Below are 57,671 nucleotides of genomic sequence, written 5' to 3' on the forward strand. Positions count from 1 at the left end.
GAACGACCTTGTATGCCATAAATTTTTTGGGCTTGTTTATAAGTCATATCGCCTTTTTCTACAGCGTCGACAACTTGTAATTTAAAGCCTAATGAATAATCTCGTTGTGTTCGTTTGAGCGGTGTATTATTTGACTTGGTCATAATAAATCCTAAATGTGTAAACACATTTCAGGACGAGACAACAAACACAAAAAAGCCGTATTCAAATTGAATACGGCTTTTTAAATTCTTAAATTAAAATTTATTTAATTTAAGAAATGATTTCGTGTAGCTCAACATCAAATACAAGCGTTGAGAAAGGTGCGATTGCAGCACCTGCGCCACGTTCACCATAAGCAAGCTCATGAGGAACGTAGATACGCCATTTAGTACCTACAGGCATCATTTGTAATGCTTCAGTCCAGCCTTTGATCACGCCACCAACTGGAAATTCAGCTGGTTGACCGCGCTCGTATGAGCTATCAAACACAGTACCGTTAATAAGTGTACCGTGGTAATCAACACGTACTGTAGACTCAGCTGTTGGCTTTTCGCCTTCGCCAGTTGCTAGTACTTCGTATTGAAGACCAGACTCAGTTACTGTGATTTCAGGACGTTTTGCGTTTTCTTCTAAGAATGAAATACCTTCTGCAGAAAGTACTTTAGACTCTTCTTCACGACGAGCTTGAATCTCTTCGTTGATTTTTTCAAATGCAGCTTGGATCTCAGGGATCTCAACTTGAAATGCGCTACCAGCGTACGCATCTTTCATGCCTTCAAATACTGAATTTAGGTTTAAGCCTTCAAAAGGATTAGACTTAAGTTGCTCACCCATTTGTAAGCCAATACCGTAACTTGCTTTTTCAGCATCTGTAGTAAAATTATCTGACATAATGTGTTTTTCACGTTTTGTTAGTTAAAAGACGCGACTATGCTATCACAAAATAAACCGCGTTTGGGGCTAGTTTTTGCTGAGTTTTAGCTTAATTAGGCCAACAATATAACTACAAAGCGGCAAACTGAATAAAATTCCAACAAGTAGAGGCATTGTTAGTAATCCTGATTCGCCAAACAGTAAAAATGGCACTACAAGCAGCCCTATACAACCAATAAAAACAGAGCCAATAACTGGCCAATGCTTATCGTATTTGGTAATAAGATGGGCAGCTAAAACATTAAAACCAACACCATAAATTAAAGCGGTAATTAATGGATACTCTGGTTGAGCATCTATAGCCATTTTTACTAATAAGCTAATAGCACTTTGATAGCAGTAACCAAATACCGTCCATAATAAAAGATGTTTTATTAATTTCTGCGAGGTTGGTAGGTTTGTTGCTTTAGTCATTTAGAAACTCCACAAAGCAAAAAACCGCCCATAAGGCGGTTTTTTTAAATAATGGTGGAGAGATAGGGATTTGAACCCTAGATGGGCTATAAACCCATGCCGGTTTTCAAGACCGGTGCATTCGACCACTCTGCCATCTCTCCGCACGGCGCGAATAATATGGCTAAATACATAACTTGTAAAGAGCTAAATAGAAATTAATATAAAATATTAACATATTGGATAAAATAGACCCACTTTGTTCTTTTGTTAAGCTCTTCACTTTAATAAAAGTGTAGTTAATGGACTAAAGTTAAACACATTAATAATATTGTTTAGGTCTACGTGCAATCCAAGAGCAGATTAAACAAGCCAATATACTCAGTGCGGTAAAGGTAACGCCTTGAAAAATTAAATCGAATCGATTTAAATCATCACTTGGTACTACAACAAACATAAAAGCAGGTAGCACACTAAGCGATAAAACGTAGCAACATACTTTAAATGCACGCCCAAAGTCGAAACGTTTGGACTGGTGCATCCACCATGTTAACAACACAAGCATACCCATCGCTGAACCGGCTATAAAGTGTGATGCATTTGTGCTCATTGCAACATACAGTGTTACAAAAGCACCAATGATTCCCCAAATTGACCATGCTAGCCAATTCTCTTTTTCACGTAAAAATAAATTTCCCATAGTTTTCGTCTTCTTTATCGTTATTTTTATTAAGACTTTCCATAATGTATCAAAAAACAACCGATTAAAAAACAAACTGAAGAAGATTTAGTAAATTTAGTGCTTCCAAGCGCTTCTTACAGCCAAGTCATTAACTTCTAAATAATACTCTTTGTAACCTTAATGAATTATGACTATGTAAGTTGCGCAAAGTTCATACTATTTCACAAATTACTAAAATAGTTTTCTGGCTTATGGCGAGGCGACTTTTTACAATCGACTTCGGGTGTACCTATATATAAATACCCTACTATTTCATCTTGCTCATGTAAGTTAAGCGCTTTTTTAACCGCGCTACTTTGTGCAAAGTAGCCTGTGCGCCAAACACCGCCTAACCCTTGGGCAAATGCAGCTTGTTGCATCGCTAATACACTACAGCCTGCGCTTTGTACTTGTTCTATTCGAGGAACTTTTGGGTGTTCTTGATATTTAGCAATTGCTATTACAATCATAGGCGCACGAAGGGGAAGCTCTTTAGCACGGTTAATTACTTTTTCTTCTTGTTGCTCTGCCACTGCACTTTGATGGTAAATTTCACCCAGTTTATTGCGTGCATCACCTTGAGCAACAATGAACTGCCACGGTGCTATACAGCCATGATCAGGAACACGTAATGCTGCTTGCTTAATTATGTCGAGCTGCTCAGGCGTAGGGCCCGGCTCTGTTAGTTTAGAGTCTGATTGGCGGGTAAGTAAAAGCTCGATAGCGTTCATAACGATTCCTCAAAATTCAAAACGCTAGAGTAACATTTAAACCCTTAAAAAATAAATACCGAGAAATTAAAATGCAAAACGGCCGCAAAGGGTTAAGCTATGCGGCCGTTAGTAAAGTAGATTAAATACGTTATTCTTTTACAATATTTCGCCTTAACCAGTAATCTATACTAACAAAACGCCCACCGCCCATAAAAAACAAGCTAAGAAGCATAGCAAAATAAATTGCCGAAAATTCTATACCGTTGTTTAAAATAGACGGCTTGCCCTTTTCGTATAGATAATCAGGAAACCCGTGTTCTTCAACTAAGCCACGAATTTTACCTATTCGGTCTTGTACTTCTAGTGAGTTTTCAAGGCTTTCTTTAGCCCCCGGAATTGATAACCAATCGAGCACTTGCGCAGCACTTGTTTCTGGATTAGTTGGTGCTATTGCAAACCAACCATTATGCCAATGCACTGAGGTTGCAGCGACAACCATTGTGAACATAAGTGGGATACTGACCAAGCGAGTTAAAAGGCCAAGTAATAAAAACCAACCTCCTAAAAATTCACTCCAGCCAGCTAAAAAAGCTAGTAAGTCAGGAAACGGTAATCCTAAACCCCATTCATTATTACCAAACCATTGAACTACATCTGGAGATGCTAAAAAGTTATCAAAGAAACCTTCTGTCTCACCGCTTATAGCAAGTTTGTTATAACCTGCAATGATCATAACAGGGGCTAAAATCAAGCGAAATAGCAATGCAGGTAAACCATCTAAAAATGATAGTTTACCCAATATTGCATCATAAAGATTGGTTAGTTTATTCATGCGTATCCTGTGTGTTCACTGTTTATTAAGTTATAGACTATAAACAGCAAAGACCGCATGAATTGATAAACTATTTCAATTTATTTACAAAGGTTAAATACTTCTAGCGACCTGAAGTGCTTCAAAAATAGCGCGTTTAGCATCAATAGCTGCAGCTAGTTTAGCTCCGCCTATAACATGTACCTTTGCGTTATCTGTGTAATTTTCTAGCACTTCGTTATTAGAAACCTGGCCAATACAGGCAATAACAGTGTCTACTGGCAGTATTTGAGTTTCACCAGCAACATTAATAGTTAGTCCGCTTTTATCAAAGCTTTGGTATTGGCAATCAGCAATTTGCTTAACGCCATGCTGCTTAGCAACTTGGCGATGTATCCAACCCGTTGTTTTACCAAGCTCGCTACCAAAACGACCCGTACTGCGTTTTAACATATACAATTGACGTTCGTCTTTATGAGGTTGGGCTTCACACTCAATCCCCCATTGCGTTTTAAACTCGCTAATAGTTTGCGATTTATGTTCGCTTAAAAACGCAACCATATCAAAACCTATACCACCGGCACCTAAAATAGCAATTGATTTACCTAGCTCTACTTCGCCGCGTATAACTTCGTCATAAGCAAATACACGCTTATCATCGCTACACTTAATAGAGGCTTCACGCGGCCTAACGCCAGTTGCAAATACGATGTCATCATAGTTTTTAAGCATTGAATCGTCATAAGCTTTACCAAGCTCTACAGTTACTTTTAATCGCTCAAGCTCATTAGTGAAGTAAGTAAGAGTATGGTTAAAGTCTTCTTTACCTGGTATTTGCATAGCTAAATTAAATTGGCCACCCATTTGCGGTTTTTGATCAATTAACGTGACGTTATGCCCTTTTTGAGCCAAGTAACAACTTGCCGATAAACCAGCGGGGCCTGCACCGACTACTAATACGTTTTTAGCTTTGGTTGCTTGCTCTAACGGGTAATCTAGCTCAAATGCAGCTTGTGGATTAACTAAACACGTAGCACGTTTATTTTTAAATACGTGATCTAGACAACCTTGGTTACACCCTATACAAATATTAATTTGCTTAGATTGATTATTTGCGTATTTATTAAAAAACTCTGGATCGGCAAGTAGCGGCCTTGCCATCGAAATTAAATCAGCCTCGCCTGCATTTAAAATATCGTTAGCTATTTCTGGAGTATTAATTCGGTTAACAGCAATAACTGGCACGCTCACCACGTCTTTTAAACGTTTTGATGCTTCTTTAAATGCACCTGGCGGCACCATACTCGCAATAGTTGGTACACGCGCTTCGTGCCAACCAATACCTGTGTTAAATATATCAACACCCGCTTTTTCAAGCTCGGTAGCTTGTATGACAACTTCCTCTGGTGTTGAACCGTTTGGGATTAAATCAATAACCGACAATCTAAAAATGATTAAGAATTGCTCAGATACTTTTGCTCTTACAGCTTTAACTATTTCAAGCGCAAGTCGCATTCTATTTTCTAGGCTGCCACCAAATTCATCTTCACGTTTATTGGTGTGCGGCGCCATAAACTCATTAATCAAATACCCTTCAGAACCCATAACTTCAACGCCATCGTAGCCGGCTTTTTCAGCCATATAGGCAGAGTGCGCAAAGTCTTTAATTGTTTTTTTAATCGAGCCAAGCGACATCGCTTTAGGTTTATAAGGATTAATAGGTGCTTTTATTGCACTTGGTGCTTGATTGAATGGATGGTACGCATAACGTCCAGCGTGTAATAATTGCAAACAAATTTTTCCGCCGTGTTTATGCACAGCATCTGTGTAAGCGCGGTGCTTAAATACATCGTAATAACTATTAAATGAAGATGAAATAGGTGTTAATTTGCCACGTAAATTAGGGCTGTATCCGCCCGTAATTAACATTGCAGTGCCGCCTTTTGCACGTGCTTCATAAAATGCACGTAAGCGTTTGCGGTTATGCCATCCCTCTTCAAGGCCTGTATGCATTGAGCCCATCACTAAGCGGTTACGTAATTGTGTGTGTTTTAATTGTAATTGTTGTTCTAACATCTTGTGCCCCGTTAACTGGTCTAACCTGTATACATTAGCTAATTCTGCTTTAATGGCAAGTAATAAGCAATATGTGCCTTCATTTAATTAAAAAAGCCATAAAAACATGTCTTAATAGCACCTCATAAACACTTCGTTACGATTTAGCAGTTAAATTTATTTTTATTCTAGGCTAAGATGGAACTAATGTATTAACTGTACCAAATTAAGGAGCTATTTTGATAGCAAAGGTATTTAAAGGTATTTGGGCTGGGATTAACTTTTCTCGTCGTTTAATACTCAACATTCTGTTTTTATTACTGGTAATTGTTTTCTTAGTGTCACTCTCAAGTGACGACGATAAAATAATAGTTGAAAATGGCTCTGTGCTTAGGCTTAACCTAAATGGCCCTATTGTTGAAGAAAAAACATACATAGATCCGGTCGAAGCTGCAATTAGTGATGCTACTTCTGGTTCTGAAGCGCCAAGCGAAATATTACTCGACGATATTGTTGAAGTAATAAACGAAGCGACTAAAGACGATCGCATTACGGTGATGCTGCTTGATTTACAAGAAATGCCTAAAGCGCATTTAAACAAACTTAAGCAAATTACCAATGCTATTGATGCATTTAAACAAGCTGGCAAAAAAGTGATTGCATCGGGTTATTACTATACCCAAGCACAATACTATATTGCATCACATGCTGATGAAATAGCTATGCACCCATACGGTAGCGTAGGTATTGAAGGTTACGGCATGTATCCGCTTTACTTTAAAGATGCACTTGAAAAGCTTGAAGTAACGCAGCATATTTTCCGTGTTGGTACATTTAAGTCAGCAGTAGAACCTTTCATTCGTAACGACATGTCTGAAGCAGCCAAAGAAGCTAACCGTGTTTGGTTAGGCGCTCTTTGGAGCGAATACAAACAAGATGTTGCTGCGGTTCGCCCATTTGATGAGTCAAATTTCGACGAGACAATGGACGTATATCTTGAAAAAATGAAAGCTGCAGATGGCGATGCAGGTAAATATGCACTTGACCACCAGTGGGTTGATTCTTTAAAAACAAATCAACAAGTTCGCAAACAATTAATTGATTTAGTTGGCGCACAAGAAGATGGCAAAACATTTAAGCAAGTTTCATTTCGTGAATACTTAAGCTTGGTTAAACCACCGATTGAATTTGATAACCCTATTACCGAAAAAGTCGCCGTTGTAGTTGCTAAAGGTACAATTGTGGATGGTGAGCGTAAAGCTGGCGAAATTGGTGGCGACTCTACAGCAGCCCTACTTCGTAAAGCACGCCTTGATGACAAAGTTAAAGCGGTTGTACTGCGCATTGATTCAGGTGGCGGTAGTATGTTTGCCTCTGAAGTTATTCGTGCAGAAGTATTAGCGCTTAAAACTGCTGGTAAGCCTGTTATTGCCTCTATGAGCTCTGTAGCTGCATCAGGTGGTTATTGGATTGCCTCTGCTGCAAACGAAATTTGGGCAGCACCGAGTACTATTACAGGTTCAATTGGTGTGTTTGGTACGTTTATGACATTTGAAAAAACCTTATCTAAAATTGGTGTTTATTCAGATGGCGTTGCAACAACCGAAATGGCTGGTTTTTCTATCACTCGTCCCCTAAACGAAAAAATGGGTCAAGTAATTCAGATGAACGTTGAAGAAGCATACGGTCGCTTTTTAAACGTTGTCGCTGATGCCCGTAATATGACGCCTGAGCAAGTTGATAAAATTGCCCAAGGCCGCGTATGGATTGCATCTCAAGCACTTGAACTAGGTTTAGTAGACAAACTTGGTGATAAACAAGATGCTATAAAAGCAGCTGCAGCACTTGCAAAACTTAATCACTATGAAGTTAAAACCATTAAACAAGATTTAAGCTCGCAAGAAAAAATGATTCAAAATATTTTTGGTAACGCGTCTATTAAATCGATGCTTGGTTTACAAACACAAAAAACATCTGTGTTAGCAACGCAAGCTAACTTGCAAAGCGTTATTAACCAATTAAGTACTGAAGTTGAAAACCTTAAAGATTACAACGATCCACAAGGTGTATATGCACGTTGTTTAGTGTGTAATGTTGCACAATAAAAGTGCATAGCTTTACCTAATCAGCTGTATTTAAAGTTACTTAACGTTATACTAAGCCCAGTTTTTTTACTGGGCTTTTTTTATGAAACGTAAACGCATTTATATCGCTTATACTGGCGGTACTATAGGTATGAAAAAATCGAGTCGAGGTTATATTCCTGCTGAAGGTTTTTTAACAGAAACCGTAGTGAACAACGCAGAGTTTAACCGTGATGAAATGCCTTTGTTTGATATTCACGAATACTGCCCTCTTATAGATTCTTCAGATATGTCTCCTGAGCATTGGCAACTTATTGCTGATGACATTAAAAACAAATACCAAGATTATGATGGTTTTGTTGTGCTTCATGGCACCGATACAATGGCGTATACAGCCTCAGCACTATCGTTTATGTTCGAAAACCTAACTAAACCTGTGATTGTAACTGGCTCACAAATTCCGCTTTCTCAATTACGCTCAGATGGTCAAGTAAACCTTCTGAATGCAATGTATTTAGCGGCAAATTATCCAATTACAGAAGTAAGTCTATTTTTTAATAACCAACTGTTTAGAGGTAACAGAGCAACTAAAGCCCACGCCGATGGATTTAATGCATTTGCGTCGCCTAATCTTGATCCCTTAGCGTTATCGGGTATTAGTATTCAACTTATTAAAGGCCAACTTAGTCCTTATGTTGAAAATGAGCTGCAAGTTACTCCTATTACACCTCAACCCATTGGTGTGCTTTATTTATACCCTGGTATTAGTCAAGAAGTGGTTAAAAGCTTAGTTAATGGCAATATTAAAGCCTTGGTGTTGCTTAGTTTTGGTGTAGGTAATGCACCGCAAGATCCTAACTTTTTATCAATACTTGAAGAAGCAAGTAAACGTGGCGTCGTTATTGTTAATTTAACCCAGTGCTTAAAAGGCCATGTAAATATGGGCGGCTATGCAACGGGTAATGCACTGTTAAATATTGGTGTTATTAGTGGATACGATATGACCCTTGAAGCATGTTTAACTAAATTACATTATTTATTTAGCCAAAAGCTAGAAGTAGAGACGATTCGTCATTTAATGCAAGACAATTTACGTGGTGAGTTAAGCCGTTAAATCTCACAGCACCAAAAATACAAAAGGCACGCTAAATAGCGTGCCTTTATCGTTTTAAACAACTGTTTATTATCTAACTTTAGCGTCGATATCTACTAAGTCAGTTAAATGGCATGTTTCACCGCTATGGGTTTTAACGCCGTGCTCACCAAAGTAATCACGCTGGGCTTGAACTAAATGCCCATTACTCGGTGTGGTTAATGTTGCTAAATACGTTTGTGTAGCACCCAATACAGGGAATGCTAAACCAGTCATTATTGCTTGGCCGGTAATTTTGCGCAAAGAGTTAGACTCTTTCTCAAGGGTATCAATAAATTCAACACCTTGTGCAACGCTATCAAGGTAGTCAGCACGAATAATACAACCAGCACGCCACGTTTGAAGCGTTTTAGATAAATCAACTTTCCACTGATGAGTACGTGATGCACCTTTAATTAACGCTAAACCTTGGCGATACGCTAGTAAGCTTGCAAGTAAGAACGCTTCTTTTAGCTCTTCTAAATCAATTTCAACATTGTTAGTTGATTTAGATGCATACGTCATCTCTTGTGCAGCCGTTGTATTACATGCATTAGTTAAATGACGTGCTTGTACAGCAGCAACAAGTGAAGGAACTGCAATACCAAGTTCTAGTGCATTTTGCGCAGTCCAAAGACCAGTACCTTTAGCGCCAACTTTATTATCAATTAAGTCCGCAAGCGGTACATTATTATGATTTTCAAGTGACAATATGTGGCTAGAAATAGACAGTAAGTAGCTATTTAATTGACCTTCTGACCAGTCATTAAATATCTCAGCCACTTCTTTTGGAGAACGATTAGTGCCTAAACGAAGTAATTGGTACACTTCAGCAATAAGTTGCATAAGTGCGTATTCAATACCGTTGTGAACCATTTTTACAAAATGACCACTTGCTGATTGACCAACACGTGCAAAACACGAGTCGCCATTATAGCTAGCAGCTACTTTTTCAAACCATGGCTCAATACGTTCCCAACCACCCTCAGAACCACTTGCCATCATTGCAGGACCATGGCGAGCGCCTTCTGCACCGCCAGAAATTCCCATAGTGGCAAATTCAAATTTATTTTGGTATTTAAGTTTACGCGTTATACCGTCTTTATAATTACTATTACCGCAATCGACAATCATATCGTCACAGTTAACGCCGGCCTCTACAAGTTCATTACAAACTGTATCAACTAACTCACCAGCAGGTACAAGTAATAAAATAGAACGAGGTGCCTCTAAACGCCTTACCATGTCTCTTAAATCAGAGACAATGTGAAGCCTATCAGCCATGCCTTGAGATTTAGCACAACTTAGTAACTCTTCACCCGCATGTGGGTTTTTGTCATAAGCGACTAGCGTTATCCCTTTTTCAATCAAGTTTAGGGCAAGATTTTTTCCCATAACGCCTAACCCTACTAATGCAACTTGCATCTAGTGTCCTCCTCGGTAACAACTATTTGGTTAGAAAATTCAGTGTATAAATTAAATAATACCGCGTGCATTATACTCATACAGTCATAAAATACTAATTATGAGTCAATACAACATGCTTTTTTATTACAGATAAATAAGCTACGTAATTATATCAAACATCAATGGTCTCGGGGTGACTAAAAGCAAAGCTAATTGAAATTAAGATCATTGACGCATTCTGACACCGGTGTCATAATGATGACACAATAGTTTTGTATAAAATAGTGGCAAACCTTTGAAGTTTGCACATAACTAAAATATTTTATTCTGATATAGATATTTTAAGTCAACAAAATAACGTCAACATGCTTTCACCAAGCAAACAGGAGAAATTGATGCTAAGACGCACGAAAATAGTCGCTACCCTTGGACCTGCTACCGATAGAGATAACAACTTAGAAAAAATTATTATCGCTGGGGCTAATGTAGTACGTTTAAACTTCTCACATGGTGTTGCCCAAGATCATAAAGACCGTGCACAAGCTGTACGCGATATTGCAAAAAGATTAGGCAAGCATATTGCTATCCTTGCTGACCTTCAAGGCCCTAAAATCCGCGTTTCTACTTTTAAAGAAGGTAAAGTAACGCTTGCTGTGGGTGCAAAATTTACCCTTGATGCAAAAATGGAAAAAGGCGAAGGCGACATAAACTCTGTAGGTATTGATTATAAAGAATTACCTAACGATGTAAGCCCTAACGATTTACTACTTCTAAATGACGGCCTTATTCAATTAAGTGTTGATGAAGTAGCTGGGCATTTAGTGCATTGTACAGTCACTGTTGGCGGTGTTTTATCTAACAATAAAGGTATTAACCGTTTAGGTGGTGGCTTAACTGCTCCAGCATTTACTGAAAAAGACAAAGAAGATTTAATAACTGCCGCTGAAATTGACGTAGATTACATTGCCGTATCATTCCCACGTAGTGGCGACGATATGCGCTACGTACGCTCACTTGCTGAAGCTGCTGGTTCAAAAGCACAGTTACTTGCTAAAATTGAACGTGCTGAAGCCGTTGAAACCCAAGAAGCTGTTGATGACATCATTTTAGCGTCTGACGCTGTAATGGTTGCTCGTGGTGATTTAGGTGTTGAAATTGGTGATGCTGCTCTTATGGGCAAGCAAAAACTAATTATTCGTCGTGCTCGTTCATTAAACCGTACTGTAGTAACAGCAACGCAAATGATGGAATCGATGATCGATAACCCTATGCCTACACGTGCAGAAGTTATGGATGTTGCAAATGCTGTTCTTGATGGAACAGATGCTGTAATGCTTTCAGCTGAAACAGCTGCTGGTGATTATCCTGAAGAAACAGTTGCGACTATGGCACGCGTTTGTTTAGGTGCTGAATCGCAAAAAGAAACGCACGTTTCTAAGCACCGTTTAGATAGTCGCTTTTCTAACAATGCTGAATCAATTGCGCTTTCTGCTATGTATGCAGCTAATCACTTAGATTCTGTTAAAGCAATTATCACACTTACTGAATCTGGTAGTACAGCGAAATTAATGTCGCGTATCAGCTCAGGCTTACCAATCTACTCGCTTTCACGTCATGCGAGTACATTAGGTCAAACAGCACTTTATCGTGGTGTTTACCCAGTATTTTTTGATTCTACAAAAACTGAAAAAGACGGTATGGTAAAAGCTGCGCTTGATACTTTAGTTTCTCAAGGGTCTTTACAGTCTGGCGATACAGTAATTATTACTCACGGTGACTCAATGGAAACTGTGGGCGCAACTAACACAATGAAAATTGTAACTGTTGCATAATTAAACGCCGAATATAAAAAATGCGAGCTTAGCTCGCATTTTTTGTGTCTGTAATAAAAGCGTTGGCTTTAACTTGCTAACGCCGCTTTAACCTTATCTCGGTAGCTACGGCTCACTTTTAATTCTTGGCCATTTTCAAGTACTAATAAATACTCACCACTTACTTGTGTAACCAGTTTACTAATTTGTTTTGTATTTACTATTGCGCTGCGGTGCACACGCACAAATAACTGAGGGTCGAGCTCTTGCTCAAGCTCTTTCATTGTTTTACGTAGAATATGCGTTTGTCCGTCTTCACAGTGTAAACACATATAGTCACCTGCTGCATCAACCCATTGGATAGTCGCTACTGGTACTCGAATAATTTCACCCTGCTCTTTTACAGCAAGCGATTCTGGGTAACGTCTGTCTGTTAGCATATCGCCAGTGGCTAATTTTTTAAGTATTTCTTCGCAATTGTTACCAGTAATACCGGCTACAAAACTCGCTAGTTTTTTCTTATGGGCGTTGTCTTGCTGCGTTTTTAAGTAGGTATGCACTTTTTCTACCGCCTGTTTTAGTCTGTTATCATCAACGGGTTTTAAAATGTAATCGAGAGCATGAATTTCAAACGCTTTTACAGCAAACTGGTCAAAGGCCGTTACAAATACAATCGCTGGTAATGCTTTTGAGCTTTCGCTAAGGGCTCTTGCTACTTCAAAGCCATTCATACCTGGCATTTGAATATCTAAAAAAACCAAATCAATTTTCTCGCTTTGACACATTTCAATTGCATCAGCGCCTGAACTACACAATTTAATTACTTCAATATCAGAGTATTCTTCGAGCCTTACCGCTAAACCTTTTCGTGCTAACGGTTCATCATCAACAATGAGTGTTTTTATTTTAGTCATTTTTCACAGCCTTCTCAAAAGGTACTCGCAGATTAACTTTTAATCCACTTGGCGTATTATGTGATAATACAAACGAATAATTATTTTCATACAACGTTTTTAATCTATCTTTGGTATTAGCGACACCTACGCCTTGAGCGTTAACTAATTGGCCATCGAGTATGTCAGTACCTGGGCCGTTGTCGCCCACTTCTAGTAATAACTCATTCGCAAATACCTGTGCTTTTATATCAATTACTCCACCTTCTGTTAGATGGGCAATAGCATATTTAATCGCGTTTTCTATAATAGGTTGCAAAATTAAGCTCGGTACTAAAGCCTCTTTAGCCTGCTCGCTTATATCTACATTTACCTTTAATCGCTCATCAAAACGTACACGTTCTATTTCTAAGTAAAGCATGAGTGCATGTAACTCTTGCTCTAGCGGTACTTTCTTTATTGGATCGGTATTTAATGTATAACGTAGAAAGTCACTTAGCCTTGCTACCATTAAGTTAGCATCTTTGTTTTCTTTAACCAAAATTAAAGTAGAAATAGCGTTAAGTGTATTGAATAAAAAATGGGGATTGAGCTGATACCTGAGCATTTTTAGTTGCGCTTCGTGTGCCATAGTTGTGGCCTTTAACGCTTTTTGTCGCTCACTTTGTAATAACTGATAATATTTAACGCCAAAGTACAAACCACTCCAACATAAAATAATATATACAGAATCTAAGCCTTGCTGCAGGTAATAAAACCACTCCTCTGGTCTATAACCATGGCGGTATATTTCCCACAAATTAAATTTTTGAACGACAGCCCATAAAGTACCTGTTACATAAGAGGCACCAAATACCACAATCATTAATACCCAAGGCGAGGCATTCCAAATTTTACGGTAAATATACCTAAGCGGTACTGTCATTAAGCAACCAGCGTAAGCATTTAATAAAATAACAAATACGTATATATCACGCATTTCAAATACTTTAGAGCCAATATAATTTACTAACGCATAACCAATCCAGCCTGCAATTTGCAAAAGCCAAAAAAAGCGTTGTCTGTTATCGACTAAAGATTGCCAGTTCAAAATAGATGTTTACTCCGTATAGTTAAAGACTAATTCCATAAAATAGGCGCTTGTTATTCTTTATTATTTTTACCTATGTAGGGCTAATTTTAATAAAATTAGATAGTCTTATTATATAGATTTATGAGTTTGCATAGCACTACAGCCTACCTTGCTTTTTAATAGTCTTACCGCAAACAAATAGTAGATACACTAAAAAAGCGAAAGGTTATTCACCTTTCGCTTTTTAAATATAAATAGCTTTGTGTAAATTAAGCTAGTTTGTCTGATGCTACTTTGTATGTTGGATCTTCAATCACATTCACTTCAACCAAATCGCGTGCTTTATGCAACAACTGCGTACAGTCTTTACTTAAGTGACGTAAGTGAAGTTGTTTACCTGCTTTTGTATACTTATCAGCAAGTGTGTCAATTGCTTCTATTGCACTGTGATCAGATACGCGGCTATGCTTAAATTCAACAATTACATTTTTAGGGTCATTTTTAACATCAAATAACTCTGCAAAGTTTTTAACTGAACCAAAGAAAAGCGGGCCATGTAACTCATATACTTTAGCGCCTTCTTCATCAATATAGTTAGTTGTGTATATGTGCTTAGCATGCTGCCAAGCAAATACTAATGCAGATACAATAACACCTACACATACTGCAATCGCTAAATCGGTAATAACCGTCACACCCGATACAAGTACTATTACGAAAGCGTCAGATAGAGGCACACGCTTCATCATTTTAAAGCTGGCCCATTCAAACGTACCTAATACAACCATAAACATAACACCAACAAGTGCAGCTAGTGGGATCATCTCAATTAAGCTTGAAGCGAATATGATGAACGCAAGCAACATCAATGCAGCACTTATACCCGATAAGCGAGAACGACCACCTGAGTTAATGTTGATCATTGATTGACCAATCATTGCACAACCACCCATAGCACCAAACATACCACAAGTAATATTTGCAGCGCCTTGGCCTATGCACTCTTTATTACTATGACCGCGAGTTTCTGTAATCTCGTCAATTAAGCTAAGCGTTAATAATGATTCAATTAAACCAATAGCCGCTAAAATAAGTGCATAAGGAAAAATAATTTGTAGCGTTTCGAAAGTAAACGGTACCATAGGAATATGAAATTGAGGTAAACCGCCTGCAATTGTTGCAGCTTCGTCGCCTGTCATTCCTTTCAAGAAATCAACTACAGTATGCGCCTCTAAATCCAAACCAATAACTAAAGCGGTCACTGTAATAATAGCGACTAATGTAGAGGGTACTGCCGTTGTTAATTTAGGTAAAAACTGAATAATAGCCATGGTTAAAGCCACTAAACCAAGCATAATATATAACGGGTTACCCGTCATCCATTCTTGTCCGCCCATACCATCAGGCACTTTAAATTGTCCTAACTGAGCGAGAAAAATAACAATAGCTAAGCCGTTTACAAAACCAAGCATTACCGGATGAGGAACCATGCGGATAAACTTACCGAGTTTAAATACACCCGCGAGTATCTGCAGTATGCCCATGAGCAATACGGTCGCAAATAAATACTCAACACCATGATCAAGCACTAAACTTACCATAACAACAGCTAGTGCACCGGTTGCACCTGAAATCATACCAGGGCGGCCACCAAATATAGCCGTAATTAAACCAACGATAAACGCGGCATATAGACCAACTAAAGGTTCTACATTTGCAACAAAGGCAAACGCAACAGCTTCTGGAACTAAGGCTAGCGCCACAGTTAATCCAGATAAAATATCGTTTTTAGCAGAGCTAGGCGCCCTACTGAGTAAGTTAAACATTGAGTTCCTCAAATGGTGTAATGGGTATCAAAAAAGCGCTAAATTCTACCAAATTAGCGCTCAGTTAACAATTGTCATTATGTGGTTAAACTAAACTAAAAGAGGTTTAGCTTTTAAAAGAAGTGCTTTTATAAAGGGAGGGAAGTACTACGTTTTACACATGTCATTGTTACATTAGAATGTACTTCTTGTACATATTCTAAGCTTAGTAAATTATCGCGTACAAAGTGCTCATAACCTTCTATGCCTTGTGAAATTATGCGTAGCATAAAGTCCATTGTTCCAGCCATGGTGTAACACTCTGTTACTTGATCATAACTCATTATAAGTTTTTCAAATTCAGCAAGGTTCTTTTTACCGTGATTTGATAAACGCACATGTGCATATACAAGCATATCAAAGCCAAGTTTTTTCTCATCTAAAAGAGCCACTTTGCTTTTTATATAACCATCTTGCTCTAGCTTGGCAATTCGACGCCAGCATGGAGATTGAGACAAGCCTACTTTATCAGCAATTTCTGCGGTTGATAAACTAGCATCTTGTTGTAAAAGTGCCAATATTTGGCGATCTACGTGATTTAGAGACATTTTATTTCTTATTTATCAAATAAACTGGTTAAATTATACAACCATTTTAAAACTCAGTCTGCTTATTTTTAATTTTTATGCAGTTTGCCAAACTTCAAATAAGTAACTTAACCAAACTTACCACTCACAAAAGGATTTGTTTGTTTTTCAAATCCAACCGTAGTGTCGCTCCCATGCCCTGCCAATATTTTAGTATTATCAGGCAAGGTTAGAATATGCGTCTTAATCGACTCTATAAGTTGTTCGCTGTTCCCCTTAGGGAAATCAGTTCGCCCTACCGAGCCTTTAAAAATAACATCACCTACAATAACGCATTCATTGTCTTGTTGATAAAACACAATATGACCAGGTGTATGCCCTGGGCAATGCTTCACTAAAAAGCTAAGTTTACCTACGCTCACGGTGTCGTTATGGTTTAGCCAAATATCCGGATAAAAAGGCTCAATGGGTTTAAACCCGAACATTTGTGCTTGCATAGGTAAGTTTTCAAACCAGAAGTTCTCATCTTTTTGTGGGCCAATAATTTGTACGTTAAATTGATTACGTAAAATATCAGCCCCACCCACATGATCTAAATGCCCGTGCGTTAACCAAATAGCACTTAATTCTAGTTTATGCTCATTAAGGGCTGCTATTATTTTATCAGGGTCGCCACCTGGGTCTATGACTACGGCTTGTTTAGTTTCACTACACCAAATAATACGACTATTTTGTGCAAATGCAGTGACGGGTATGGTTATAATTTGCATATTAGATTTCTTTACTTTTTTGATCCGGGATAACAACTTCTTCTTCAAATGACATCAATATTGGGTACTTTAAGTACGCTTGATCATAAAATGGACTTTGCTCATATAACCAGTTTAATCTCGCATCAGCGTCGCTTGCGAACGATTTATCTTTAAGCTTTTCATCAAACTTAAGCGCTAGCTTTGGATTGTCTTTTAGCATTTGGCGTGCAAACGGAATTAGTGCATAGTTTTCCATGTACTCAGTACGCTGAAAAATAGTATTAAATTCCCCCCATGCAAAAAACGAATCTGGTGCTTCAGGGTGCAATAAATGCACAGCAAGCTCACCTGCTTTTTGTTGAGTATTGACTTGATACCAACCATCTAAATCTACATTTATAGCAGGGACATAATTAAAACTTGCTGACACTCTAAAACGGCCTTCAAATGGTGCTTTATCAAACGTGTAGTTTGCCACCTTTGCTACTTTTAAAGGCTGTGTGTTTGCCCCTTCAAGTTTATTAATAGAGACACCATGTAACTTTAATTTCTTAATAATATTGCGATATACAGGCGGAATAAAAAAAGCTTTAGGTACTTCAACTGTATGTTGTACATTTTTTTGCCAATAAATAGGTAAGTCAATATATGTATGTGCTTTACCCAAATACTTCACTTCATTTTGGCCTGAGAGCGCATTCATGCTTGATGAATACTCAATACCTTTAAACTGCGCAATCGTATCAGCTTGCTTGGCATAGCCACGCTTTACTATTAACTGTTTAGGAACAAATTCCTGTTCTTTTTTTACTGCATTAGCTAATTCATGACTGTGCTTTGATAGCGCAGTAATAGCACCATCTAAAAATACGTAAGTTCCTAATACACGTTGCTTGTAAGGCTTCAATGAATGATTTTCAACTAAAATAGTCGGTAATGACTTTAAATCACCCCAACCATTTGAAAAGCGCGGCGTAGCAACCCATCCCGCTAATCCTTTTTTAAAGTCGCGCTTGTCCATAACAAAAACAAGTGGCCCTGGCATGTGCCCTTGCTTAGCTAGCGTATCGTCAATCAGAGGCTTAAAAAACTGGTTTAGTGCATCAGATACCGCAGGCGACTCGCTTGAAAATACCGGATTGTAGCCATAAGTCACATCGTATTGGTAATCTGCGCCGTCGGTTACGTGTACATCAATGTATAAATTTGGGTTGTAGTCGTTAATAACCTTTAAAACACTTCTAACTTCTGGGGTATCTAATTTAGTAAAATCGCGATTTAAATTAAGGTTATTAGCATTTGTTCTAAAGCCCATTTTTGTAGGGCCCCGTTGATTGATGCGATTGAATGCACTGCTACGTTCGTGTCCATCTACATTTAAAATAGGAATAAATAATATGTTTACCTTTTTTAAAATGTCACGGCGCTTACCCGTCGCTATATCTCTAAGCAACATAAACATGGCATCTTTACCGTCTATTTCACCAGAATGTATTCCTGCCTGAATAAAAATAGTTGGCTTAGTGCTATTAGCCATTTGCCTTGCTTCAAAAAAACCTTGTTCACTGGCAATCAACATTTTTATTGCACGCTTGCTATTACTATAGCCAATGGTTTGAGATTGAAACTGAGTAGGGTTTGCAGCAACTAACCTATCAACAAATGCTATTGTATTTGCATAATCTGGCGACGCTTCACCTGCTGACAGCTCAAAATCTGTAGTTAACGGCCCTTGTTTTTGTAAAAGCTCTACGCTTTTCCCCTGCCACTCAATTAATGGAGGTAAGTGTGCGTCATACGCCACACTTGCAGATAAAACTAGTAAACTTGCAAACATAAAATTCTCTAACAAACGCCTTAATTATATAAATTATATCAACTAAATTTTTTATAATGAGGAAACTGCGGTGATTCAACAAAAAAATGCAGCCAATTACATGTCACTCATTCACACCTGTCTTTTAAGGCTATATAACGTTATTAATGTACAGTAATTCATTACATTACTATTTATACCAACTCGTAAAAATACTTAATCAATTTAAAGGATTACATCTGACGCTAACAGCGCCAAAAATGTCTGATATACGTCTGCATGGATCCAGAAGAGTGAGTAATGATGGAGCAATTGCCAAGAACAACTAAGTAGTGAATTTCGCCCTGCTCTAACGTATCTTTTTATCGATAAATAGAGCTAATATAAGCAGATGGGTATTAATTTGAAAAAGCCGATTTAGCTCAGCTATAAAAAAGTGTAAGTTATTAAATTACAGGCACAAAAAAAGGAGCCATAGGCTCCTTTTTTAATACTTATATGAAAAAGCTTAAGCGGCTAGGCCTTCTTTTGCTTTTTCTACAAGCGCTGCGAATGCAACTTGGTCATAAACAGCGATATCTGCAAGGATCTTACGATCGATTTCTACAGATGTCTTTTTAAGACCATTGATAAAACGGCTGTAAGACAGACCATTTTGACGTGAAGCAGCATTGATACGTGCAATCCATAATTGACGGAAAGTACGTTTCTTCGCACGACGGTCACGGTAAGCGTATTGACCCGCTTTAGTAACAGCCTGGAAAGCTACGCGGTAAACACGTGAACGTGCTCCGTAGTAACCTTTTGCTTGTTTTAAAACTTTTTTGTGACGTGCACGTGCGACAACGCCGCGTTTAACTCTTGCCATTTCTAAAAACCCCTATTAAGCGAACGGTAACATACGTGAAACTAGACCATGGTCATTTTTATGAACCATCATCTTAGGACGTAGGTGTAACTTACGCTTAGAAGTTTTCTTAGTCAGAATATGACGAAGATGCGCTTGTTTACGCTTGAAACCGCCAGAAGCAGTCTTTTTGAAACGCTTAGCAGCGCCACTGTGACTTTTTAGCTTATAAGCCATTGCAATAACTCCAAATTGTATTGCTTTTAAATTAGTAAGCAGGCGTGAGATATATTTCTATAGCTCCACTTTTAGGCCTAACTTACTGCCATGTTCCGGTGAAGACCCAGCATAAATGCCGCAATCTTACTTTAATACCGGTTAACTCAGGTGAATATTCGCATATTACTTGCAGACCTGAGCTAATTTCGGTGCGTATTATCGCTTAAAAATTATTTTTTAGCAACAGGCGCCATCATCATAACCATTTGGCGACCTTCAACACGATTTGGGAAAGACTCAACTACTGCAAGTTCTTCTAAATCGGCTTTGATACGGTTTAATAATTCTATACCAATTTCTTGGTGAGCCATTTCACGACCACGGAAGCGGATAGTAATCTTAGCTTTATCGCCAGCTTCTAAGAACTTACGTAAGTTGCGAAGCTTAACCTGATAATCACCTTCATCCGTACCAGGACGGAATTTGATTTCTTTTATCTGGATTTGCTTTTGCTTCTTCTTCTGCTCTTTTAGTTCTTTGCTTTTTTCAAAGATGAACTTACCGTAATCCATGATTCTACAAACAGGCGGCTCAGCGTTTGGACTGATCTCAACAAGATCAACACCCGCTGCATCGGCCATAGTTTGCGCGTCTTGTAATGACTGAATTCCAGCTTGTTCGCCTTCAATGTCAATTAAACGAACTTCTTGCGCTGTAATTTCTTCGTTAATACGATTTTTTTGAGCTGTTTGTTGCCCTTTCTTGCCGCCTCTAATAGTACGTTCCTCCAAGAATATCAATAATATAAGCGTGTAATTGGCTGTTTGTTAATGCCTTACACGCTCGATTTTTACTGTCGATTTTTAATTTCTTCGCTAATTTTAGCTACAAAATCATCGACATTAAATTTGCCTAGGTCTTCACCTGTGCGAGTACGCACTGCTACTTCTTGTTGTTCAACTTCTTTATCGCCAACGACAAGCAAGTATGGAATACGCTTCAGTGTATGCTCACGGATTTTAAAGCCAATCTTCTCATTTCTCAAGTCAGCAGCGGCTCTAATTCCAAGTTTATTTAATTTTTGTACAACTTCTTTAACATAAGGAGCCTGTTTATCGGTAATATTCATAATTACCACTTGCTTTGGCGCAAGCCACGTCGGGAATAAACCAGCGTACTCTTCAGTTAAAATGCCAATAAAGCGTTCAATAGAACCTAAAATAGCACGATGTATCATTACAGGTGTACGACGTTCGTTATTTTCTGCTACATAAGTAGCGCCTAAACGACCCGGTAATGCAAAGTCTAATTGCACTGTACCACACTGCCACGCTCTGTCTAAACAATCGTATAAAGTAAATTCAATCTTCGGACCATAAAACGCGCCTTCACCCGGAAGATAATCAAATTCAATATCGTTTAGCTTAAGTGCTTCGGCTAAAGCAAGCTCTGCTTTATCCCACATATGGTCTTCACCAATGCGTTGTTCTGGGCGAGTAGATAACTTAACTACAATCTTCTCAAATCCGAATGTTTCATATGTATCATAAACCATCTTAATACACGCTGAAACTTCGTCCATTATCTGCTCTTCGGTACAGAAAATGTGAGCATCATCTTGTGTAAAGCCACGTACACGCATTAAACCGTGTAGTGCACCTGATGGTTCATTACGATGACAACAACCAAATTCAGCCATACGAAGTGGTAAATCACGGTACGATTTTAAACCCTGGTTAAAGATCTGCACATGTCCTGGGCAGTTCATTGGTTTAATCGCGTATTCACGCTTTTCAGACTCAGTGGTAAACATTGCTTCTGAATATTTTTCCCAGTGACCTGATTTTTCCCAAAGTGAACGGTCCATCATCATTGGACCTTTTACTTCTTCGTACTCATATTCGCGTAACTTTTCACGTACAAATTCTTCAAGCTCGCGGTAAATGCTCCAACCATCGTTGTGCCAAAATACCATGCCTGGCGCTTCTTCTTGCCAGTGCCATAAATCAAGCGCTTTACCAATACGGCGGTGATCGCGTTTTTCAGCTTCTTCAAGGCGTTTTAAATACGCTTTAAGTTGCTTTTTATCGCCCCACGCTGTGCCGTAAATGCGTTGTAGCATTTTGTTTTCTGAATCACCACGCCAATATGCACCCGCAACTTTCATTATTTTGAAGTTTTGGCAAAATTTCATGTTAGGAACGTGAGGTCCACGACACATGTCTACATATTCTTCGTGATGATATAATCCTGGGCGGTCATCTTTAGCGATGTTTTCGTCCAGAATTTCTATTTTGTATGTTTCGCCACGCGCTTCAAATGTATCGCGTGCTTCTTGCCAGCTTACTGTTTTTTTCACTACGTCGTAGTTGGTTTTTGCAAGTTGCAACATACGCTTTTCAATTGCTTCAAGATCATCTTGTGATAATGAATGTTCCATATCGATATCGTAGTAAAAACCGTTATCAATGGTAGGACCAATTGCCATTTTTGCGTCTGGGAAAAGTTGCTTAACTGCATGACCAATTAAGTGAGCACAAGAGTGACGAATGATTTCAAGGCCGTCATCGTCTTTAGCGGTAATGATCTCAAGACGAGAGTCTTCACTAATTAAATCACATGCATCAACACGGTCGCCATTAACACGACCCGCAATGGTCGCTTTAGCTAAACCAGGGCCAATATCGTTTGCAACATCAAGCGTGCTTACAGGGTTTTCAAAACTACGTTGACTTCCGTCTGGAAGAGTAATAACTGGCATTATAAATCCTTGCTACAGTGGTGACACCTACAATGTATCACGTGTATTTTTAATAAATTAAATGAGAATGACTCGACAACGCTTTTACGAATAAGCATTGACTAATAAATGTAGATGCAGAGTCTATTCAACTACAAAGATATATTGTCGCGTGCTGCGCATTTAATTACAAGTTTTAAGGGGTGAAATCCACCCGTTTTGAGCACAAAATGTAACTTTTAGAGCAAAAAAAATCATTTCATTAAAATATAAAAGCATCAACGCACTAATTACGCACCTACAACTATACCTACACTCGCATTTTAATGTGTGTTGCGTATAATACTGCGTAATTAAGTTATTTTAGAGAATAGACATGAGAACATGTGGTGTAGAAATTACCGGTAGTGATGTACTACTTTGTATTTTAAGTAAAGATAATGACGTATTTGATATTCGCGATGTGCGCCAAACACGCTTTACCTTAGGTAACGGTAACGACACTGAAGTAATGCGTAAATTTCAATTCGATTTTGCAAAACTAATGCAAGATTACCAAATTGATTCTGTTGCAATCCGTGAGCGTCAGCCTAAAGGTAAATTTGCTGGCAGCGCAAAGGGATTCAAAATGGAAACTGCGATTCAATTAATCGACAATTTAGACGTACGTTTATTTACCACAACTGAAATTAAAGAACAGGTAAAGCGTAATCCTATTCCTATTGATTTTGAAGAAACAGGTCTTAAAAAGTACCAAGAAAATGCATTTGTAAACGCTTACGTTTACATAATGAAAAAAACATACCGCAGCGACGAAATGTAAACTCATTACTCGTTTAAAAACGCGTACTTACATTGTAAGACGCGTTTTTTTGTGTCTAAAAAGTAGTATTAGCTTTTATTAATCTAATAATACATTAGTCTAACTGCACTTCTCTTTGTCGACAATATGTGTTTATTTTAACTTTGTAGTTTACATAACTCACACACATTTTCATGGAGAGAGCAATGCACACACACACTATTGCGGTAAAAGAAGTAGAACAAATAAATCACTTACCGTTATCGCAAAGCTATTTTAAAGGTATACAAAGCACACCTTTAACAAATTCGACTATCGGGGAGTACTTTGACTTTATTGTCGACAAAAATCCAGAGGCGTTAGCTGTTGTAGTTCATCACCAGGGTATTCGCTTAACGTATAAAGAATTTCAAAAAGAAGTTAATCAACTTGCTATGGGGTTGCTGGCACTTGGCGTGAAACCAGGCGAGCGTGTTGGTATTTGGTCTCCTAATAATATTGAGTGGTGCTTAACCCAATTTGCAACAGCCAAAATTGGCGCAATAATGGTTTGCATCAACCCTGCGTATCGCCCTAACGAATTACAATATGCCTTAAATAGTGTTGAATGCTCTACTCTAATCACAGCATCAAACTTTAAAGGTAGTGATTATTTAGAAATGCTCAATGGTTTGGCTCCAGAACTTGCAACTTGCAATAAAGACACACTTAATTTAAAAGCACTGCCCACTCTTAAAAATATAATCCGCATTGGCGATGAAGCATCTCCTGGTATGTACTCTTTTAATGATGTTATTAACTTGCCAACATCAGCACATGAGCTTGAATTAAAAGCAATAGGTGCAAACTTAAATGCTGAGCAAGACATCAATATACAATTTACATCAGGCACAACAGGCAACCCAAAAGGCGCAACGCTCACTCATAAAAACATTTTAAATAATGCGCTATTCGTCGCCGAATCTATGCACTTTACGAGCGATGACAAGTTATGTATCCCTATCCCGTTATATCATTGCTTTGCAATGGTATTGGGTAGCTTATTGTGTGTTAGTAAAGGTGCAGCAGCCATTTACCCAGGTGATTCGTTCGATGCAAAAACCACACTAGATGTAGTTCAACAAGAAGGATGTACAGCGCTGCACGGTGTACCTACTATGTTTATTAGTGAGCTTGAGCTAAGTAATTTTAACGATTATGACTTAAGTACTTTACGCACGGGTGTAATGGCAGGCTCTACATGCCCAGAGCAAGTAATGCGCAAAGTACAAACACAAATGAACATGCATCAAGTACTGATTGCTTACGGGCAAACGGAGTGCAGCCCCATAAACAACATTACCGAAACAGACTCTTCAATAGAGCGGCAAGTAACAACGGTTGGCCGCGCACTTGCCCATACCGAGGTTAAAATAATTGACGAGCTGGGTAACATTCAAAAAATTGGTCAACCTGGCGAAGTGTGTAGTAAAGGTGCAGGTATAATGCGCTGCTATTGGAATGACGATTCTAAAACAAAAGCCACAATAGATGAAAGTGGTTGGCTACACTCTGGCGATTTAGGTGTCATGGATACAGAAGGGTTTGTCACGATTGTTGGGCGTATAAAAGATATGATTATTCGCGGCGGCGAAAACATTTACCCTCGAGAAATAGAAGAAGTGCTTTACACCTACCCGGGCATTCAAGATGCTGCCATATTTGGTATAACAGATGAAAGGTATGGCGAAGAAGTATGCGCTTGGATCCAACCAAAAGAAGATGCTGTACTTGATGAGCAAGCAATTCGTGAGTTTTTAAAAGACAAACTAGCCTACTTTAAAATGCCACGACATATCCGTTTTGTAGAAAACTATCCAATGACAGTAACAGGTAAACTGCAAAAATTTAAAATGCGTGAGCAAATGCAAGAAGAGCTAAGCGACAACGCTTTTTCCTAGTTTCGTCTCTAAGTAACTGAGGCTCTGGATAGGGAATTTATCTCAGAGCTATGTTCAGAGCTAACAGCGTTAAATTTACGTATGTTAGGACTAATACTAAAAAGCACAGCCAATTGGCTGTGCTTTTTATGTACTGAATTGTACTGAATTTATTATAAATTCAGCATTCTCTTTTTTAAACGTTCTAAATCAATCGCACTCGAGCGCACTGTTAATTTAATGTGGCTGTATTCATATTCTTCTTTAACAACACTCATACTCGATCGGATTTCGCCCACGATACCTTTGGCTGTGTACGGTATAACAATCTCTTCTTCAATCATGTCCTCTTGAGCAATGCCAATAATGTATTTGTGCAATTTACTAATATCATCTGGATTACGCGTAGAGGTCATCATCGCATCAGGAAATTCATCCATTAGCGACTGCTGCTGCTCAGTACTTAATTGGTCTGACTTATTCAGTACTAATAATTTTTTGCTGCCTTCCACCCCAACTTCTGCCAGTACTTTATGTACTACTTCAAGTTGTGAGCGAAAAGAAGGATCTGAAGCATCTACAACATACAACAATAACGACGCATCATGTGCCTCAGCGAGCGTTGAATGAAATGAAGCCACCAAATCATGAGGTAATTTTTTAATAAAACCAACCGTATCTGAAACCAATATACGTGGCTGCGTAATCGGATACAGCGCGCGAACAGTGGTATCTAGCGTTGCAAAGAGTTTATTTTCGCCTTCTACATCACTACCTGTAATTGCGCGCATCATTGATGACTTGCCCGCATTGGTATAACCAATTAAAGCCACTGAGAATAGCTCAGAGCGTTGCGTACGTCTGTCCATCATTACATCTTGAACACTAACAAGCTCACGCTTTAATTCTGCTAATTGATCGCGCACCTTACGGCGATTTAGCTCAAGTGTGGTTTCACCCGCACCTTTACCCATTTGGCGTTCTTTATCACCTGTTGATGTTTCACGCAGCCGTGGCGCTACATAATTAAGGCGAGCAATTTCAACTTGTAATTTTGCAGTTTTAGTACGCGCATGACGGCTAAATATTTCAATGATAATACCGGTGCGATCAAATACTTCTACACCCAGCTGGTTCTCAACATTACGTAGTTGAGAAGGCGTTAAATCACAGTCAAATACCACTACATCGGCGCATGCAAAATCAAGTTCGTCTGATGGAATTTCTGACGATATTTCGGTTAAAGGGTCTTCATCAAGTAAATCATCTTCTTGCTCGTCTTCAACCATCCCTTTATTACCTGTAAGGTGAGCTATTTCAGCTAATTTACCTGAGCCCAGTACATTAACTTTTTGAGTTGAGCTTTGCTTTTGCGATTGCGTACCTACTACTTTAAATCCTAACGTGGTCACCAAACGAGCAAGCTCTGCAAGCGACTCTGTTGCTTCGTCACCTTTAAATTGTGGTGTACTAATAGAAATAAGTAACGCATTAGGAAGTGATGGTTTTGCAGTTAGTTGCATAATTTTTTGTCTTAATGCACCTAAAGTGCAAACCTAATTTTCATTCGAAAGTAACTTGATCCTACGCTGTTATAGCCCAGCTTTATAGGGTTATAGTTCACTAATGGCGTTAATATTTAAAACTAACCATAATATACTCAATTTTATGGCTAGTTTTAAAATCATATTATATTAAAGCCTTATTGTTCAGCTTTAATATTAAACGACACCCTGCTCAATCATTGCATCTGCAACGCGCCTAAAGCCTGCAATGTTAGCGCCTAATAAAAGGTTTCCAGGCTCACCAAATTCTGTAGCGGTGTCGTTAGCGGTAACAAATATATTTTTCATAATTTGTTTTAGCTTTTCATCAACTTCTTCAAAGGTCCAACTTTGCATGCTCGCATTTTGCGCCATTTCTAATTGGCTTGTTGCAACGCCGCCAGCATTGGCGGCCTTACCTGGCCCATACGCAATTTTTGCAGCAATAAAGCAATCAATAGCCTCTTTTGTTGAAGGCATGTTTGCGCCTTCACTTACTAATAAACAACCGCCGGATAATAATGCGTTAGCGTCTGCCTGTGTTAATTCATTTTGTGTGGCGCACGGAAAAGCAGCTGCAGCATTAAAGCGCCAAACAGCATGCCCATCTTTAGGGTAGTCATTTACAGGAATATAAATAGCATCGGGGTGAGTTTGTTTATATACGCTCAAGCAATCACGCGATTGCTCTTTTAAACATTTAATAAGATTTAAATCTATACCCGACTCATGATACACAGTGCCACGAGAGTCGCTGCAACTTACTGGTGTTGCCCCCATTTGATAAAGCTTTTCCATGGCATAAATAGCAACATTACCTGCGCCCGAGACCAAGCAGCGCTTACCTTGTAGGCTATCGCCGCGCGCTTGCAGCATGTAGTCAGCAAAATAAACAGCGCCGTATCCAGTGGCTTCTTTTCGTACAAGCGATCCACCCCACAATAAGCTTTTACCTGTTAAAACACCTTCATAGCGCCCAGTCAAACGCTTATATTGACCAAACAAGTAACCTATTTCTCTCGCCCCGACTCCAATGTCTCCAGCGGGTACGTCGGTTGTAGGGCCAATATGGCGATAGAGCTCGCTCATAAATGATTGGCAAAAACGCATTATTTCAGCATCTGAGCGCCCTTTTGGATCAAAGTTTGCCCCGCCTTTACCACCACCGATCGGTAAACCTGTTAAAGCATTTTTAAATATTTGCTCAAACCCTAAAAATTTAATTATGCTGGCATTTACACTTGGGTGAAAACGTAAGCCACCTTTATAGGGGCCAAGTGCAGAGTTAAACTCAATTCTGTAGCCTTTATTTACCTGAATATTGCCTTCGTCATCAACCCAGGGAACTCTAAACATAATTTGGCGTTCGGGCTCAACTAAGCGTTGTATAATGGCATTTTTTTTGTATTTTTCTGAGTTTTCTAAGATAGGTTCGAGTGATTCAAGTACTTCTTCAACGGCTTGATAAAACTCGCATTGTGCAGGACTACTATTTTTTAATTGTGCGATTGTGCTATGGATATAATTCATAATTATTCTTCCGTGTTAATAATAAAAGTATTTATCAGATGTTAAAGTAAACGTGATCAAGTTTATGATTCATGCTTTAAGGTCTTAATTTAATATAATTAACTATTACCTTAGCATGAAAAATTGAGATATTTAACGCGAGCTACGTGAATTATTTTTGATTAGAAGTTTGATTTTTATTTATTAAAGATGAATTTAAATTCACAGATTTAAAATTAAAACAGTGCCAAGTGAGTTTTTATATTTTCAAAGGGGAATTTTAGAAGTATTAGGTTAGGTGTGGGTTTGTTTAAAAATATAACAATTAATGGGTTTTATACTGCATTGCGCTCGCAAAAAACCCACTAACTAAAAACTAATTAGCTAAAACCAGTTACTCAGCAGACTCTTCTGGACGGTGCTGCTTTTGTACGCCAGTTAAAAACAAACGTAATATTTGATCGTTACAAACACGGTAATGTTTGTTATCTACTTTTCGAGAAAATGCGCTTAACTCATGTTTACTTAAATCAAAATCAACAAGTGCAAGTGTTTCTATAACATCTTCTGCTTTCATATTTAAAGCAATACGTAGCTTCATAAAGATAATATTGTTGTTTAGCTTTTTCTCTGGCTCTGGTTGCTCACCTTCGCGTTTGCCACGTTGGGTATTAATAAACCCATTTAAAAAGCTAGCAAACTCAGTATCACTTATTGGGGTAAAAGCCTCTTCACCTTCTTTAGTTAACCATGCAATTACTTGCTCTTTGGTGACCGTATGCTCTGCTGATGCAAAAACATTGACCATAGCAGTATCAGTTAAGTTAAAAGTGTAGCGAATGCGGCGTAAAATATCGTTATTAGTCAAAGTAAATCCCAAAGTGAGGTATAGCAACCAAGCAATTATTGCTTAATTTTAAATAAGCACCTAGTTTAACAGGTTTACTAATACCACCCTATTAATTTTTATCTGAGCTTCTTATACCTAGTTACCAAGCACCTTGGCAGGATCTACGCGTGTTGCTTGCCATGCAGGATAAATAGTGGCAAGTATCGCAAGCACAAATGTAACAATCACTGTAATACCAATGTCTTCAAGTACTAATTTACTTGGTAAAAACTCTATAAAATAAACGCCCTCAAGTGGATTGGCTCCAAATAATTGGCTTATCCACGTAAAAAGCTCACTTATATTAAGCGCTAATACCACACCAATTAGTGTTCCTAGTGCCACGCCTACAAATGCTTGCATTAAGCCCTGCATTACAAAGGTGGCTAAAATAGTACTATCTTTCGCGCCCATGGTTTTTAAAATTGCGATATTGCCTTGTTTTTCGCGTACTTCCATCACTAAAGAGGACACAATATTAAAACTGGCTACCGCTATAATTAAAAACACCACAATATAAACAATGGTACGTACCATTTGAATATCTTGATAAAGGCTGCCTTGGGTTCTAAACCAACTGGAAACATACACGTAGTCGTCAATAGTTTGGCCCACTTTTAGCGCTATTTGGTGCGCCGTAAACACATCATCAACACTTAACCGCAGCCCTGTTACTTGAGTTTCATCGTAACCCAATGTTTGCTGAGCTTTATTAAGATGTATAAACGCAGCGGTACTATCAATGGGGCCGCCCATTTCTATAACACCTGCAAGGTTAAGTGTTACGCGTTTAGGCGCTAATAATGACTGACCTTTTTGGCCTATTTGCGGAATAAGTAACGTAATGTTGTCGCCTACTTTTGCATCTAACTGTTTTACTATTTGCTTACCTAAAATTACATCATCAAGGCCTAACTGACTCACTAATTTACCACTGGTAAACTGATTTACCGCCGATACATTACTCTCGAGCGATGGCTCAACACCTCGAATTTCTATCGCTTTTAGCTGGCTTTTATATTGCGCCATCCCATTCACTGCAATAAATGGCGCAGCCCCTGTTACATGCGGTTGTGTTTGTAAATCCTCAACTTTTTGCGACCAATTCGCGATGGGTCTACTTGGTGCTACATATTCAACCTGCGGCACAACACTTAGCAATCTATGTACTAGTTGCTGCTCAAAACCATTAATTACCGACAGCGCCACAATTAAAACCGCGACACCTAATAAAATACCAATAGTCGACGCTTTAGCGATAAAACTAACAAAGCCGTTTTTTTCATCTTTGTGGCCTGAATAGGCTCTAAAACGTTTACTTAAAAATGCACTAAGCAACATGCTGCGACTCTTTAATAGCTAATTTTCCATCGTCTAAATAAGCTATTTTGCCTAGCTTATCGGCAAGTTCTAAATCGTGTGTAACTACCACAAAACTCGTGTTTAAGCTTTGGTTAAGCTCATTAATTAAATCGTAAATTTTAATCGCATTTTGTTTATCTAAATTACCGGTTGGTTCATCAGCAAGCACAAGCGCAGGTTTAGTAACCAGTGCGCGGGCAATGGCCACGCGCTGGCGCTCTCCACCAGAAAGCGCAGACGGTTTATGCGAGCTGCGATGTGCAAGGCCGACTTTTTCGAGCATATCGAGCGCTTGAGCTTTGGCTTCTTTTGCACTCAAGCCTTTAATTAATAATGGCATAGCCACGTTTTCAACTGCGCTAAACTCCATTAATAAGTGATGAAATTGATAGATAAAGCCCAAATTTTGGTTTCTAAATGCGGCTTGCTCTGTTCGCGAAAGTTTTGCAACTTCTTGGTTTTTAATTTTAGCGCTACCTGAGCTTGCGGTATCTAATGTGCCAAGTATGTGTAAAAGCGTACTTTTACCAGAGCCAGAACTCCCGACAATAGCGAGCATTTCACCTTGCTGAAGCGCTAAATCAACGCCTTTTAATACTTCAACTTGGTTGCTGCCGTCTTGATAAACCTTACTTAAATTTTCACAACTAATCACTAAATCATTCATAACGTAATACCTCTGCTGGTTTTACTTTTGCGGCTTTACGCGCAGGATATAAGGTAGCTAAAAAGCTCATAGCAATACTGGCAAACGCTATTATTACTAAACTCAAAATATCAAATTTTACCGGAAGCTCTATACCCGCCAGTAAGTTTAAGCCCACTAATGCAAGTAGCTCATTTATATATAAACTAAATATTACACCTAAAAATGCGCCTATTGCGGTACCAATTACGCCGTTATATAAGCCTTGCACCATAAACACTTTTTGCACTTGCGAAGGTGTTAAACCTAACGTTTGTAGTATGGCTACTTCACCTTGTTTTTCGCTTACCATCATGGTTAATGCCGATACAATATTAAATACAGCCACCAATACAATGAGGGCAAGCAACATAGACATAATGCGCTTTTCCATAGCAACGGCTGCAAATAGAGTACCTTGGGTACTGCGCCAATCACTATAATTATGATCTTGTAAAATACGCTGGCTTGCTTCAATAAACTCATCTAGTTCGAAAGGTTCGTGCAATGAAACACTTAAATTTGGGGCAGTGTTTTTATCCAGCTTTAATACCCGTTGTAGTGAAGCGCCACTCGTAAACGCAAGTGCCATATCTATCTCAGATCCGGTTTCGTATATTGCGGCAACTTTAAATAAACGCTGGCTGGGTACTCGCCCAAGTGGTGTATACGTTGAAGCATTAGGCATAATAACGCGAAGCTTATCACCCACGCTAACGCCTAATTTACGACTCAAATAACGGCTTATAGCAATGTTGTAATTTTTGTTTAATACAGTTTTCCAATCGCCTTGCACTATTTTATCGGTAATTCTATACAAAGAACCACTATCGTTATAAAGGCCTTGTAATAAAACGCCGTGCAAGTCTTTATTCGTTTGCAAAATAGCTTCACCGTGGCGATATAAGCTTACATGATCAACATAAGGAGATTGTTCGAGGTCGGTTTTTAGGGTGTTCATTTGGGTGGCAGTGTGTTTACCTGCGCTAACTTCAACATGCGGAATAAGTCCAAGCATATTGGTTTTTAGGCTATTTTCAAACCCGTTCATTACGCTGCTTACCGTAAATAATGCCATTAAACCAATAGCGATACCGGCAATAGAAAAAAACGAAATAAACGATATAAACGCATTTCCTTTAGATGAGCGACTATATCTAAGCCCTATAAATAAGCTAACCGGTTGAAACATATTATTTTTAACACTTATCGTAAAAGTATTGAGCAATAGTAGCACGAAAAAAGTGCCTTTGGGTATGGCGTAAAATGTAAGAAATAATTTAAAAATCTGATACTTGGCTATATTTACAGCAATACATGCTTAACCATTAATTCGCGGTTAAGCTTTCAGCCCTTTAACTAAATAATCGAGCAATACCCGTACATTAGTGGCCACAAACTGCCTTGGTGGATATACGCCCCATACCCCTTCTTGCTGTGGTTGATAGGGTGTTAAAATAGGCACCAATTGCCCTGAGTTAATTTCGTTTTCAATGTAGTAGTCTGGGAGCTGTACAATACCAAGCCCCTTTTTTGCGCCATCCACCAGCGCCCAACCACTATTACACTGTAGCCGCCCCGCTATTTTAATGTGTTTATCGCGCCCATTTTCGTTTACGCGCCAGTAGCTACTATTCCCAATTAAACATTCATGGCTGTTTAGCTCGCCTAAAGTGTGCGGCTCACCAAATCGCGTTAAATACTGTGGTGCCGCGCACATAATAAAACGCCGCGCACTTAACCTACGCGCTTTTAAGCTCGAATCTTTTAAGTGCCCTAGCCTTATGGCTAAATCAAATCCGCCCTCTAATAAGTTTTCTTGCTCGTTACTTAGTGTGGCAACAACTTCGACCTCGGGATGATCCTTCATAAAATTATGGACTATGGGCATAATGAACGTTTCCCCATACATAACAGGGGCTGTGAGCTTAATTTTACCCTTTGGTGTAGTTTGGTGCGTGGCAAGACCTTGAGTTGCCTCGTCCATAGCGTGTTGTAAGTGCTTTATTTGATGTAAGTACACTTCGCCTTCTTTGGTTAAAACCACTTTACGGGTTGTACGGGTTAAAAGCTGGGTATTTAAACGTTGCTCAAGCGCTGTAACATGGCGGCTAATATGCGCAACCGAAAGTCCAAGCGTTTTTGCAGCCGCAGTAAAGCTGCCCTCCTCCCCAACAGCTATAAACTCATCTATTCCATTCCAACGCGCCATTATTACCATACTGTAAAAGTGTTTTAATAAAATTGAGATTATCATTATTTGAGAAACAAATACAATAAGCACATCACCCAAGCAAATTGGGTCTACAATTATTTTTTAATAGCCAGTTAAAGGAAATAAAACACATGTCTGAATTTATTAAATCAAAAGCTGCCATTGCTTGGGGTCCTAATCAACCACTTAGTGTTGAAGAAGTTGATGTGATGATGCCTAAAAAAGGCGAAGTCATGGTAAAAATTACCGCTACAGGTGTGTGTCATACCGATGCATTTACATTATCAGGCCAAGATCCTGAAGGCATATTTCCTGCTATTTTAGGTCACGAAGGCGCTGGTGTTGTCTATGCTGTTGGCGAAGGCGTAACGAGTGTTGAAGTTGGGGATCATGTTATTCCTTTATACACTGCAGAATGTGGCGTATGTAAAATGTGTACTTCAGGTAAAACTAACCTGTGTTCAGCCGTGCGCGAAACACAAGGTAAAGGCCTAATGCCAGACGGCACTACACGATTTTTTAAAGACGGCCAACCAATTTATCACTACATGGGTACATCAACGTTCTCTGAGTACACTGTATTGCCAGAAATCTCACTCGCTAAAGTAAATAAAGAAGCATCACTAGAAGAGATTTGCTTACTAGGCTGTGGTGTAACAACAGGCATGGGCGCAGTTACCAACACTGCTAAAGTAAAGCCTGGCGACACTGTTGCTATATTCGGCTTAGGCGGTATTGGTTTGTCTGCGATTATTGGCGCAAAAATGGCCGGTGCTGGTCGTATTATTGGTGTTGATATAAACACCACTAAATTCGATTTAGCTACAAAACTAGGTGCAACTGATTTAATTAACCCAAAAGATTTCGACAAGCCAATTCAAGAGGTTATTGTTGAAATGACAGACGGCGGCGTTGACTACTCGTTTGAATGTATCGGTAATGTTGACGTTATGCGCTCAGCACTTGAGTGTTGCCATAAAGGTTGGGGAGAATCGGTAATTATTGGTGTGGCGGGTGCTGGCCAAGAAATATCAACCCGTCCGTTTCAACTGGTAACTGGGCGTGTATGGCGTGGTAGCGCATTTGGTGGTGTTAAGGGCCGTTCACAACTTCCTGAAATTGTTGAGCGTTACATGGCGGGTGAGTTTGCTCTTAGCGACTTTATTACTCATACAATGGGCCTTGAAGATATTAATGAAGCGTTTGATTTAATGCACGAAGGCAAAAGTATTCGTACAGTCATTCATTACTAATAAACTGCATTCGTAAAATAGCTTATTAATAAGCCGTAATACTTTTAAGTTTACGGCTTTTAAGGATTAAGTATGTTAGAAAATATCTCAAGTGTAAAAGTGTCTGGCGGTTGGCATAAACAATATACTCACAGCTCGCAAAGTACACATAGCACTATGCGCTTTGCCGTATTTTTACCACCTGGCGCAAGTGAGACAAACAAAGTACCGGTACTTTATTGGCTATCAGGTTTAACCTGTACAGACGAAAATTTTATGCAAAAAGCCGGCGCATTTAAAAAAGCAGCTGAGCTGGGTATTGCTATTGTAGCGCCTGACACTAGCCCGCGCGGCGAAAACGTCCCCAATGAAGACAGCTACGACTTTGCACAAGGCGCAGGCTTTTACGTAAATGCCACGCAAGCTCCTTACAACACTCATTTTAATATGTACGATTATGTTGTTAGTGAATTACCTGCACTTATTGAACAACATTTTCCGATTACAAGCACAAAAGCAATTAGTGGTCACTCTATGGGCGGGCACGGTGCATTAATGGTTGCACTTAAAAACCCGACTTCGTTTGTAAGTGCCTCGGCTTTTAGCCCTATTGTAAATCCAATTGAATGCCCTTGGGGTGTAAAAGCATTTTCTGGCTATTTAGGAAATGATAAGGCGCTTTGGGCACAATATGATAGCTGCGAGTTGATGAAAAACGCAGAGCAAGCTCATTACTTACCTATGTTAGTGAGTCAAGGTGATGCTGATGGCTTTTTACAAGAGCAACTTAAGCCAGAAAACTTAGTCGCTATTGCTGATAAAAAAGGCTACCCACTTACACTTGAAATGCAAGCAGGCTACGATCATAGCTACTTTTTTATAAGCAGCTTTATTGACCAACACTTATTATTTCATCATCAGTTTTTAACTGCATAGGCTCATTAGTGTGTAGGGATGACTTTTCTAACTCTACACACTCTTTCAATACTTTACTCACTTGCCTGCATACTTGTACCGTATTATTATTGCCCTTACCTTTAATAAATTCAACTATAGCCATATCGGCTTCAACACCGAGTTTAGTAAAGCTAAAGCCCTCTTTATCTTTTACAACAGGCCCTGCATTTACTGGGCCAGGTTGAGAGCGCGCTGCCCCATCTAAAATTATACCCGCAGCAGCGCAACCAATTAATACATTTGAAAATAGAATAATCAAAAAAGTACGCATTATTAACCCCACCAATATAATTACCTAAATTATATACAATTTTAAAAATAGCATTGTAAATAAATGTAAGCCTTAGTGCTTAAATTCACGTATGAACTCTTTAATAAAACCAATTAATTGCAATATAAATATAATTAAAAAAGGAAGCGCTCCAATAATAGCAACGCTTCTGTTTAATGGTTCATTGTTTTGTACTAACAAAACAAAAGCGCATAAACCTAGTGCAAACGACCAAGCATACAAGCTCCATGTTTGAGCTTCACTTGCACCACTTAATTGGCGAATAACCAAAACAGCAGAGTCTGCTGATGTGGCTACAAAAATGAGTAGAAGCAATAAACTTGACCAAATTAATAGACCGCCTTGCCAGCCTAATTGCTCGAAAAATACAAACAGCCCTTGCGTATAATCGGCTTTAATAGCCTCTAAAATGCCTGCATTGTGAGTTTGATCCCACGCAATTGCAGAGCCCGAAAACACACTAAACCATATAATAGTCACAAAGGTTGGTACAAATACGACACCTAAAATGTATTGCCAAACCGGCCGTCCTTGGCTAATTTTTGCCAAAAAAACACCAACAAACGGGCCCCAAGCTAACCACCAAAAATAGTAATTGTATGTCCAACCTGTTGCCCATGCAGGGTCATTAAGTACGCTTTCAAACTGCCATGTACCTGTGGTTATGAGCTGAATGTAATCCCATGTACCGTCTATTGCTATATCTATAATTGGCTGTATAGGCAAAAAAATTAATAGCCATGCTATAAGTGCAAATGCTAAAAACACATTAAATTTACTAAGAGTTTGAATTCCTTTTTTAAGCCCCAACTTTGCAGAAATAGTATAAAGCAGCGCAATTAAAAAAATAATAATAAACCCCGAAAATAAAGCAGACTCAACCCCTAGCTCAAGCTCGAGCCCTTTACGCAGTAATAAAGTTGAATTAGCAATTGTGCCCACGACACCAAAAAATATTGCAAGTATGGCAATTAATTTAATGCTAAAGCTCAACTGTAACTGCCAAGCCCGATTAATAACGCCTTTAGTTGCACTGATCACAGGAGCACTAATATCGCCCGCTGTACCACTATTGCGAGTAAGCCCACCTAATACCAAGCCAAATACTGCATAGAGCGCCCATGCATGCGCGCCCCAATTAACTAGTGTAAGTGCCAAACCACTTGTTTGGTGGTTGGGATACAAGCTTTGCTTTAAAGGCGAGTTAACTGTGTGTAGTGCAGGCTCTGCTACTCCCCAAAATATAAGTCCTGAGCCCATTCCTGCTGCAAACAACATAGAAAGCCAACCAAAGGTACTAAACTCAACAAGTGCTTGCGTTCCTCCTATTTTTCGTTGCCCTAATGGGCTTATAGCAATAGCTATCACAGAAAAAAGTAACAAGTTTACCAATATAAAAAATGGCGACCCTAAATAACCTAAAATTTTATTAATAGCGGGTTGTAAGTGCTCTGTGAGTAATTCAGGAAATAAAAAAGCAATAACAGATAACCCAACGCAAAATAGTAAGGCTGTTTTTTCAAGCTTAGTGGGTGTGCTTAATGTTTTATTTAAAGGCAAGAGATTCACATAGGTGTCTTTTAGTCTGGATAAAAGAATACGGGGCTTTAAAACTCAGATCAAATTAACTATTGCGTAAAATAGTAATAAAAACATGTAAAAGTTTCCTCAATAATTCTTGTTAAATACAGGCATTAACAATAACTCATTGATTAATAGTCATTTATGCCATGGCTTACTGTTTGCTTATTATTAACAAAGTTAACCAGCACAGGTTCAATAATGGAAATTGATTTACAGTGGAATGAAATCATCGATAACTTAATACACTTAGGTATTGCATACCTACTTGCACTACCCATGGCTTACGACAGAGAGCGTAGTAATGATGGCGCAGGCCTTCGTACCTTTCCTCTTGTTGCTGTTGCATCGTGTGGGTATGCATTAATTGCTATGTCGGTTTTAGATGGCGCAGAAGCTCAATCAAAAATGTTGCAAGGCATCATTACTGGTATTGGTTTTATTGGCGGTGGCGCAATTTTGAAAAATAACAAATCAACCTCCGGCACAGCAACCGCAGCCAGTATTTGGAATATGGGTTTAATTGGTATAGCCGTAGCGTACAGCCGCTACGAAATAGCAATTTTACTTGCCATTATTAACTTTATAACGCTTAGGTATGTAAAAAAGTTTAAGTAACAGTTTTTTTAATAAGTATTGCAGCAAAATTCCAATGCATTGTTTGTATAGCCAAGACTTATTAATGCAATAACTCCCCATAATTTATATGTGGGGAGTTACAATTTTTATAAAAAGCTTTCACCGCTTTGCTTAAGTGTAATTGTTTGTGCTTGAGCGCTTTTTATTAATAATCCACAACGCAAATCATTTTTCGAAATAACAATTTTATCAATTGTATTAGTGTCATAGTCAACGACTTTGTTTTCGCATCTAAGTTGCACTTTGCTCAGTGGTAATTCTGATTCTAATTTAACTTCAGACTTCGACATCATAGGCATTACAGCTTGTTCTGAAGCTAAACTAAATTGTTGCTTAATATCTCCCGAGTTTTTATAAATATCGTTCACTTGAGTTAACAACTGTTCCTTGTTTTGCTCTGTAAAGGTTATGGATTCAATATTGCCTAGTGCATCTATTGCATCATAAGCACGTACATAATCTTGTTTTGATATAAACCACTGTAAAGCGTTTTTAATCACACGTTTTTGAATTTGATCTGGTAGATTATCTCTAAATAAAAACGCTTCGTAGATATGCTGATCAAAGCTCTTCCAATCTTGCACAAAATAACTGTGCTGGCTTTTAAGCCATGCAAGCAAAACAATCTCAACCGTATTTTTAGTATGTTCATTTTCTAATTCATCGATACGGCTTTTAGCTTCATCGTATTTCTTTTCGTCGATTAATTTACTAGCTTGCTCATAATCATTAAAAAAGCCGCGAGACGCTTTATCGTTTGAAAAATTAATATGCAAATTTTGCGAACTTACAGTAATGGTTTTTGCTACAGGGATAGTCTCACCATTTAATTTTGCACTTTTGTAGTTGAGCTTAGACACGTAATCCATTACTTCTCTTTGGTACTTTTTTTGCCCAACCGTAGCTACAATTTCTATATCACTAACCTGCCCGCTTTTATCAACCACGTAACTGCTCAAATTAATCCCCTCTAACCTCGAAGCGCGCGAAGAAGTATTAGTGAGCTGATCGTAGTTTTTATTAATCACTTCTGCAGGAACAAAGTCATCTGCAAAAACAGAGAATTGAGTAAAAGTACAAGTTAAAGAAAGCGCTAATATGAGTTTTTTCATCAGTTTTATCCATCCTAGATAGTGTTTATATAATAGAAACAAACGATCAACATAAAAGCAAGTGTAAATACAAAAAATTAGTTCATTTAATGAGCTTCACTTAGAAAAAACTTAATAGATAAATATATTTGAGGCATTAAAAAAGGCGCTTAAAAAGCGCCTTGCTAACAAGTATGTGTGCTTAAAACATATCTTGATAGGAATTTGTTGTGCTAAATGTAATTGCTTTTTCAAAGCCAGGTAACTGAATACTTTGCTCGTCTATTACAATGTCGTTGTCGTCAATAAGTCCGTCGCCAAAGCGGTAAATAAGCTCATATTGGCCTAAATCAGCTTGAGCTTGATACGTTTGTTGCGCGGCTTTAATTGCCACGTTTTTCTGCGCGTAACTACTCATAACTTCATCGCCATGGCGCTTAGCGAGCATTTGCATTGTTACTTTTGGTGAAAGTACGGTAGCTGTTGCATTGTTACCGCCAAAGCCTTTTGAATTTATAAAAGCAATATCCATATCGGCGCATTCGTAATGGCTATTACGAATATCAAGATGATCGGTGTAAACATCATCAGCCACTTTATCAATTGTGGTAATACCCGGCATAATATTATGGCTAAATACACCTAGAGCTATCGCTAATTGGTCGCCACTTGCAGGAGCTATAGTATGACCAACATAGGCTTTTGGCGCTGTCACTTTCCAATTATCAATAGCGAACGTTTGTGCCACTTTGTGATATATCAGCGACTCTGTTACGCGGTTTAACGGTGTACTTGAGCCATGCGCTAAAATAAAGCTACGTTCTTGCAAGGCTTCTTTGCCTAAAAGGCTTGTTGCTAAAGCAGCCGATTTAGCCATGGTAATATAGTTACCAGGACCAGGTGACGTAATTGATTTTTTTATGCCATCTGCATTTACAAATACATCCGGTACGCAGCCCATAATGTCAGCGCCTAATTCAAGGGCTAAGGCATCGTCCATTAAAATAGCAACTTGTGCGCCTTCACCTAATGTAAAGCCGCAGTTGTCGCCAAATGGTCGGCTACTTTTACGATAATCTGGTTCTTCATCACTTGATAAGTTATCTAAACGGCGCAAACCTTCAACATTTGCAAGTGCGCTCATGTTACCAAAGCCTTCAATCACTTCTGGTGTAATAGCACACTCAACACTTGCGACAACCGCAACGCGTGTACGCCCTGCCTGTATGTCGTTAACCGCTGCACGTAAGTTGTATAAAAACGTAGCACAGGCGCCCGAGGTCGAAAACGTAGTCCCTACATTGCCCGTAACATAGGCGTTAATAAAGTCGGTCGACATTGTATTTAAACCCAGTGCTAACTGCTTAGTACTAACACGGTCGCCTTGTTGGCGCGCCTTTACTAAACCGCCTAGGCCTTTGTCGTCCATTTGGCCAATTACCGACGCTGAATAGGTACCAATTTTATCTGGCTCTACGCTATTCATAATATGCTGCCAATCAAGCCCTGTTGATTTAATAGCATCGGTAGCTGCAAAAATAGTAGCTTGCAAACCACGAGGCTGATAGCGGCTGTTATACATAACAGACGGATCAAACCCAGTCGGAAATTGCCCTGCAGATTTAATCGGGTTATCACGTGTTGAGTCATGCTTAACATCTAAGTCGGCTGCAATAGTTACTTTTACTTTTTTGCCTTCAAGTTCTTCAACTTGCCAGCTAGCTGGAACAGGTGTAGGTAAGTCGCGAGCGCGCGTTTCAAACACAATTGCGTTATCGCTTGATGCGTTTAGCGTCATTTTTTGCTGCCACGGTGTGGCATCGGCATCAAAGTGTTCTTTTTCAATTTTACGAATAAGAGTACCAGCAATAATTTGCTCACCAAAGCGTGCTTCTATGTCGCTTTGCTCAACATTATTACCTTGTATATCTTGTAATTGGCCGTTTACAACACTTACTAGATTCATCAGTGTGGCGAGGCCTAAAAATGTTTCACTGCGATCTTGAGCATTTAAACTATCTAACACGATACGGCGATAACCTTGATGAAAAGAAGTACGGCCAGCGGCGTTAATGCCACCCATGCCTACTATAACGGGTAATGCAGTCATAATTTACCTTTAAAAACGTGTTATTAGAAGAAGAGGCAGTTTAAATGGATTATGCACTATGCATTGTGCTTTAATAGCCAAATATTCAGCACAAAAGGCCAAAAGACACTGGTCGGAGCATTTATATGACTGAAAAAAACACTAATCCACCACTAAACATTGCTATAGCGGTATATCCGCATTTATTAGTGACTAGTTTAACGCTGCCTATTGAGATGTTAAGAGCCGGCGAGGCCTTTGCTAAAGGCCATATTGATAAGCAAAGTTTTAGACCGCTTGCTATAAATTTAGTGGCTAAAAGTGCTGAATCTATAGCTACTCGCGCTGGCCTTGCAATAATTCCTGATTGCATAACAACTAATGCGCCCTATAGTGATTTAATAATAGTGCCGGGTATTTGGCGAAACCCGCGCCCTGTAGTGCGTACAAATCAAGACGTAGTTGATTGGCTAAGCGAGAGCTTTAGCGCAGGCAGCCATATAATTGGTGTAGGCACTGGCAACTGCTTACTAGCTGAGGCTGGCTTACTTGATGGGCACCCTGCTACCACCCATTGGCACTACGCCAATCAATTTAGCCACGACTACCCGTTAGTGCGTTTAAAACCCGACTTTTTTATAACCCAGTCAGAACGCATGTACACCGTAGCAAGCCTTAATGCCCTTGCAGATGTGATCGTACATATTATTAGTCAGTACTATGGAAAAGCCGCCGCTCAACATGTAGAGCGAAACTTTTCGCACGAAATACGTAAACCCTACGAAGATCAACGCTATCTCGAGGGTGCAGTTGATCGTCACCCCGACGAGCTAATTGCGCAAATTCAGTTTTGGCTAAAAACAAATTTAGCCACCGAGTTAAATCTGCAAGAAGTCGCTGCCCAATTTAGCTTGAGCTACCGTACTTTTACCCGCCGTTTTAGAGCCGCAACTAATCAAAGCCCTATTGAGTATTGGCAACAATTACGCGTAGAAGGTGCGAAAGAGTTATTAGCATCATCAAATTTATCAATTCAAGAAGTGGCTTTAGAAGTGGGATATAACGACCAAGGGCATTTGACACGCGTGTTTAAAAAAGTATTAAGCCAAACACCTAGTGGTTATAGAAAAGTAGTTAGACGAAAGTTATTTGGATAACCAGGGACGACACTCTAAATTGGCATTTTTTTATACATAAATTATACTCTTATCAATAATATAATTTACGCTATACCAAGGTAACTGCATGAGAGATAAACTTAGTAAGCACCTTTTTGATCCACAAAGCGATGCTTCTATTGAATCAAAGTTATTAAAGTTACTTTCACTTGTACGAAAACATTTGAGTATGGAAGTCGCGTTTATTTCAGAATTCACCAATACTGATCGCGTTTTTAAAGTGGTAGATAACCAAACTACAAATACCTGCGTATCAGAAGGTAATTCAGATCCAATTTGCGAAACTTACTGTAAAAAAATATTCGATAACGAGCTAGAACAAATAATCCCTAATACTCTTGAGCATCCAATAACCCGCAACATGCCAGTGACAGAAAAGCTAAATATTGGCTCTTATATTGGTGTACCCATTATCTTATCCACCGGGAAAATTTATGGAACTTTTTGCTGTTATAAAACCGTATTAGACAATACCTTGAACGACAGAGATTTGTCATTTCTTAGGCTGATTTCTGAAATAGCTACTGAGTTAATCGAAAAAAAAGTTCAATCTGACATTTTAAATAATGAGTCAAAGTCGCTTATTGAAAATATTATAAAAACAAACGATATTACGATTTATTTTCAGCCCATATTTAATTTATCAACCAATCAACTTTCGGGTTATGAGTCTCTGTCACGCTTTTTTATTGAACCCTATAAAACACCTGATATTTGGTTTAAAGATGCTGAAAAACTGGGTTTAGGAGAAGCATTAGAAATACTTGCTATACAAAATACATTACATTGCTTAGATCAATTTGATGAAAAAGCTTATATCACTATAAATACTTCACCTCAGCATATTTTATCAGGCTCAATAGACAAAGTATTACAAAGCATTGATTGTAATAGAATAATTTTAGAAGTGACTGAACATTCACCTATTTTAGACTACCAAGCTATGAGAACCGCACTTCGACCATTAAGAAACCGGGGTTTAAAGCTAGCTATCGATGATGTAGGTGCTGGATTTTCATCTTTTCAGCATATTTTAGAATTAGAGGCAGATATCATTAAGTTAGACATAAGCCTCACTCAAAATATAAACACAGACCGTAGAAAGTTTTTATTAGCTAAAGCACTATGCGGATTTGTTAAAGCTATTAATTGCTCAATTGTAGCTGAGGGTATAGAAAATCAAGATGAATTAAACACACTCAGAAAACTAGGCGTTGATAACGTACAAGGCTATTTTATTGGGCGCCCAGCTCCTATTGAAGATGCCATCCACTATCAAACAATTACGCTCTAATTAAAAAACGCCACTTTTAGTGGCGTTCAGTGTCGTTAAATTCTTTTCGATAATAGCGTTTTTGGTAGTTTTTTACTTTAGTGTGTACGCCTTTGCTTAAGCTTTTAAATTTAGCCTCAAGTACGTCAACACCGTATAAAATACCGACCACCAGCACCGAGAGTTTTATTGCAGCGCCAAGGTTTTCGGTCGCTATCATAACGCCTATTGATGCAAGTACCCAAATGGTTGCAGCTGATGTAACGCCAACTACCGCACCATCTTTTGCGAGCATAACGCCAGCCCCTAAAAAGCCGATACCTGTAATTATTTGCCCAACCACACGAGAGTGATCTATTACATCCCCTTGTAAATTAAACGCAGTGGATAAAAACAAATACGTACCCAAGGTTATTAGGGCTGATGTACGAATGCCTACAGGTTTGCCGCGCAACTGGCGCTCTATACCAATAATGGCACCGCAAAAAGCCGCAGTACCAATAGCTGCCCACGAATACGGGGCTACATCAATTAAATCTAAAAAAGTCACTGTTAACCTTATATTTTATTAGCTATAGCCACCGCCGTTCTTAAACGTTGGCTACCAAACGCTGACATTTTACTAAAATCACTTCGTGCAATAGGTACATACTGGCAATCTATTGCGAGCTGTTTATCGTTACCGGGCTCACAAAACGGATCGTGAACATACACGCAATGCTCATCAAGGTGCGTAACACACACCCAATGTGGTGATTTTTTACCATCAAAACTATATGTGCTAATTAATAACAGCACACTAAAGCCTTTACTTAACCACTGCTCAATATGCTCAAGCTCTACATCTTTATGTGTAAGCGGTATATTTGCTTGTGCAATACCATCTACAAATTGTTGATGCACGGTGGCAAGTACCACTTTTTTGTTTTCGTTGCGTACGCCATCTAAAAACAAAGGCTCGGTGGTATTAACCATTACCTCGCTTTTAAAACCACGCTTATGAGCGGCAAGTGCCAAACCAAACGGGTGGCAACCACCATGACCCGATGTCATAAAAATGGTGGTACCTTCACGCCAAAGTGCCAGCTCATGTGATTGGCTAAGCTCAGTAGCTGGCTCAAGTGCCCCCATTGCCATTAGTAGCGCAGCAGGTCCGCACGTAAACTCAGTTGTTTGCTGATACCACGGCGTTAAACGCGCCACTTTTAACTCACTTGTTTGTCGAATGTTTTTTTGCATTCGTAGTGCGTCACTGTGGTCGTCGTAATAATCGCTGTATTGACCAAACACTCTGTAGCCTAAGCTTTTATAAAGCCCAATCGCACCTTCGTTATTTACAGCCACTTCTAAACGAAGGTAAATACGAGCCCGCTCACACGTTTCTTTTTCTAGACTAGTAAGCAGTGCTTTTGCAATGCCTTTACCTTGCATAGTTGGTAAAACAGCAAGCGAATATAAACGCGCTAAGCGAGTCCCTTTATGGCACCATACTAGCCCATAGCCGCATATTTGCTCGCCACTTTCTGCAACGAGTAAAATACCGTGTTTTGCACTAAGCCAGCGCTTTAAACTGCGCGGGCTCAATTTATCATTATTAAAGCAGGCGTTTTCAACGTCAATCAGTGCGTTTAAATCACTGCTAAGCGCCTTTCGAATAACAAGGTTGCTCATGTTATTACCCACGGCCTCGTGCTTCTAAGCGTTGTTTAAACTCATCCATAATGATCATGTATAGCTCATCGCCTAAATAGCCGTCTTCTACTTTGTGATCAATACTTGGGTTATCGTTTACTTCAAGCACGTATGCTTTGCCTTGATGCTCTTTAACATCTACGCCATATAAACCCCTACCCACTGTTTTACATGCTTTTAATGCTGCATCTAACACCGCTTTTGGTAACTCAAAGGTTGGTAGAGTTTCAAAGCCACCAGAGAAAAACCGTTTAGCGTCGTGGTTATAAATTTGCCAATGGTTACGCGCCATTAAATAGCGGCATGCATAAATTGCACGGCCATTTAACACACCCACTCGCCAATCGTATTCGGTATACATGTACTCTTGTGCAAGCACTAATGCGCTAAACTCAAACAGCTCTGTAAGCTTAGCTGCTAGCTCATCACGGTTTGAAACTTTAAACACACCTTTTGAAAAAGACCCTTCAGGCATTTTTAAAACAAGCGGATACGTAAACGCTTCTTCTAATTGCTCAAGCGTTTCATTTGCTTGATCAGCTACTACAACCGTTTTTAAACTTGGCACTTTTTGATAATTAAACGCATCGTGTAAATACACTTTATTACAACAACGTAAAATAGACTCAGCATCGTCAATAACCACTAAACCAAGGCTTTGCGCTTTGCTTGCAAGGCGATACGTTGGATGGTCAATCGCTGTAGTTTGGCGAATAAATAACGCATCAAACTGGGCAATGTTATCAATTTCGTCAAAGCTTAATGCTTGTGCATTAATACCGTGTTTAGCCGCTGCTTTAATAAAACGTGCGATGGCGTCTTTATCACTCGGTGGTACTTTTTCGTTATGATCAACAAGTATTGCCATGTCCCATCTAAAACGACGTTGTACCGAACTAATACGCCACTGTGTTTTAGTAAAGTTATCTAGCTTTGCTACAAATTCGCTGTACTGCTGCTCGTTTAAAGACGACATCGAGCCTTGTTGTAATAAGCCTTGCTCATCAACAAATAAAATAGGCGTTGGGTATTGTTTAAATACCGACTTTGCCGCTTTTGATTGTAAATCGTTTTGGGCATTACCAAAGTAAAGTGTGCCATCTATTTGGCCCACATTTAACATAGGTGCTTGGCCACTACGAAGAGCATTAATGGTTTTTACACTGGGTAATACTTGGTGCTTGCGCGCCTCAGCAAGTAACGAGCAATAGTAACCTTTGCTCAAGTATTGGCTTGAGTCGCACAGATTAATAATGCGTGTTTTTGGTTCGTTATGTTTTGGGTAATCACGTAAGTAGGTGTTAAACGTAATTACATTTTCGAACGATTGAGCAAGCGTTTGCTCGTTGTTATCAACCACAATTAAGGTTTTAAACACGACTTTTCCTAGTTAAGTCAAAATATAAAAAGCATGCTTAGTAAAATACTAAGCATTATAAATAGAAACACCCATCGTACTAAGTGGGCATTGCGCGTATCACTTAATATGATGGGTGCTTTAACAGGTACCTACTGTACGAGTTAGCGCTTAAATTGCTTAAGCGACATGTGCTTTATATGCCCTTTTTTAAAAACGCACAAACGAGATATTTTTAGCGTGAAGATAAAAAATATTGATTAACTAATAACGCAGATTAAAATACGCAAAACAATACCTTATGAGAGTTAAAAATGTCGCTGCCTGCTTGCCCAAAATGCCAATGTGAATATGTTTACGAAGACCAACAATTGCTTGTTTGCCCCGAGTGCGCCCATGAGTGGAACCCTAATAATACAAGCGATGAAGACGCAATTTTAGTTAAAGATGCCAACGGCACATTACTTAATGATGGCGACAAAGTAACCGTAGCCAAAGATTTAAAAATTAAAGGCAGCTCGCAAGTAATTAAAATGGGCACCAAAGCGGTAGTTAGAAAAGTGCTTGATAAAAAAGATCACGAGCTAGATTGCAAAGTAGATGGCATTGGCGAAATGATGGTAACAGCAAAGTTTGTGAAAAAGGCTAATTGAGATAAATACTTAGCAATACAATACTAATTATCGGCTAAAACTATTTTATCTAACCTCCTCAAAGTGATGAGGAGGTGCCATTGAACTGGGGGGAGAGCATTATCCTGCTTGAATGACTTATTTTCTATAGACCAATCTGATTTTCAATAAAAGTTTGCAATAAACCTGTTGCAACTTCACCGGCTTTGCCACCAGCAGTTAATAGAAAACCTTTTAATTTTTGTTTTGCATTAAGACGGTCTTCTTTTTTAGAACTAACATCAACTAATTCATGAACCGCGGAGGCTAATTCAGTTTTATTTTTATCTGCAAATTTTTCAATTAACTCTAAAAGCTGCTTTGCATCCGTACCAAGGTGCTGGTCGCCAATGATTTCTTGTGCGACAACTCCGTTTACAGACTCAATTATTTGAGGTTTGATATTTACAGTCAGGTTATTCTGAACTGGAATCAAAGAGCTTCTATCAATCAATAAGGCAGAATCAATACCATTAAACTTGGGAATAGCTGAATCTACTAAAGTATTAATACTTGCCCAGTCTTCATCTGTGCGCACAAATTCACCCAACTCACTTTCTAGCCGGTGTTTAATGGTTAAACTTTTCATCTCCCTTTCTTGCTTTAAGTCTATATGGAGACGCCTTGCCTCTTTGGAGTATCTTTCAACAATTTTTATAACTTCCATTGAACTCATATTTTTTGAAACTAAAAGTGCTGACGCGCTGTCAGGGTTAGAAACACAAGTATCCATAAACGTAGAGAATTCCTCAAATTCTTTAGGTAATATAGAAGGATCGATGCTGTCACCACTATAAAATTCATGAACTACACCCTGTTTAGTGCTGTATTGCTCTTGTCGCACATCAAGATGTGAAGCTTTTTGTAAATATTCCCTAAAAAGCAATAATAACTTTTCAGCTTCATTCGCCCACATTCTTTCAGCAGGAATATAAATTCTAAAAATAAGGTTACTTTCATTTTGATCAATAAACGAGGATGCTAAAAGACTTAACTCTACATTTTTTTTATAAGGTATTAATGTTAATCCATAGTTTTCTAGTAATGAAATAACCGAGGTTCTTGTATCTGAATCTGGGGGTGTGAACAAACCATCGTAAAATGAGTCCATATATTCGTATTCAGGTTCTAGATCAGGGTCAAAGTCATCCAGCTTTTGATCACGTTGATTTTGTTCATAACTGTCTATACCTGTAATCAAAGATTCATGAGCCAAGAACAGGTTAGGAACTTTTGATACTCTAGTTAATAGATCATTTACTAAACTACCATAATGAGGTGCTACAAAAATACCAAACGCTGTATTAGTCATTTTTACGACTACAGAAGTCACTTCATATTGGTCAAAGAAGCTAATAATTGTTTTCCAATTATCAGTTGTGGATTCAAGCATCTTTCGTTTATAGCGCGTACCTACTGCTTTCAATTTTGCAGTTACACCTTCCCTATCTGCATGCCCTAGAAATAGAACAATTTTTTCCTTTTCCATTAGTATATCTCTTAAAGTAATTTATCGAAAACTTAGACAGCCAATTAAACATCACTTTGGTGATTTAGAACACACCTAAGTGGCGTGTCTTAAATACGCCAATAATTTCACTTAATAACTCTGATGTAAACAAGTGATTACCTATGCATCAAAGTTGACTCTGCTGATTTACGCCAAAACGACTTTTAATGATGGTATGAGATAATATTAACTTTGTCGGATAGCGCTTCGCTTAAAAAACCAAAGCTTTATAAAATCTCTACCACTACATATTCGTGGGCTTTACCTGCAATTGTTAACGTAATTTCATCATCAATCTGTTTATTTAGTAACTGCTTACCCATTGGTGCGCCGGGTGTTACAACAGCAATTGCGTGCTGTTTAACGTTTACTGTTAAACCACCAGCTGCAGGGCCTAAATAAAACCATTTTTGGGCTGCGTTATCATCTTCTAAACACACCAGCGAACCGATAGCTATTTTGTCGGTAGGTTTTTCGTTAAAGGCAGGTTCGAACAATTCTATGCTTTTATAGCAATCGTTTACGCGCTGGGCTTGGCCTTGTGCTAAATAAGCGGCTTCGAGCCCTAGGGTATCGTATTTATTTTCGGCTATGTTTTCTTCATGTGTGGCGGTGTCGTGCGCGGTTTTTGCCGCTACTTTTGCTGTTGTAAGCTGCGCTTCTAGTGCAAAACGAAGATGTTCGATAACGTGGGTTTTATTCATGGGGATTAATACAATACTGGCAGTAAAAATAAGGCAGCTAGTTTAACATTTTTGCTAGGCTTAAAACCATTGTTTTAAACCCCGCAAGTTTGGTAGGAATACTTGCGGGGTTTAAATAAGCATTAAACAAGTAAAGAGCTGTTGGTTGGTGCAGCTCTTTGCTTGTGTTTTATTAAAAACCTTATGGCATATCTAATAATGTTTGCGTGTGGGCATCTACTTTAACTTCGTAGTTTTTAGCGCTTAAGCCCAATAGCTCCGGCAAGGTTGCCGCTATACAAATAGACGAGAACGTACCCACTACAATGCCGGTAAATAATGCAATAGCAAAGCCTTGCAGTGGTGCACCTGCAAGCAACCAAACGCTGGCAACCGTTGCAAGTGTGGTACCCGAAGTTATTAAGGTACGTGTTAGCGTACTTTTAATCGCATTATTAATAATAGTCGCTGGGCTAAGTACATTGTTTGATTGAACACGTAAAAGCTCGCGTACTCTATCCCCTACTATTATTGAGTCGTTAAGTGAGTAACCAATAATAGCCAGTAAACTTGCCAGTACGGTTAGGTTAAATTCAATTTGTAATAGTGAAAATAATCCAAGTACGAGTATTAAATCGTGCACTAGCGCTACCACAGAGCCAACGGCTAATCGCCATTCAAAACGCACTGCAAGGTAAATCATTACCGCAATCATTGCAGCAAACATTGCTAAACAGCCTTGATCAAATAACTCATCGCCCACTTGTGAGCCAATATAAGCTGACGATAATACCTGTGCGTTTATATCATCGTTTTGTGTAACAGCGCTTTGCCAATCAAGGCTATTAGCTGTTGTTGATGCACTTGGCGCTTCTCTTAATTGAAAATGACTATTACCTTGCGCGGTTAGCTCAAACTCACCGTTGTGATTTTTAGCAATAAACGATTGAAGCTCTTTTAGTTCAACACTTTGGCTGGTTGTAAACTCAGTTAAATAACCGCCGGTAAAATCTAGGCCAAAATTTAGACCTTTTTGCGTAAGCGTAAATACGGATAGCAGCACTAAAATGGCACTTAAAAGCATACCCATAAAGCGTAAACGTGTGCCCTTTTCACCTTTCAAAAAATAATTAAGCATGTGCTTTTTCTCCTGCTTTTTTACCCATTTTTAAATACAACGTTTGGCTTAATATTTTTGATACGTACACACCTGTAAATACAGACGTTAAAAGCCCCAGTGCGAGTGTAATGGCAAAACCTTTAACGGGCCCATAGCCTATGCCGTATAAGATAAGTGCGGTGATCATAGTGGTTATATTGGCATCAAATATTGTATTTGCGGCTTGTTTATAACCCTCTTGAATAGCTTGATATGGTGCACGGCCTTGGCGACGTTCTTCTTTAATACGTTCAAATATTATTACGTTAGTGTCTACCGCCATACCTATGGTTAGCACCAGGCCAGCGATACCCGGCAGCGTTAACACAACCCCTGGTAATAATGACATTAAGCCCACAAGCGACGTTAAATTTAATATAAGTGCCACGTTTGCAATAAGGCCTAAACGACGATACCAAAGCGCCATAAATGCAAGGGTAATACCCATGCCTAACATAAGCGCTGCTAAGCCATTACTAATATTTTCGCTGCCGAGGCTTGGCCCTATTGTTTGTTCGTGCACAATTGTAACGGGTGCTGTAAGCGAGCCTGCACGTAGTAACAATGCTAGGTCGGCTGCAGCTTGTTGGCTTTTCATGTTGGTAATACTAAAACGCGAACTTAAATGCTGAGCAATATTGGCAACGTTAATAACTTCGCTTTTTTTAACTACTTCGCCTTTAGCGTTTTGAGAGTACTCAGAGTAAACCGTCGCCATTGGCTTACCAATATTGGCTTTTGAAAATGCCGACATTGCATCGCCACCTTGGCCGTCTAGGCTTAGTTGTACAAGTGGTTTACCCCAATCGTCGCGGCCTATGTTTGCATTATTAATATGATCGCCTGTAAAAATTGGCACAGGATCGAGCTTTATGGTTCCGCCCGATTGCATATTAAATGTTTGCCCGCCAATTTCTTTTAATTGATAAAAACCAAGCGATGCTGTTGCACCAATAATACGTTTTGCTTCGGTTGGATCTTGCACGCCTGGTAGCTCTATACGAATGCGGTGCTTTCCTTGGCGCTGTGTTACTGCTTCGGTAATGCCTAACTCTTCAATACGTGAACGAAGGGTTGTAAGTGTTTGCCCCATTACTTCTTTATCAAAGCTGCTGCGGCCTTGCTCCGAATAACTAAATTTGGCAGTTTTAACGCTGCCGTTATTGCTTGTTACAACGGCTAAATTAGCAAATCGGCTTTGTAGCTCTTCAATAACTGGGGTTAACTTGTCGGTTGCATTAGGCAATGCGTTTATTTCAAACCCCTGCTGAGTTTGCTGCGCTTTTACGCCATGTGCTTTTTGCTTAATAATAATTGATTTAGCTTGTTGATACGCACTGACTAATTGCTCATCAACGGCTTTATCTAAATCTACGTCTAGTACAAATAGCACACCGCCATTTAAATCAAGGCCCAGCTTTATTGGTGATAAACCAAAATCTTGTAACCATGTTGGGCTGGTTGCATGCTCAACAATTTTAACTTGCGTGTTTGGGTACTGCGCTTTTATAGCCGCTTGCGCCTGAGCGCTTTTAGTTGGCTCGTTTAAAAGTACATTAATAGTTGATTGCTTATCTAAACCCTGCTCAACCTCTAACCCTTGGTTATTTAAAAAAGTAACTAGCGTTTTAGTGCTCGGTAAAGATTGCGTTTCGCTGTGCGGCGTACTACTTACGTGCAACCACGATTTATTTGGATATAGGTTTGGTAATGCGCTGATAGCTAATAAAACCAATACAATTAGCATGGCTATATAGCTTAATTTGAACTTAGCCGTAGACGGCTTTTTATCTTTTTTAAAACTTAACATGTTGAATCCTTATTGCCAGCAAAGCTAGCAACGTACTTTTTAAAAGCACAATTAATCTGCAGGCTAAAACTTTAAAAGTTAAAACCTAATAAAATTAAATAAGGAAAATTAAGCGTGGTAGGTAGTTACAGCTCTGTAGAGTAAGTTTACGTCTTTCCAGCCACTCAAGCGCGACTTTTTACTATTAGTTACAAGCGTATACCAAGGCTGTATAGGATTAATCGCTCTTGGTCGTAAGAATATATGCCTAACAAGATTTTGAGCAAAAAATTCAAAAACCACATCGTATTCTGGCTCACTTTGAACAGTGTGCAAAAACAATGATGAATTATTGGCTGTTAACCTTGGTTGGTGCGCGTCAAAATCGGTTTGATGCGTTTTTTTATGCTGCGAAGTATCTACAGACTTACTAATAGGCTGTATTTTAGTTAAATCGCCAATATCAGTAAGCGAAACCTGCGTACTAACAGTAATATTTAAATTTTGTGAGGCGCCCATAGCATTGCTCTGCACACTAAAAAGTGCAGCAAGTAGCAAAAAGGCAGTTAAAAACACTCTAAATTTAAACATTCACGTTTTAAAACTAAAATAAGGGATGCGTAGTATATAAGGGCTAGTATTTGAAATACAATAGCCCTTAGCTATTTACTATCTAATTTAATTTTACTGAGACTTTTAATGCGCCCCAGACAAAGCAGTGAAAAACGACCAGACGCCATGAATTTACGCCAAAGTGTAAAAACGCTTTGGCCCTACCTTACAAAATTTAAAGGCCGTGTTTTTATTGCACTTATGGCGCTTATAGGCGCAAAAGGTGCCACGCTTTTAATGCCTTGGGCACTTAAAGAAATAATAGACTCTGTAGATAAGTCGATTAACCCATTGTTAGTTATTCCTGCTTTATTATTATTGATGTACGGCGCGCTGCGTTTTGCTAGCGTGTTTTTAGGTGAAATAAGAGATGCTGTATTTTCTCGCGTTACCGAACACGCCATGCGCGATATTGGTTTAAAGGTATTTAAGCATTTACATTCGCTTGAGCTTGCCTTTCATTTAGACAGGCAAACTGGTGGTATAAGCCGTGATATAGAGCGCGGTACTAGCGGGTTAAGCTTTTTAATGCGCTTTTTAATGTTTAATATTGTGCCTACCTTATTTGAAATACTAACTGTCGCTATTATTTTTGGCACGTTGTTTTCTGTTTGGTTTGCGCTTATTACATTACTGGCAGTTGCTATTTATATTACCTTTACTGTGGTGGTTACTCAGTGGAGAAACCGCTTTATTAGAGAAGCAAATGCTGCCGACAATCAAAGTAATACCCGCGCCATAGACAGCCTACTTAATTATGAAACTGTAAAGTATTTTAATAATGAGCAGTTTGAAGCAAAAACGTACGACACCTTTTTAGCAAACTGGGAAAAAGCCCGTTTAAAAAATAGAATGTCGTTGCTCGCTCTTAACTCAGGCCAAGCACTTATTATCGCTTGTGCTATTACCGCTTTAATGTGGTTGGGCTCAACCGAGGTAGTTGCAGGTACACTCTCTATTGGTGAACTTGTGATGATTAACGCGTATATGATTCAGCTATTTTTACCACTTAACTTTTTAGGTTTTGTGTACCGCGAAATAAGACGCGCCCTAACCGACCTTGAAAACATGCTTGGGCTACTTAACAAAAAACCACAAATAACCGATGCACTTAATGCTAAAGAGCTCAATATTAGCCAAGGTGAAATAACATTTAATAATGTAAATTTTAGTTACGATACCCATCGCCCTATTCTTAATAACCTTAGCTTTAGCGTTAAAGCAGGCAGCAAAGTAGCCATTGTTGGTGCCAGCGGAGCTGGTAAAAGCTCATTAGCGCGACTGCTTTATCGTTTTTATGATGTAAGCGCCGGTGAAATTAGTATCGATAATCAAGCAATAAACTCAGTAACACTTAATAGTTTACGAAAAGCCATTGCTATTGTGCCGCAAGACACCGTGCTGTTTAACACCACCATTCGTGAAAATATCGCTTACGGTAGACCATCAGCAAGCGATGCTGAAATTGACGAAGCCATTGCAATGGCGCATTTAAAAGACTTTATAGCAACACTTGATAAAGGCGATAAAACGCTGGTTGGCGAGCGTGGTTTAAAAGTATCCGGCGGCGAAAAACAGCGTATTGCTATTGCGCGCGCCATTTTGAAAAAATCCCCTATTTTAATTTTTGATGAAGCAACATCTGCACTCGACTCTCATTCTGAGCAAGCAATACTCGCGGCAATGCGTGAAGTTGCTAGTAACCATACGAGTATTGTTATTGCCCATCGCCTTTCTACTATTACCGATGCAGACACTATTATTGTGCTCAAAGCCGGACAAATTATTGAACAAGGTAAGCACGATGAGTTACTTACATTCGCCGGAGAATATGCCCGTATGTGGGAGCTTCAGCATAAAAAATAAATAGTGTGTAACCCCTCTTAGCTCGGATACTTTCAAGTATTCGAGCTAAATAAAGCTTTTATAGCACCTATTAGCCTTTCTCTTTTCCTCTATATTAGTTTTATCGAGCACTGTGGTGATTCACCTCAAAAGGTTTGTTTGTATGATTAATATCAATAACAATCGATAAGTTAAATATTCGTAACAATAAAAATGATTCACTGCTGCTTTAATTCAATCAGTGATACTCAGGAGTAAGTAATGAAAAAGAGTTTAATTGCCGCAGCATTAGCTGCCACATTTATTACCGGTTGTTCAGAGCCGCAAACAACAAAAACAGACGAGCAACAATCTAAAGTAGCCACTGCAGCAGTAACAGAAAAAGCAGAGTTAGGTAGTTTTGGTGTTGACTTAACAGCACGTAACGAAGCCGTTAAACCAGGCGATGATTTTTTTATGTATGCCAGTGGCACGTGGTATGACAACTACGTAATGCCTGCAGATAAAACCCGCTACGGTGCATTTTCAGGATTAGCTGAGCGCAGTGAAGACGATGTTAAAGCTATTATTGAAGAAATAGCCGCACGTAAAGATTTAAACGCAGAAGAAAGACTCGTTGCTGATTTTTACAATGCCTATATGGATACCGAAACACTTAATAAACTAGGTGTAGCGCCTATCAAGCCATTGTTAAGTGAAATTAGTGATATATCGTCAACTGACGATTTAGCTGAGATGTTTGGTAAGTCTTGGTTAACCGGTAATAAAGCCCCTTTTGGCGGCGGTATGTGGTTTAATCGCCTAGACCCTAACAAATATGAAATGTCACTAGGTGCTGGTGGTTTAGGCTTACCAGATCGCTCTTACTACCTTGAAGACGCTGAGCGCTTTGTAAAAACCCGAGCAGCTTACGTTGCTCACATTGCTGACATGCTTGAGTTTACAGGAGTCGAAAATACCGCTGAGCGCGCTCAAGCAATTGTTGATCTTGAAACCAAAATTGCACAAGGTCACTGGCCTCGCGAAAAGCGCCGTAATCGCGATTTAACTCTAAACCAAGTTGAACGTGCCGATTTAAGCACTGCTTATCCTGGCTTTAACTGGGATTTATATTTTGCGCAAACAGGTTATAAAGTACCTCAGTTAAATGTATCTCAGCCTGAACCAATAAAAGCGATGATTGAGCTAATCAATCAAGAAGATATTGCAGTATGGAAAGACTACCTAACGTATCACGCTATTAGCGGTAACGCAGGTTTACTATCAGAAGACGTATTTAATACTAACTTTGCTTTTTTTGGTAAAGAACTAAACGGACAGCAAGAGCCTCGCCCTCGTTGGAAACGTGCAATAAGTGAAATGTCGGGCACAAGTTCGCTTGGTTTTGCTATTGGTAAAATATACGTAGCGCGTTACTTCCCTGAGTCATCAAAACAACAAATGTCAGAGCTGGTTGAAAACCTTCGTACAGCCCTTGGTGAACGTATTGATAATCTAGAATGGATGGGCGATGCAACTAAAGTAAATGCGCGCGCTAAGCTGGCTGCATTTGTACCAAAAATTGGTTACCCCGATGTTTGGCAGTCTTATGAAGGTTTAAGCATTACTAAAAACGATTTGATTGGTAATGTGAAAAACATGCGTGAGTTTTTCCACGCAGAAAGTGTTGAAAAAGAGCTACAAAAAACAGACCGTAACCGCTGGGGCATGACGCCACAACGCGTAAACGCTTACTACAATAGCTCGTTTAATGAAATTGTATTTCCGGCTGCGATATTACAACCGCCGTTTTTCGATCCAAATGCCGATCCGGCTGTAAACTATGGCGGTATTGGCGCTGTAATTGGTCACGAAATGGGTCATGGATTTGACGATCAGGGTTCAAAATCAGACGAAAACGGTGTGCAACGTAATTGGTGGACTGATGCTGACCGCGCTGCATTTGACAAAAAAGCCGATCAACTGGCTGCGCAGTACAGTAAATACGAGCCAATTGAAGGTAATTTTGTTAATGGTCGCAATAGCCTTGGCGAAAATATTGGTGATGTGGGTGGTTTGTCGATGGCTTATCACGCTTACAAGCTAAGTTTAAATGGTAAAGAAGCGCCTGTTATTGACGGCGTTACTGGCGATCAGCGCTTCTTCCTGGCGTGGGCACAAGTATGGAAAGAAAAACGTACTGAGCAAAGCATGCTTAACCAACTGCGTGGTGGCACACATGCCCCAGGTCGCTTTAGAGCACAAGCGCCGCGTAACCACGATGCATGGTACAAAGCGTTTGATGTAAAACCAGGCGACGCGTTATACCTTCCTGAAGATGAAC

Annotated in this window: 49 protein-coding genes, 1 tRNA gene and 1 pseudogene (1 of these 51 running past the window's edge); 13 read left to right on the plus strand and 38 right to left on the minus strand. The window is 39.1% G+C overall.

The genetic code is table 11. The features are described from left to right. The 8 genes and pseudogenes from I6E70_RS12795 to I6E70_RS12830 all read right to left on the minus strand — a co-directional run. Positions 1–143 (minus strand): annotated as a pseudogene (locus I6E70_RS12795) (IS3 family transposase); the annotation flags it as partial. Between the two features lie 109 nt (positions 144–252). Next, a complete protein-coding gene (locus I6E70_RS12800; RefSeq protein ID WP_007586200.1) occupies positions 253–873 on the minus strand; it encodes an FKBP-type peptidyl-prolyl cis-trans isomerase in 621 nt (206 codons plus the stop codon). A 69-nt stretch (positions 874–942) separates the two neighbouring features. Continuing rightward, positions 943–1,329 carry a hypothetical protein gene (locus I6E70_RS12805; protein WP_010554477.1) on the minus strand — a complete coding sequence of 129 codons (387 nt, stop codon included), beginning with the start codon at positions 1,327–1,329 and terminating at the stop codon, positions 943–945. Positions 1,330–1,381: 52 nt separating this feature from the next. Beyond that, positions 1,382–1,472 (minus strand) — tRNA-Ser (locus tag I6E70_RS12810). Positions 1,473–1,630: 158 nt separating this feature from the next. Next, on the minus strand, positions 1,631–2,008 hold the full coding sequence (locus I6E70_RS12815) for a hypothetical protein (protein WP_007582705.1): 378 nt from the start codon (positions 2,006–2,008) through the stop codon (positions 1,631–1,633). A gap of 203 nt (positions 2,009–2,211) precedes the next feature. After that, on the minus strand, positions 2,212–2,760 hold the full coding sequence (locus tag I6E70_RS12820) for an NAD(P)H nitroreductase (RefSeq protein WP_007582703.1): 549 nt from the start codon (positions 2,758–2,760) through the stop codon (positions 2,212–2,214). A 130-nt stretch (positions 2,761–2,890) separates the two neighbouring features. Continuing rightward, positions 2,891–3,574, minus strand: a complete 684-nt coding sequence (locus tag I6E70_RS12825) for an HvfX family Cu-binding RiPP maturation protein (protein WP_007582701.1) — start codon at positions 3,572–3,574, stop codon at positions 2,891–2,893. Between the two features lie 93 nt (positions 3,575–3,667). After that, complete coding sequence (locus I6E70_RS12830; protein WP_197188857.1) at positions 3,668–5,629, minus strand: oxidoreductase; 1,962 nt, start codon at positions 5,627–5,629, stop codon at positions 3,668–3,670. Positions 5,630–5,847: 218 nt separating this feature from the next. On the opposite strand from I6E70_RS12830, the gene sppA reads away from it, so the two are divergent. Both sppA and ansA read left to right on the plus strand, forming a co-directional pair. Beyond that, positions 5,848–7,713: a signal peptide peptidase SppA gene (gene sppA, locus I6E70_RS12835; RefSeq protein ID WP_197188858.1), complete on the plus strand. Its 1,866-nt coding sequence runs from the start codon at positions 5,848–5,850 to the stop codon at positions 7,711–7,713. Between the two features lie 82 nt (positions 7,714–7,795). After that, entirely contained in the window at positions 7,796–8,806 is a 1,011-nt protein-coding gene (gene ansA, locus I6E70_RS12840; RefSeq protein ID WP_197188859.1) for an asparaginase, read from the plus strand. Between the two features lie 69 nt (positions 8,807–8,875). Here the strand turns inward: ansA and gndA are convergent, their stop codons facing one another. Further along, on the minus strand, positions 8,876–10,249 hold the full coding sequence (gene gndA / locus I6E70_RS12845; protein ID WP_010554474.1) for an NADP-dependent phosphogluconate dehydrogenase: 1,374 nt from the start codon (positions 10,247–10,249) through the stop codon (positions 8,876–8,878). 377 nt (positions 10,250–10,626) lie between these two features. Between gndA and pyk the strand changes: the two genes are divergently transcribed. Beyond that, positions 10,627–12,063: a pyruvate kinase gene (pyk, locus tag I6E70_RS12850; RefSeq protein WP_007582689.1), complete on the plus strand. Its 1,437-nt coding sequence runs from the start codon at positions 10,627–10,629 to the stop codon at positions 12,061–12,063. A 68-nt stretch (positions 12,064–12,131) separates the two neighbouring features. On the opposite strand, the gene I6E70_RS12855 is transcribed toward pyk, so the two are convergent. The 10 genes from I6E70_RS12855 to thrS form a co-directional block, all read right to left on the minus strand. Further along, positions 12,132–12,956 carry a LytR/AlgR family response regulator transcription factor gene (locus I6E70_RS12855; protein ID WP_007582688.1) on the minus strand — a complete coding sequence of 275 codons (825 nt, stop codon included), beginning with the start codon at positions 12,954–12,956 and terminating at the stop codon, positions 12,132–12,134. After that, positions 12,949–14,025 (minus strand): sensor histidine kinase, encoded by a 1,077-nt coding sequence (locus I6E70_RS12860; protein ID WP_007582687.1) that lies wholly within the window; start codon positions 14,023–14,025, stop codon positions 12,949–12,951. The genes I6E70_RS12855 and I6E70_RS12860 overlap by 8 nt, the downstream gene beginning before the upstream one ends. 251 nt (positions 14,026–14,276) lie before the next feature. Beyond that, a complete protein-coding gene (locus tag I6E70_RS12865; protein WP_010554472.1) occupies positions 14,277–15,833 on the minus strand; it encodes a SulP family inorganic anion transporter in 1,557 nt (518 codons plus the stop codon). A 128-nt stretch (positions 15,834–15,961) separates the two neighbouring features. Then, on the minus strand, positions 15,962–16,420 hold the full coding sequence (locus I6E70_RS12870) for an Lrp/AsnC family transcriptional regulator (RefSeq protein ID WP_007375323.1): 459 nt from the start codon (positions 16,418–16,420) through the stop codon (positions 15,962–15,964). A gap of 107 nt (positions 16,421–16,527) precedes the next feature. Further along, entirely contained in the window at positions 16,528–17,169 is a 642-nt protein-coding gene (locus I6E70_RS12875; protein WP_197188860.1) for an MBL fold metallo-hydrolase, read from the minus strand. 1 nt (position 17,170) lies between these two features. After that, on the minus strand, positions 17,171–18,988 hold the full coding sequence (locus I6E70_RS12880; RefSeq protein ID WP_197188861.1) for a M14 family metallopeptidase: 1,818 nt from the start codon (positions 18,986–18,988) through the stop codon (positions 17,171–17,173). Positions 18,989–19,475: 487 nt separating this feature from the next. Further along, positions 19,476–19,835, minus strand: a complete 360-nt coding sequence (gene rplT / locus I6E70_RS12885; RefSeq protein WP_002960711.1) for a 50S ribosomal protein L20 — start codon at positions 19,833–19,835, stop codon at positions 19,476–19,478. Between the two features lie 15 nt (positions 19,836–19,850). Further along, on the minus strand, positions 19,851–20,051 hold the full coding sequence (gene rpmI / locus I6E70_RS12890; RefSeq protein WP_002960713.1) for a 50S ribosomal protein L35: 201 nt from the start codon (positions 20,049–20,051) through the stop codon (positions 19,851–19,853). 212 nt (positions 20,052–20,263) lie between these two features. Then, the gene (gene infC / locus I6E70_RS12895; protein WP_002960714.1) at positions 20,264–20,824 is read right to left on the minus strand and encodes a translation initiation factor IF-3; all 561 of its coding nucleotides are present in this window, start codon (positions 20,822–20,824) and stop codon (positions 20,264–20,266) included. 59 nt (positions 20,825–20,883) lie between these two features. Continuing rightward, positions 20,884–22,794, minus strand: a complete 1,911-nt coding sequence (gene thrS, locus I6E70_RS12900; protein WP_007582683.1) for a threonine--tRNA ligase — start codon at positions 22,792–22,794, stop codon at positions 20,884–20,886. A gap of 355 nt (positions 22,795–23,149) precedes the next feature. On the opposite strand from thrS, the gene I6E70_RS12905 reads away from it, so the two are divergent. Then, complete coding sequence (locus tag I6E70_RS12905; protein WP_007582681.1) at positions 23,150–23,596, plus strand: DUF3010 family protein; 447 nt, start codon at positions 23,150–23,152, stop codon at positions 23,594–23,596. Positions 23,597–23,781: 185 nt separating this feature from the next. Further along, complete coding sequence (locus tag I6E70_RS12910; protein WP_197188862.1) at positions 23,782–25,515, plus strand: AMP-binding protein; 1,734 nt, start codon at positions 23,782–23,784, stop codon at positions 25,513–25,515. Between the two features lie 152 nt (positions 25,516–25,667). On the opposite strand, the gene hflX is transcribed toward I6E70_RS12910, so the two are convergent. From hflX to I6E70_RS12945, 7 genes are all read right to left on the minus strand, one after another. Continuing rightward, positions 25,668–27,017 (minus strand): GTPase HflX, encoded by a 1,350-nt coding sequence (gene hflX / locus I6E70_RS12915; protein ID WP_197188863.1) that lies wholly within the window; start codon positions 27,015–27,017, stop codon positions 25,668–25,670. Between the two features lie 198 nt (positions 27,018–27,215). Next, positions 27,216–28,568: an NADP-specific glutamate dehydrogenase gene (gene gdhA / locus I6E70_RS12920; protein ID WP_101164043.1), complete on the minus strand. Its 1,353-nt coding sequence runs from the start codon at positions 28,566–28,568 to the stop codon at positions 27,216–27,218. Positions 28,569–28,941: 373 nt separating this feature from the next. Further along, positions 28,942–29,415, minus strand: coding sequence for a DUF1456 family protein (locus I6E70_RS12925; protein WP_197118122.1), 474 nt, complete (start codon positions 29,413–29,415; stop codon positions 28,942–28,944). A gap of 117 nt (positions 29,416–29,532) precedes the next feature. Continuing rightward, the gene (locus I6E70_RS12930; RefSeq protein WP_165735013.1) at positions 29,533–30,777 is read right to left on the minus strand and encodes a lipoprotein-releasing ABC transporter permease subunit; all 1,245 of its coding nucleotides are present in this window, start codon (positions 30,775–30,777) and stop codon (positions 29,533–29,535) included. After that, positions 30,767–31,465 carry a lipoprotein-releasing ABC transporter ATP-binding protein LolD gene (lolD, locus tag I6E70_RS12935; protein WP_007375330.1) on the minus strand — a complete coding sequence of 233 codons (699 nt, stop codon included), beginning with the start codon at positions 31,463–31,465 and terminating at the stop codon, positions 30,767–30,769. The genes I6E70_RS12930 and lolD overlap by 11 nt, the downstream gene beginning before the upstream one ends. Next, positions 31,458–32,675 (minus strand): lipoprotein-releasing ABC transporter permease subunit, encoded by a 1,218-nt coding sequence (locus tag I6E70_RS12940; protein ID WP_024590127.1) that lies wholly within the window; start codon positions 32,673–32,675, stop codon positions 31,458–31,460. Before I6E70_RS12940 ends, lolD begins: the two co-directional genes overlap by 8 nt. 147 nt (positions 32,676–32,822) lie before the next feature. Further along, positions 32,823–33,695 carry a LysR family transcriptional regulator gene (locus I6E70_RS12945; RefSeq protein ID WP_197188864.1) on the minus strand — a complete coding sequence of 291 codons (873 nt, stop codon included), beginning with the start codon at positions 33,693–33,695 and terminating at the stop codon, positions 32,823–32,825. Between the two features lie 134 nt (positions 33,696–33,829). Here I6E70_RS12945 and I6E70_RS12950 point away from each other — a divergent pair, with 134 nt between their 5' ends. Together I6E70_RS12950 and fghA are read left to right on the plus strand one after the other, a co-directional pair. After that, on the plus strand, positions 33,830–34,951 hold the full coding sequence (locus I6E70_RS12950) for an S-(hydroxymethyl)glutathione dehydrogenase/class III alcohol dehydrogenase (protein WP_007375333.1): 1,122 nt from the start codon (positions 33,830–33,832) through the stop codon (positions 34,949–34,951). A gap of 72 nt (positions 34,952–35,023) precedes the next feature. Next, a complete protein-coding gene (gene fghA / locus I6E70_RS12955; RefSeq protein ID WP_197188865.1) occupies positions 35,024–35,866 on the plus strand; it encodes an S-formylglutathione hydrolase in 843 nt (280 codons plus the stop codon). Here the strand turns inward: fghA and I6E70_RS12960 are convergent. Together I6E70_RS12960 and I6E70_RS12965 are read right to left on the minus strand one after the other, a co-directional pair. Next, positions 35,820–36,158: a hypothetical protein gene (locus I6E70_RS12960; protein ID WP_024607503.1), complete on the minus strand. Its 339-nt coding sequence runs from the start codon at positions 36,156–36,158 to the stop codon at positions 35,820–35,822. The genes fghA and I6E70_RS12960 overlap by 47 nt on opposite strands. 72 nt (positions 36,159–36,230) lie before the next feature. Then, positions 36,231–37,748, minus strand: a complete 1,518-nt coding sequence (locus I6E70_RS12965; RefSeq protein WP_318838453.1) for a BCCT family transporter — start codon at positions 37,746–37,748, stop codon at positions 36,231–36,233. Positions 37,749–37,961: 213 nt separating this feature from the next. Here I6E70_RS12965 and I6E70_RS12970 point away from each other — a divergent pair, with 213 nt between their 5' ends. Beyond that, positions 37,962–38,378 (plus strand): MgtC/SapB family protein, encoded by a 417-nt coding sequence (locus I6E70_RS12970; protein WP_024590122.1) that lies wholly within the window; start codon positions 37,962–37,964, stop codon positions 38,376–38,378. Between the two features lie 107 nt (positions 38,379–38,485). On the opposite strand, the gene I6E70_RS12975 is transcribed toward I6E70_RS12970, so the two are convergent. Both I6E70_RS12975 and I6E70_RS12980 read right to left on the minus strand, forming a co-directional pair. Next, positions 38,486–39,511: an energy transducer TonB gene (locus I6E70_RS12975; RefSeq protein ID WP_197188866.1), complete on the minus strand. Its 1,026-nt coding sequence runs from the start codon at positions 39,509–39,511 to the stop codon at positions 38,486–38,488. A 181-nt stretch (positions 39,512–39,692) separates the two neighbouring features. Next, entirely contained in the window at positions 39,693–41,600 is a 1,908-nt protein-coding gene (locus I6E70_RS12980; protein ID WP_197188867.1) for a beta-ketoacyl synthase, read from the minus strand. A gap of 125 nt (positions 41,601–41,725) precedes the next feature. Between I6E70_RS12980 and I6E70_RS12985 the strand changes: the two genes are divergently transcribed. Both I6E70_RS12985 and I6E70_RS12990 read left to right on the plus strand, forming a co-directional pair. Continuing rightward, positions 41,726–42,736, plus strand: a complete 1,011-nt coding sequence (locus I6E70_RS12985) for a GlxA family transcriptional regulator (protein ID WP_169060177.1) — start codon at positions 41,726–41,728, stop codon at positions 42,734–42,736. 88 nt (positions 42,737–42,824) lie between these two features. After that, on the plus strand, positions 42,825–44,051 hold the full coding sequence (locus I6E70_RS12990; RefSeq protein ID WP_197188868.1) for a sensor domain-containing phosphodiesterase: 1,227 nt from the start codon (positions 42,825–42,827) through the stop codon (positions 44,049–44,051). Positions 44,052–44,067: 16 nt separating this feature from the next. Here I6E70_RS12990 and I6E70_RS12995 read toward each other — a convergent pair whose 3' ends face one another. The 3 genes from I6E70_RS12995 to I6E70_RS13005 are packed head-to-tail and all read right to left on the minus strand — an operon-like array spanning position 44,068 to position 47,100. Continuing rightward, positions 44,068–44,580: an MgtC/SapB family protein gene (locus I6E70_RS12995; protein WP_007582656.1), complete on the minus strand. Its 513-nt coding sequence runs from the start codon at positions 44,578–44,580 to the stop codon at positions 44,068–44,070. Positions 44,581–44,588: 8 nt separating this feature from the next. Beyond that, complete coding sequence (locus I6E70_RS13000) at positions 44,589–45,701, minus strand: GNAT family N-acetyltransferase/peptidase C39 family protein (protein WP_197188869.1); 1,113 nt, start codon at positions 45,699–45,701, stop codon at positions 44,589–44,591. 4 nt (positions 45,702–45,705) lie between these two features. Then, a complete protein-coding gene (locus I6E70_RS13005) occupies positions 45,706–47,100 on the minus strand; it encodes a RimK family protein (protein WP_197188870.1) in 1,395 nt (464 codons plus the stop codon). Positions 47,101–47,393: 293 nt separating this feature from the next. Here I6E70_RS13005 and I6E70_RS13010 point away from each other — a divergent pair, with 293 nt between their 5' ends. After that, positions 47,394–47,732 (plus strand): zinc ribbon domain-containing protein YjdM, encoded by a 339-nt coding sequence (locus tag I6E70_RS13010; protein WP_197188871.1) that lies wholly within the window; start codon positions 47,394–47,396, stop codon positions 47,730–47,732. Between the two features lie 124 nt (positions 47,733–47,856). Here I6E70_RS13010 and I6E70_RS13015 read toward each other — a convergent pair whose 3' ends face one another. From I6E70_RS13015 to I6E70_RS13035, 5 genes are all read right to left on the minus strand, one after another. Next, positions 47,857–49,239 carry a hypothetical protein gene (locus I6E70_RS13015; protein WP_197188872.1) on the minus strand — a complete coding sequence of 461 codons (1,383 nt, stop codon included), beginning with the start codon at positions 49,237–49,239 and terminating at the stop codon, positions 47,857–47,859. Between the two features lie 248 nt (positions 49,240–49,487). After that, positions 49,488–49,964 carry a GreA/GreB family elongation factor gene (locus I6E70_RS13020; RefSeq protein WP_007582643.1) on the minus strand — a complete coding sequence of 159 codons (477 nt, stop codon included), beginning with the start codon at positions 49,962–49,964 and terminating at the stop codon, positions 49,488–49,490. A gap of 181 nt (positions 49,965–50,145) precedes the next feature. Beyond that, a complete protein-coding gene (secF, locus tag I6E70_RS13025; RefSeq protein WP_197183925.1) occupies positions 50,146–51,081 on the minus strand; it encodes a protein translocase subunit SecF in 936 nt (311 codons plus the stop codon). Further along, positions 51,074–52,912 carry a protein translocase subunit SecD gene (gene secD, locus I6E70_RS13030; protein WP_197188873.1) on the minus strand — a complete coding sequence of 613 codons (1,839 nt, stop codon included), beginning with the start codon at positions 52,910–52,912 and terminating at the stop codon, positions 51,074–51,076. Before secD ends, secF begins: the two co-directional genes overlap by 8 nt. Before the next feature lie 108 nt (positions 52,913–53,020). Beyond that, a complete protein-coding gene (locus tag I6E70_RS13035; protein ID WP_008134047.1) occupies positions 53,021–53,482 on the minus strand; it encodes a hypothetical protein in 462 nt (153 codons plus the stop codon). A gap of 108 nt (positions 53,483–53,590) precedes the next feature. Here I6E70_RS13035 and I6E70_RS13040 point away from each other — a divergent pair, with 108 nt between their 5' ends. Both I6E70_RS13040 and I6E70_RS13045 read left to right on the plus strand, forming a co-directional pair. Continuing rightward, a complete protein-coding gene (locus tag I6E70_RS13040) occupies positions 53,591–55,369 on the plus strand; it encodes an ABCB family ABC transporter ATP-binding protein/permease (protein ID WP_169060169.1) in 1,779 nt (592 codons plus the stop codon). Between the two features lie 240 nt (positions 55,370–55,609). Beyond that, on the plus strand, positions 55,610–57,671 hold the 5' portion of the coding sequence (locus I6E70_RS13045) for a M13 family metallopeptidase (RefSeq protein ID WP_197188874.1). Its footprint extends 17 nt past the window's final position; 2,062 of the gene's 2,079 nt are visible here — the first part of the coding sequence; it begins with the start codon at positions 55,610–55,612; its stop codon lies off the right edge, out of view.

It is taken from the genome of Pseudoalteromonas sp. NGC95 (genome assembly GCF_015864705.1).
In the GTDB taxonomy this organism is placed as follows: domain Bacteria; phylum Pseudomonadota; class Gammaproteobacteria; order Enterobacterales; family Alteromonadaceae; genus Pseudoalteromonas; species Pseudoalteromonas arctica.

What these genes read in the sequence shown, in the direction of transcription:
- I6E70_RS12800 (WP_007586200.1), bottom strand. Translation starts at nt 873, where the DNA reads ATGTCAGATAATTTTACTACAGATGCTGAAAAAGCAAGTTACGGTATT.
- I6E70_RS12805 (WP_010554477.1), bottom strand. Translation starts at nt 1,329, where the DNA reads ATGACTAAAGCAACAAACCTACCAACCTCGCAGAAATTAATAAAACAT.
- I6E70_RS12815 (WP_007582705.1), bottom strand. Translation starts at nt 2,008, where the DNA reads ATGGGAAATTTATTTTTACGTGAAAAAGAGAATTGGCTAGCATGGTCA.
- I6E70_RS12820 (WP_007582703.1), bottom strand. Translation starts at nt 2,760, where the DNA reads ATGAACGCTATCGAGCTTTTACTTACCCGCCAATCAGACTCTAAACTA.
- I6E70_RS12825 (WP_007582701.1), bottom strand. Translation starts at nt 3,574, where the DNA reads ATGAATAAACTAACCAATCTTTATGATGCAATATTGGGTAAACTATCA.
- I6E70_RS12830 (WP_197188857.1), bottom strand. Translation starts at nt 5,629, where the DNA reads ATGTTAGAACAACAATTACAATTAAAACACACACAATTACGTAACCGC.
- ansA (WP_197188859.1), top strand. Translation starts at nt 7,796, where the DNA reads ATGAAACGTAAACGCATTTATATCGCTTATACTGGCGGTACTATAGGT.
- gndA (WP_010554474.1), bottom strand. Translation starts at nt 10,249, where the DNA reads ATGCAAGTTGCATTAGTAGGGTTAGGCGTTATGGGAAAAAATCTTGCC.
- pyk (WP_007582689.1), top strand. Translation starts at nt 10,627, where the DNA reads ATGCTAAGACGCACGAAAATAGTCGCTACCCTTGGACCTGCTACCGAT.
- I6E70_RS12855 (WP_007582688.1), bottom strand. Translation starts at nt 12,956, where the DNA reads ATGACTAAAATAAAAACACTCATTGTTGATGATGAACCGTTAGCACGA.
- I6E70_RS12865 (WP_010554472.1), bottom strand. Translation starts at nt 15,833, where the DNA reads ATGTTTAACTTACTCAGTAGGGCGCCTAGCTCTGCTAAAAACGATATT.
- I6E70_RS12870 (WP_007375323.1), bottom strand. Translation starts at nt 16,420, where the DNA reads ATGTCTCTAAATCACGTAGATCGCCAAATATTGGCACTTTTACAACAA.
- I6E70_RS12875 (WP_197188860.1), bottom strand. Translation starts at nt 17,169, where the DNA reads ATGCAAATTATAACCATACCCGTCACTGCATTTGCACAAAATAGTCGT.
- I6E70_RS12880 (WP_197188861.1), bottom strand. Translation starts at nt 18,988, where the DNA reads ATGTTTGCAAGTTTACTAGTTTTATCTGCAAGTGTGGCGTATGACGCA.
- rplT (WP_002960711.1), bottom strand. Translation starts at nt 19,835, where the DNA reads ATGGCAAGAGTTAAACGCGGCGTTGTCGCACGTGCACGTCACAAAAAA.
- rpmI (WP_002960713.1), bottom strand. Translation starts at nt 20,051, where the DNA reads ATGGCTTATAAGCTAAAAAGTCACAGTGGCGCTGCTAAGCGTTTCAAA.
- thrS (WP_007582683.1), bottom strand. Translation starts at nt 22,794, where the DNA reads ATGCCAGTTATTACTCTTCCAGACGGAAGTCAACGTAGTTTTGAAAAC.
- I6E70_RS12905 (WP_007582681.1), top strand. Translation starts at nt 23,150, where the DNA reads ATGAGAACATGTGGTGTAGAAATTACCGGTAGTGATGTACTACTTTGT.
- I6E70_RS12910 (WP_197188862.1), top strand. Translation starts at nt 23,782, where the DNA reads ATGCACACACACACTATTGCGGTAAAAGAAGTAGAACAAATAAATCAC.
- hflX (WP_197188863.1), bottom strand. Translation starts at nt 27,017, where the DNA reads ATGCAACTAACTGCAAAACCATCACTTCCTAATGCGTTACTTATTTCT.
- gdhA (WP_101164043.1), bottom strand. Translation starts at nt 28,568, where the DNA reads ATGAATTATATCCATAGCACAATCGCACAATTAAAAAATAGTAGTCCT.
- I6E70_RS12930 (WP_165735013.1), bottom strand. Translation starts at nt 30,777, where the DNA reads ATGTTGCTTAGTGCATTTTTAAGTAAACGTTTTAGAGCCTATTCAGGC.
- lolD (WP_007375330.1), bottom strand. Translation starts at nt 31,465, where the DNA reads ATGAATGATTTAGTGATTAGTTGTGAAAATTTAAGTAAGGTTTATCAA.
- I6E70_RS12940 (WP_024590127.1), bottom strand. Translation starts at nt 32,675, where the DNA reads ATGTTTCAACCGGTTAGCTTATTTATAGGGCTTAGATATAGTCGCTCA.
- I6E70_RS12945 (WP_197188864.1), bottom strand. Translation starts at nt 33,695, where the DNA reads ATGGCGCGTTGGAATGGAATAGATGAGTTTATAGCTGTTGGGGAGGAG.
- I6E70_RS12950 (WP_007375333.1), top strand. Translation starts at nt 33,830, where the DNA reads ATGTCTGAATTTATTAAATCAAAAGCTGCCATTGCTTGGGGTCCTAAT.
- fghA (WP_197188865.1), top strand. Translation starts at nt 35,024, where the DNA reads ATGTTAGAAAATATCTCAAGTGTAAAAGTGTCTGGCGGTTGGCATAAA.
- I6E70_RS12960 (WP_024607503.1), bottom strand. Translation starts at nt 36,158, where the DNA reads ATGCGTACTTTTTTGATTATTCTATTTTCAAATGTATTAATTGGTTGC.
- I6E70_RS12970 (WP_024590122.1), top strand. Translation starts at nt 37,962, where the DNA reads ATGGAAATTGATTTACAGTGGAATGAAATCATCGATAACTTAATACAC.
- I6E70_RS12975 (WP_197188866.1), bottom strand. Translation starts at nt 39,511, where the DNA reads ATGAAAAAACTCATATTAGCGCTTTCTTTAACTTGTACTTTTACTCAA.
- I6E70_RS12980 (WP_197188867.1), bottom strand. Translation starts at nt 41,600, where the DNA reads ATGACTGCATTACCCGTTATAGTAGGCATGGGTGGCATTAACGCCGCT.
- I6E70_RS12985 (WP_169060177.1), top strand. Translation starts at nt 41,726, where the DNA reads ATGACTGAAAAAAACACTAATCCACCACTAAACATTGCTATAGCGGTA.
- I6E70_RS12990 (WP_197188868.1), top strand. Translation starts at nt 42,825, where the DNA reads ATGAGAGATAAACTTAGTAAGCACCTTTTTGATCCACAAAGCGATGCT.
- I6E70_RS13000 (WP_197188869.1), bottom strand. Translation starts at nt 45,701, where the DNA reads ATGAGCAACCTTGTTATTCGAAAGGCGCTTAGCAGTGATTTAAACGCA.
- I6E70_RS13010 (WP_197188871.1), top strand. Translation starts at nt 47,394, where the DNA reads ATGTCGCTGCCTGCTTGCCCAAAATGCCAATGTGAATATGTTTACGAA.
- I6E70_RS13015 (WP_197188872.1), bottom strand. Translation starts at nt 49,239, where the DNA reads ATGGAAAAGGAAAAAATTGTTCTATTTCTAGGGCATGCAGATAGGGAA.
- I6E70_RS13020 (WP_007582643.1), bottom strand. Translation starts at nt 49,964, where the DNA reads ATGAATAAAACCCACGTTATCGAACATCTTCGTTTTGCACTAGAAGCG.
- secF (WP_197183925.1), bottom strand. Translation starts at nt 51,081, where the DNA reads ATGCTTAATTATTTTTTGAAAGGTGAAAAGGGCACACGTTTACGCTTT.
- secD (WP_197188873.1), bottom strand. Translation starts at nt 52,912, where the DNA reads ATGTTAAGTTTTAAAAAAGATAAAAAGCCGTCTACGGCTAAGTTCAAA.
- I6E70_RS13035 (WP_008134047.1), bottom strand. Translation starts at nt 53,482, where the DNA reads ATGTTTAAATTTAGAGTGTTTTTAACTGCCTTTTTGCTACTTGCTGCA.
- I6E70_RS13040 (WP_169060169.1), top strand. Translation starts at nt 53,591, where the DNA reads ATGCGCCCCAGACAAAGCAGTGAAAAACGACCAGACGCCATGAATTTA.